This window comes from Paenibacillus sp. sgz302164 (assembly GCF_056120505.1).
Window position 1 is genome coordinate 173,613 of record NZ_JBVYOL010000014.1, and the last position, 57,671, is coordinate 231,283.

The window sequence follows — 57,671 nt, forward strand, 5'->3', positions numbered from 1 at the left end:
CTGAGGCGTTTTCGTTTCACGGGGAATTTGCACTGCGTGCCCGAGGGAACGCTGGTTTTTCCGGGCGAACCGCTGATCCGTGTGGAAGCGAGAGTGTTTGAAGCGCAGCTGATTGAGACGGCCGTGCTCAATTTCATGAACTATCAGACGCTCGTCGCAACGAAAGCGTCGCGGATCAAGCAAGTGGCTCCGCACGATGTGCTGCTGGAGTTCGGAACGAGGCGGGCGCAGGAGGCTGACGCCGCCGTATGGGGAGCGCGGGCCGCCTATGTGGCGGGCTTCCATGCGACAAGCAACCTGCGGGCGGGGATGCTGTTCGGCATTCCGACCAAAGGGACGCACGCTCATGCCTGGGTACAGGGTCACGACACGGAGGAAGAAGCTTTTCGCAAATATGCGGAAGTGCTGCCCGATCAGGTGACTTTGCTGGTGGACACTTACGATACTTTGAAAAGCGGAGTGCCCAATGCCATTACCATTGCCCGCTATTTGCAAAGCCAGGGGAAAAAAATGAACGGCATCCGCCTCGACAGCGGCGACTTGGCGTACTTGTCGCAGCAGGCGAGACAAATGCTGGACGATGCAGGGTTCCCCGATGTGCAAATCGTCGCATCCAACGACCTCGACGAGAATATTATTTTCAACCTGAAGGGCCAGGATGCGCGCATCGATGTGTGGGGAGTGGGCACGCAGCTGATTACCGCAGCCGACCAGCCCGCATTGGGCGGAGTCTACAAGCTGGTAGCCCGGGAGAAAAACGGCGCTTACGTGCCGGTCATCAAAATTTCCGGCAACCCGGAAAAAGTGTCGAATCCCGGTTTTAAAGACGTGTACCGGATCGTCAACCGGAAGACGGGGAAAGCGGAAGCCGACTATTTGGCTTTGCGCGACGAGGAAGATATCAGGCGCGGCGAACGGATCAAGCTGTTCGATCCCACCCACCCCTACATTCATAAATATATCGAAAATTATGACGCCGTGCCGCTGCTGGAGCCGATTTTTGCGGACGGCGAGCTGGTCTATGAGCTTCCTTCCCTGCAGCAAATCCGCGAATACCATGCCGAGCAGAAAAAACTGTTCTGGTCGCAATATTTGCGCAAGCTGAATCCGGAAGTGTACCGCGTCAATTTGAGCACGAAAGCATGGCAGCTGAAAATGGACCTGATTCATGCGCATCAGGAGTAATCGCCGGCGCGGATTTTGATTTACAATGTTTGGGTGGTATGATAGATGTGTTCGTACGAAATGAAGGAGGTATCATTCATGTCTTTGCAGGCAGGCCATGCTTTTACCGAAGGAGTTACGCTCAATAACGGTGTGAAAATGCCTTGGCTCGGACTTGGCGTCTGGAAATCCCAGGAAGGCGATGAAGTGATCAACGCTGTCAGAACGGCTTTAAACGTTGGATACCGGAGCATTGATACCGCAGCCGTATACGGCAACGAGCAAGGCGTCGGACAAGGAATTCGCGACAGCGGCGTACCGCGTGAACATATTTTCGTGACCACCAAAGTGTGGAATGCGGACCAGGGCTACGAGTCGACGCTGCAAGCGTTCGAAACGAGCCGCAAAAAACTCGGCCTTGATATGATTGATTTGTATCTCGTTCATTGGGCCGTTCCCGGCAAATACAGAGAAACCTGGAAAGCTCTTGTCCATCTCTACAATCAAGGGTATGTGCGGGCGATCGGCGTGAGCAATTTTCAGATTCACCATTTGAACGATATTATCGAAGATACGGGTGTCGTTCCGGCCGTCAATCAGGTGGAATTTCATCCGCACCTTTCGCAGAAAGAGCTGCTGCAGTTCTGTAAAGACAAAGGCGTACAGTTGGAAGCGTGGAGTCCGCTGATGCAGGGCCGCCTGGATCATCCGGCGCTCGCCGGGCTTGCCGCCAAGTACGGCAAAACGCCGGCGCAAATCATTCTCCGCTGGGACATCCAGAACGGCGTCGTGACGATTCCGAAGTCCGTTACGGAACAGCGTATCCGCGACAACGCGAACATTTTCGACTTCCAGCTCAGCGACGAAGATATGAACGCCATCGATGCACTGAACAAAAACGAGCGTCTCGGCCCGAATCCCGATAACGTGACGTTCTAATCCATACGAATCCGCCTCATTTCCTTATAGGAAACGGGGCGGATTTTTTGCTGCGATGCGGGCCCAAAACGTGCGAAAGCGAAAGTCAATCGCGCTCGAGCGAGCTGGCAGCAAAGCTGCTTGGCGATGCGCGGAAGCGAAAGTCAATCGCGCTCGAACGAGTCGTCAGCAAAGCTGCTTGGCGAAGCGCGCAGAAAGCCTGCAAAAGTGCAGGTTTTTGCTTCTCAAAGCGCTCGCCGCGCAACATTCCTGCAAAAGTGCAGGCTTTCCGGCATGTGAAGCCGCTGCACAGAGCCTACTGCGCTCCCAATTGAGGGCGCCCCCTCCCCCGCCGGCAGCCCTAACGGAAAATCCTGATTGTCACGGTCCATCTGACAATCGCAGATTTTCCCGGCACCGCGCGCTAAGAGCTGCACGCGGTGCGCAGCTTGCCAAGCCGCTGCACAGAGCCTGCTGCGCCTCTAATTGAGAGTGCCCCTCCCCCAACGGGCAGCCCCTCCAACCCCCGCCTTCAGTTCAACAGTGTGATCATCTGGAACACTTCCCGGTGGTCACCGGGGAGAGCGGCGTTGGCCAGCTTCAACTGGGAGGAGCCGTCTCCGTCGAGGAACAGTCCGTCTACCAAGCGGCCCTCTCCGACCTGCTCCCGCACGGCGCTGCGGAATTGCTCGCCGGTGCAGGGTGTCGGAGCGACGACGAGATAGACGTTATTGCTTTTGTCGTAAACGATGCCCGAGCGCATTCTTTTCTCGTCGATGACGGGCATTTCTTCCGAAACGGCCTGCGCGGCCCAGCCCTGCTCGTTTTGGAGCCCCATGCTTACCCCGCCCTGCGCCCAATACTTCGTCCGGTCGGTCATCTTCAACTCCTCCGCGCTTTCCACGACTTGTATCGAAAAAGCTTTCGCTTTTTCATCCCACACGAGCGTTCCCCGCTTGCGGTCGATATTATACCAGCCTGAACCGTAGTCCCCCTGCTTCCCTTTGACCGGCTGATCGTTGATCACCGCTATGCTGAGCAAGTAGCCCTGCCAGAAAAATCCCCCGTTGATCCCGTTGAACGACAGATCCGTCACATTGGAAGTTATCGCTTTTAATCCGATATTTTGCGGGCTTGTCCGAATGGTATGGAGCTGAACCTGGTTGGTGGCGGTGAAGGTTTTGTATTCGTATGGAGCCGGCGGCGGTTGTGCAGGGCGTAAGCGGGTCGCCAAAATGATTGTAAACATGAAGCTGACGAGCATGATCAAAAAATAGATGAAAATTTGCTGCGGCTGTATGCGAGCGGCCCGGAAATTCTGCATATTTCAGCTCCTGTTCTGGGAAGATAAGCTCCTTTTTCTATCAGTCTATGAAAGTTTGCACCGGAATATACCGGGATGACTAACAAACTTCTAAGGATAAACTAAAAGTTTCCAAACATTTATTCGATATACTCACCGTATAGAAGGATTAGGAGGTTGAGAGATATGGCACAGAAATTGCTCGATAAAGACGTTCAAGAGCTGGTGAATCATTTGCACGAAGATGACAGAGAAATTTTGAAAAAATTCAATTTCACACTGGATGGGGAACAGTTGACGGAATCGGCTTCTCTCCGGTTTATCCAATTCGTAAAGCAGGAGTTTTTTAAAAATCAGTGACCGTCCCCGCCGAGGGTACGCCATATACGAGCATGGCTGAAGGCGACCGTTTCCTTGCATGGAGGGAGGAGCGGGCGTCTTTTTTGCCGATTCCGGTTGCGAATCAGAAAATACAACAATTTTCGATAATTTATGCTATAATTTTGGTAAAATTTACTTATTCAATTATCGGATAAAGAGGGAATCCTGGATGCTTGATTTGCAGAATTTCGATCAGCTTGAAGTTTTTATTGTCATCGCAGTGCTAATCTCCTTATCGATGTATGTTTTTTTTGCCTATTATGAAATTCGGAAAAGCAGACAAGATGCGCAGACAAACTTTATAGATAACATCATTTCCTTCTCTTTGATATGGATTATCGAATGCATCGTGATGGTTCTTGGTCTTCTGTATGCGGATCATCAGAAACAGATCGCTCTTTTGCTCGATATTACGATTTTTGCGGGCGTTGTGGCATCGGGGGTTTTGTTCGGGGCGATCGATTTGTACCGCAAAGGAAAATTCCATTTGATTCCACTAGTGCCGGCGACTCTAGTTATTACGTTTTTGGTGCATATAGCTTTTTATATCGGGCTCTCGCTGCATCTCATTTTGAATTTGGCTCTGACTCTTTTTTTTGTAATGTCCGTTTTATTTGCCAGAGCGGCTCTAAAGCAAAACAAGCAAGTTACCCGAGTCGGCCTTTATTATTTAATAAGCGGGGCCATCGTCATTATTTTGATCAATAACCTGAAGTCGTGGGTAAGCTTCCACCTTACGTTAACCCTTGATCTTGCTTTTTCGCTGCTGCTGATCGTCGGTTTTTTTCTGTATTACTGCGAGATTTATTCCAAAAATATTTTGGACAACGTCCGGAAAATTCAAGCGAAAAACGAGCGGCTGCTGGCGGCGGAGAAGCGGATTGCGCAGCTGGCGTATTACGATCAAATTACGCAAATCAAAAACGTGCACCAGCTCCGGGAAGACCTGGCTTCGTTCCGGCAACAACGCAGCGAGCAGCCGGAAGAGGGGGCACAGTTCATTTTAATCAATTTGCACAGTTTTAAAAGCTTCAGCAATTTTGTAGGCTATGACAAAGGAAACGCGGTTTTGTGCGAAATTGCGCAAAAGCTCAAATTTTTGTGCGGCGGCAATGACGAAGTATACCGTTTTTATTCCGAGCGTTTTATTTTGGTGCATGCCGGTAATCGTCAAACAGGGAATCGGCTTATAGAGGCGATCCAGGACATGTTCAGCGTTACGCGCTTCTATGGCCGGCACTTTCGTCCTTACCTGGGGATTACGGAGCTGACGGATGCGGCCAAATCGCTCGACGTTCTGATCAAGGAAATGGAATTGGCGGCGCAGGAGGCGCACAGTCAAAACCAGTCGTTTGCTTATTACTACGATGATATGTATCAAGCTCTTGAGCAGCAGCTGGCTATGGAAAACGATCTGCGCAAAGCATCCGAAGAGAACGCCTGGGAGGTCGTCTACCAACCGAAGGTGTCTCTGAAGCATAACCGCGTTGTCGGCGCAGAAGCGCTCATCCGCTGGCAGCGGCACGGGGAACACGTGTCCCCGGAACTGTTTGTTCCGATGGCCGAGAGGCTAGGGCTGATTGGCGCGATCGGCATGCACGTTATGGAAACGGTATTTTCTTTTTTGCGCGAAATGGAAGCAGGTGGCGGCGCTTCCTTAAGCCTGGCCATCAATTTATCTCCCTATCAACTGATGGAGCCTGATTTCGCAGAGCACGTCAATCAAGCCGCCAGCCGTTACAACGTGAATCCGCAGCTCATCACTTTTGAAATTACCGAATCGGCTTTGATCAGCAATCTGGCCAAAGTGAACGAAACGATACAAACTTTGAAAAGCGCCGGCTTCTCTTTTGCGCTGGATGATTTTGGGGTCGGCTATTCATCGATTCATTATTTCTCCCAGTTGGACCTGGACGAAGTCAAGCTGGACAAAACGTTTACGAAAAGTCTGCTCCATGACAGGAAAAGTCAGATCATTTTGCGTTCCGTCATAGCGATGGCCAAACAGCTCGGTATTGAAATCGTCATTGAAGGCGTGGAATGCAAAGAACAGCTTGACATGATCCGCGAAATGAACTGCGACTACTACCAAGGCTACTATTTCAGCAAGCCTGTCGAGGCTGGAGAATTGGTCCGCCTGATCATGGCTGACGCGCCGCAAGTACGTTCCTGAGACCTGTTCGGCCCCGTATTCAACGGCTGTTCGGGTCCGGATTCCCCGATAAGTTTCCCCCTAGCCTTATTTGTGCTCGCCATACTTTCACCCTGTTCGATCCTTTCCAAATGAGCGATGATAGTACCTGTCAGTCAGAGATCAGGATTGACAAGATCGGGATTTATGCACGGGTGACTGTACCAAGGCGGGGATTTCCGACAATTCCGCAGTGCTCGCTCATCCTATGTGCTTGTATATTGTATAGATTCGGCCGGCATAGATCTAACAGGGGAGCAGAGCCCCAAGATATCGCCTTCCACGCGAAAAATCATTGAGAAAAAACCTTTTTGAAGAAATCCTCGGCGGGCATTCGTGTCCGCGCTGCGGCAAAGCTTTGCAATCGGCAGATACCGATAAGAGTAAATTGGTTTTTATTTGGCCGGCATGACGCGGAACTTTTTCGGGTTTGCAGTTCGGGCTCGAAATGTTTCGCCGTACGGTGCCGGACGATAGGACATATGAACTCTTTTCTCAAGCTTGATTCCGCCAATGCTTCAGGAGGATTTCTTACATAAGGTTCAAACAGCCGTAAATCGGTTCATGGGGGAATGAACATGTTGAAAACAATAAATATTCAGACGGACGAACGCGGTTTGTTGTTTAAAAAAGGAAATTACGTCCGGCATTTGCAGCCGGGAACGTATCGGTTCGGGCCATTTTCGGATACTGCGGTAGCGGTCCAAAATGTAACGAAACCTTTTGACGCTGCGGGCAAAGAGCTTGTGCTGTTTTTGCAGGATGAGCAGCTGCGGAAGGAACTGAGCACGATCGATGTCGCCGATCACGAATATGTGCTGCACTACGAAGACGGCAAATTTGCAGGTCTGCTTACGGCGGGAACTTATGCGTTCTGGAACGTGCTGAAGAAACATGATTACGTGCGCTTCGACATTCGCAAGCCGGAACTGCCGCCGGAAGTGGATCTGGCGATCCTGCCCAAGTTGACCGGGTATTTCCACACTGCGGAAGTCGGGAGCTATGAGTCCGGCATCCTATTTTACAACAATGTGATGCAAAGAGAGCTTCAACCGGGCAAATACTATTTCTGGAAAAGTCCTGTCGCCGCAGCTGTAAAAACGGTGGATTTGCGCCAGCAGCAGCTGGACATGACGGGGCAAGAGATCATGACCGAGGACAAGGTCGCTCTGCGCTTGAACTTTGTCTGCCAGTACAAAATCGTCAATCCCCTCAAAGCCTTGAGCATCAAGGGTTTCGAGGATCAAGTTTATATTGCGCTGCAGCTGATTTTGCGCGAGTATATCGGAACGTTGAAACTGGACGATCTGCTCCGAATGAAGCAGGAAATCGCCGGCTTCGTACTGTCGCGCCTGAACGAAAAGGAACAGGAATACGGCGTACAGTTTTTGTCGGCCGGCGTCAAGGATATCGTTCTGCCCGGGGACATCAAGGACATTCTCAACACGGTGCTGCTTGCGGAGAAAAAGGCTCAGGCCAACATCATCACCCGCCGCGAGGAAACGGCGTCTACCCGCAGCCTGTTGAACACAGCCAAGCTGATGGATGACAACCAAACGCTTTATCGTCTCAAGGAGCTTGAATTTCTGGAAAAAATATGCGAGAAAATCGGTACGATTTCACTGACCGGCGGCGGCAATTTGCTGGAACAGCTCAACTCGCTGCTAGGAGACAGAAATCATTATAATTAATATTTCCGCCCGGGCCGGATTGACAGGTTGCGGGGTGCGACTTTATGATGTTTGTAAATGAATGGAAAGGAGGCCGATGGATATGATCTCGAGATTAAATAACATCACAATTGCACAAACAACTCCAATTCATCGGTCTTGTCGGGACATGTGAGAGCTTGGCGGGTGTCAGCCTATGTAATACGGGCGCCTGCTTGCAAAATTTCTGCGCACAGCCATGGACGATGACGTCTGTGGCTGTTTTGTTTTGACCGGACCTAATGGATTAAGCTGAAAAAAGAAAGGATAACTGATAGATGGACGAAAATTACTATCGGCAGGTGCAGCTCCCTTCGGGTGTCGTGCACGTATACGCAGGTCCCGACCTGTATAAATCTTTGGATTACAAAATATTTGAAATGGCTAACAACAACTTGCAAATCCCGAATCAAGTGTATATGAGCTATACACCGGACGTTCACGTCGGCGTGGGTACGTGTATCGGCACGACGGCGGTGTGGAACGCGCACGACGGCTATGTGTCGCCTTCAATCGTGGGCAGCGATATAGGCTGCGGCATGAGAGTCCATTTAACGAATTTGCACAAGGAAGAACTGAAGGAAGTGAAATTGCGCCGCAAGCTCGTAAAAACGATCGAGAAATATTTGCCTGTAGAGGACCATGCGCGGGGGCATTTCTCAGATATTCGGCTCGAGCACGTCGTTGCCAAAGGGCTGCACGGCTTGCCGAAAAAATATATTCCGGACGGCTACACCCCGCGAAAAGCGACATCGCTCACGCATGTGGAACAAAGCAAGTTCGCTTTGGACGAAAATGCGCTGAACCGGTTCCCGGAGCGCATTTGGCATCGTTCGCACCGGCAGCTCGGCACGCTCGGGAACGGCAATCATTTTGCCGAAATCCAGTATGTGGAGATCGATGAGGAAAACCGGGCAACCGCCGAAGCCTGGGGGCTGTTTGACGGCCAGGTCATCGTGATGATCCATTCCGGATCACGCGCCTGGGGCGGTTCGGTGAGCCAGTACTGCGGGAGCGATATGGCGAAAGCGATGCGTTCCCTTGGGCTCGGGACGGCCGATCCGAAGCTGCTGTTCGCTCCGCTCGAGCATCCGCTGGCGCAGACTTATGTGAACCTTATGTACTCCGCATTGAATTATGCGGTTGTGAATCGGCATCTCATCGCTTACGCCGTCAGGGAGGCGTGCAAGGATGTGTTCGGCTCGAAATTTGAAATGACGACGCTGTACGATCTGATGCACAATTATGCGTGGGAGGAGCGGCACGAGGGCAGCGCTTATTTTGTCCACCGCAAAGGGGCTACAAGGGCGCTTCCCGCCAACCACCCGGATAATCCCGAACCGTATGTCAGCACCGGACATCCGGCCCTGATCCCCGGCTCCATGGGGACCGCTTCCTACATTATGGCAGGCGCTCCCGGGGGCCAAGCGAACTACTACTCGATCTGCCACGGAGCGGGCCGGATCCGTTCGCGCAGCGCGACAAAGCGTTTGATTACGCTAAACGAATTTTCGTCTTCCATGCGGGTCGGCACTGACGAGGAAATCGTCGTGAACCAGCGCTCTCTGGAGACGCTGCTGGACGAATCGCCCCAGGCTTATAAAGACGTGGATCAAATCATAGAAAGCGTCGTAAGCGCCGGGCTGGCTCAAGTTGTAGCCAAATGCAAGCCGATGGCGGCGATAAAAGGCGCTTAGGGTGAGCTCGCCGGCACCGGAGCAGGATCAATTAATGAAATCAGGAAGTGATTACATGTTAAACAAACAAGAAGAAACGAGCTTAAGCAAGCTCATGAGCAAAATATTGCGGCATGCGCCGGAACAATTCGGCATCAGGTTAGATGCCGAAGACGGATCTTGCGCGGTCGAGGATCTGCTGAGAGCGCTGCGCGCGAAAGCAAAATGGTCTGCTTTAACTTTGGCGGACATTGAGCAAGTCGTCGCCAACTCGGAAAAGCAGCGCTATGCGATAACGGATGGCCGAATTTGCGCCCGCTATGGGCACAGCCACACCAAAATCAGTTATCCTGCGGCTGTTCCGCCTGCTGTTTTGTACCACGGGACGAACAAACAGGCGGCGCCGATTATTTTAAAAGAGGGCATTGTTCCGATGCAGCGGCAGTATGTGCATTTGTCGGAAGGGCTGCATTTCGCGGCCCTCGCCGGGAGGCGGAGAGGGGAGCTTGTCATTTTGGCGGTCGATACGGCCAAAGCCGCAAGCTATGGCGCAGCCTTTTACTATGCGGGGAATGAAGTTTGGCTCGCCGATGAAATCCCGGCCGATTGCTGCGCTGTATATGAAACATCCGGAAAGGTTTGATCTATTATGCATACACAGATGATCGATATCGGAGTCAATTTGATGCATCGTTCTTATCAGCATGATCGCGACGCGGTTGTTGCACGGGCGGAAGCGGAGGGCGTGTCGCCGCTGATTTTGACAGGAACGCATTTGCGAAACAGCGAAGAGGCTGCGCGCTATGCTGGGCGATTTCCCGGGAAATTGTACGCTACGGCCGGCATTCACCCGCACGATGTCCGGAACTGCACGGCAAACACGATTGAGAAGCTTCGGGAACTTGCCGCACTCCCTCAGGTTGTTGCCATCGGGGAGTGCGGCCTGGATTACAATCGCGATTTTTCTCCGAGGGATATGCAGAAGCACTGGTTCGAGGAGCAAATCCGGCTGGCGTGCGAGCTGCGAATGCCGCTTTTTCTGCACGAACGGGAGGCGCATTACGATTTTACGCGCATTCTCAGGCCGTATTTGCCGCGTCTGAATAAGGCGGTCGTGCACTGTTTTACAGGCAGCTTGCAGGAACTGCACGTATATTTGAACATGGGCTTCCATATCGGAATTACAGGATGGATTTGCGATGAGCGCCGTGGCAAGCATTTGCGGGAATTGGTAACGAAGGTGCCGCTTGACCGGTTGATGGTGGAGACGGACGCCCCGTTCCTGACGCCGAGGGATTTGCCGGCGAAGCCTGCGGAGGGACGCAACGAGCCCATGTTTTTGCCGCATATTGTACGGACAGTAGCGGCATGTATCGGAAAGACGGCCGATGAGGTGGCGGAAGCTGCGACGAGGACGGCGAAAGCGTTTTTTGGGGTGGAGTGAGGCGAATGCCGCCGAAGGCCCCGCCCCGCCTCGCGCCTGGAGCGACGGAGAAGCGGCTTGCACGCCGGAGGCAGCGCAATCTACCGAGTGCGTGGAGAAAGCCTGCAAAAGTGCAGGTTTTTGCACGTCGATGAGCTGGCAGCGAAAAATTCCTGCAAAAATGCAGGTTTTTCAGCTCATACACGAGCTTAGCTCCGTTTTCATCGAAAATTCCTGCACAATCGCAGGCTTTTCGCCAAAACGAGCCACTTTTATGGAAAAAGCCTGCACATTTGCAGGCTTTGCGTCTTGCGTGGCGCCAGCTGCCTATCGCACGGGCTGCGCCGTGTCTTTGGCGGCAAACTGGAGCGACGGAAGCAGCTTGCACGCCGGAGGCAGCGCAATCTACCGAGTGCGTGGAGAAAGCCTGCAAAAGTGCAGGTTTTTGCACGTCGATGAGCTGGCAGCGAAAAATTCCTGCAAAAATGCAGGTTTTTCAGCTCATACACGAGCTTAGCTCCGTTTTCATCGAAAATTCCTGCACAATCGCAGGCTTTTCGCCAAAACGAGCCACTTTTATGGAAAAAGCCTGCACATTTGCAGGCTTTGCGTCTTGCGTGGCGCCAGCTGCCTATCGCACGGGCTGCGCCGTGTCTTTGGCGGCAAACTGGAGCGACGGAAGCAGCTTGCACGCCGGAGGCAGCGCAATCTACCGAGTGCGTGGAGAAAGCCTGCAAAAGTGCAGGTTTTTGCACGTCGATGAGCTGGCAGCGAAAAATTCCTGCAAAAATGCAGGTTTTTCAGCTCATACACGAGCTTAGCGCCGTTTTTATCGAAAATTCCTGCACAATCGCAGGCTTTTCGCCAAAACGAGCCACTTTTATGGAAAAAGCCTGCACTTTTGCAGGCTTTGCGTCTTGCGTGGCGCTAACTGCCTATCGCACGGGCCGCACCGCGTCTTTGGCGGCAAAGCTTTCGCAGGCTTTGCTTTGCGGCTTGCCAAGCCATGCGGTCGGCGGACCGCCGTCATGCAGCGCAGCACCGAGCGCTGGGAGCTGCGCGCTCAAGCCCCAGCGGCAGCCTTACCGCAGCGCTGCGCAATAAAAAGACGCCTCCATCCGCGGCTGGAAGCGTCTTTTTATTGGCTCGGGTCCCCCCTCCCCTTACAAAAACCTCCGATGATGCTTTTTCCCGTCGTAGGTAAACAACACGGGCTTATCTTCCACTAATGTGTGCAGATGGATTGGCTTACCCCAAAGCTTGTTGACGTAAGGCAGCGTCTTTTCGATATATTTCAAGTCAAGCTCTACACCCTCGAACGCATGGCTGAGGTACAGCTCGCCGTTTCGCTGGTAGTCGCCGTCCTCTACGACGATATAGGGGAAACCGCCGTTGACTCGGGAGTACACCAACTGGTCGCGGATGTTTTCCCACGATTTGTCGGTTATTTTCCACTCCGGGCCTTTTTTTTCGAACACGTACAGATCAAGCTCCTCCACAAGCTCTTTGTTCATATAGTTGCGGATGAAGGAGGTGTCGGATTCGTATTCGCGGACTTCGAACATTTTGCGCCGGCCTTCGCCCGGTTTGCGGCCATGCCTGCGGATTTCCTCCTCGGTCGGATTGTCCCAACGCTTCTCGATATCCTCGTAAATTTTCAGCCCGAGGTAATACGGATTGAGGCTGTGGCGGGACGGCACAACGACGGAGGAGTTCAGCTTGGAGTACTCGATCGTCTCCTCCTCCGTCAAATCCAGCTCGCGCAGAATGCGCTGGTGCCAGTACGAGGCCCAGCCCTCGTTCATGATTTTGGTTTCCAGCTGCGGCCAAAAATACAGCATTTCATCGCGCAGCATCGTCAGCACGTCCCGCTGCCAATCTTCCAAATAAGGAGCGTGCTCTTCGATGAAGAGCAGTAAATCTTTTTCCGGCTTCAGCGGGAACCGCTTTGCTTCTTCTTTCTCAGTCGCATCCGCCGTACCGCTGCGGTCCAGCTCCCACAAATCCTCGTAGCCGGATTTTCCTTCGGCCGGCGCTTCGGGAACAGCAGGTTTACGGGCTTCCTGCCGGGCCCGCGACTGCTTATAGGACAGCATCAAAACAGGATCGATGTGCTCCTGAATCGCCAGGACGGCGTCGATGAACTGTTCCACCTCTGATGCGCCGAACTCCAGTTCATATTGGCGAATCCGTTCCGCGGTTGCGGACATGCTCTCGACCATGTTGCGGTTCGTTTTGGAGAAACGGACGTTGTTCTTGAAAAAATCGCAATGAGCCAGCACGTGCGCGACGATCAGCTTGTTCTGGATCAGCGAATTTCCGTCAAGCAAAAAGGCGTAGCACGGATCGGAGTTGATGACCAGCTCGTAAATTTTGCTGAGACCGAAATCGTATTGCGTTTTCATGCGGTGAAAATTCTTCCCAAAGCTCCAGTGGCTGTATCGGGTCGGCATCCCGTATGCGCCGAACGTATAAATGATGTCTGCCGGGCAAATTTCGTACCGCATCGGGTAATAGTCGAGTCCGAAACCGCTGGCGATTTCCGTAATTTCCGCTATGGCATATTCAAGCTGTTCGATTTCTGATGGACTCATTTGGCAGTCTCTCCCTCTTGCTTCGAGAAGAAGGTTCGCAGCGCTTTATAAACTTCGCCTTTTTCCCGGATTACATAGTGAAGAAATTTCGGGTCCTGAATGTGGCGGAACGCCGACATGAGCGTACTGCTGCGGTTGTATTGATTCACTTCGCCGTAGCCGAACATATTCGCCCGTTCGATCAACTGGCCGATCAGCTTCACGCAGCGTTCATTGTCCGAAGTCAAATTATCTCCGTCCGAAAAGTGGAACGGATAAATGTTAAACTGCGAAGGCGGGTAGCGCTTGTCGATAATATCGATGGCCGCTTGGTAAGCCGAGGAGCAGATCGTTCCGCCGCTTTCGCCTTTGGTGAAAAATTCTTCCTCCGTCACGACCTTTGCTTCGGTGTGATGGGCGATAAATATAATTTCGACGTTCTCGTATTTCGTGCGCAAAAAGCGCGTCATCCAGAAAAAAAAGCTTCTTGCAATGTATTTTTCAAAGGAACCCATGGAACCGGACGTATCCATCATTGCAATAATCAAAGCATTGGAGTGCGGTTTTTCAACCTCATCCCACGTTTTGAAGCGCAAATCATCGGGCGAAATACTATGGATGCCGGGGCTGCCCGTTTGCGAATTGCGCCGTAAATTTTCCAGGATGGTGCGTTTTTTATCGATGTTGGACATAATCCCTTTTTTGCGAATATCGTTGAAGATGACCTCTTTGGTCGACAAATTGCGTTTTTCCTTCTGCTGCAAATTGGGCAGCTCCAGCTCGGAGAACAGCATCGTTTGCAGTTCTTCCATGGTCACTTCCGCTTCGTAATAATCATCCCCGGCTTGATCGCCGGCACCTTCGCCTTTGCCCGGACCTTGCGCGGGTGTCGGGTCGACACCGAGCACATCTCCGACCTGGGAATCTCCGTCCCCTTGCCCGACGTGCTTGCTCTTGTTGTAATTGTAGCGAAAACGGTATTCATCGAGGCTTTTAATAGGGACCTTGACGACTTGTTTCCCGCTGGACATCACGATGCTTTCGTCGGTAACGAGGTCCGGCAAATTTTGTTTGATCGCTTCGCGCACTTTCTCTTGGTGCCTGTTTTGATCTTGGTATCCTTTACGATGCAGCGACCAGTCTTCACGGGAGACGATAAATAAAGGCTCAGACATGCGGGACACCTCCTTAGAGCTTTCCCTCGGAAAAGCTTTCTTCGCAAGCACAGGCTGTGTGAAACCGATCTCTCTATGGAAAGCCGGCTTGCAAGCATATAAGCAAACAGCGATAAGCTTCAAAAAAAGAAGCTTATTACTAACTATATTCAAGCGCATGGCGGATATGTGACAATATCTTTCATGCCGTTATAAATATGTGTATTTCGCAGAATGACGCTTGCCGGGTGCGGGAATCTTTAGACGGCGAGTGGTTATGAGGCGGCTTGGTAGGTCAGGCCAGAGGGAAAACCTGCGAAAGTACAGGCTTTTGCTATGGAGATGGTCTGTTTTGGTAAAAAGCCTGCGATTGTGCAGGAATTTTCGCTGAAAATGAACCTTGGCCCTTATACTCGGCGAAAAGCCTGCACAATTGCAGGAATATTTCGCTGCCGGGCGTTTCAACGAGCAAAAAGCTGCACTATTGCAGGCTTTTTTCGGCGCATCTAGTCAGAGTGTAAAAGAAATTGGGTTAAGTACAGCAAAATATTGGTAGATGGTATGAAACAACTGTTATTATTCGGGTAATACTGATCTTAAATACAGGAGTAAAAATTCGCGACGCCCGGCTTGATCATATGTCGCCTGCCCTGACTTCCGTGCATCAATTTATTGTAGGAGAGCTTCATTTCGCGCTGCGGACATTTCTTCAGAATCGGAGCCGCCTGGTGTTCGTGGCTCCATTTGATGTTTTTTTTAGTGAAACCGAAGAGTATGAAACACCCGATCATGTTACGCAGCCGGATCTCTCGGTTGTTTGCTCGAAGGATCAAATAGCCAAGAATGGCTGTTATGGCGCCCCGGCTTTAATCGTTGAAGTGCTGTCGCCGTCCACCGCGTTGAAGGATTTTAATGAAAAATTCAACTTATATCAGAAGTACGGGGTGCAGGAATATTGGATTGTCGATCCCGGGAATCGAACGGCTCACGTATATTCACTGGAAGATAACGCTTATCAGGTACGGAATCTCTATACTGAGCAGGAAAAGATTCAATCTTTCGTTTTTAAAGACTTCCAAGTGCCCATGAGCAGGCTGTTTAGTCTGGGGTCATTTTAATGATGTCAAAGAAGAAGAAAAACAAAGAGTTTGAGCAGAATGAATATGAGCCGATTGAACAAGATGAACATTATTATTTTATTGCCGGATATACCGACGGTGGATTTGCCTATGGGATAACTTGGGAAGAACATGAAGCAGATCAAGAAGCAGATCAAGAACGGATTGCGAGGAATGATGCGCGTTTGGAGGAGTTAAAGAAGAAGACGGCAAATCTCAAACTAACTGAGGATCAATTGTCTGAGCTCGTTGGAACTTATGGTGCTTATGTAGAAGAAATCGAGTTTTTTCTAAATGTAGAGACCGGCGAAACTGTCACATTAAGATCTTTTGACATGGACGAGGAAGACGAGGAGCTGAGTGATCTCATTGAGGAAGGTTTTAACGAAATTTATTTTCGTGTACCCCATCTGGAATCCCATGAAGGCTTTAAAGATATAGTTGATTTTGCGGAAACGGTTTCGAACGAGAAGCTGAGAAGACGGCTTGAAGGGGTATTATCCGGCGGCCGTCGAATATTCCGCAGATTTAAAGACACACTATCAGAGTATAGCGGCGAGCTCGATAGGTATTATGCATTTACGGAAAGCCGCAATCGCGAGCGCGTTTTGGAATGGCTGCAAGAACTCGGGTTCCAGGTGGAGATAGTCAGCTCTCGATAACAAGCAGTACATAGATTTAAAAAAAGTCTGCCCCGCCTCCCGCGGCAACGCCTCGGGGACCGGGCAGGCTTTTTCGTTTGCTTTTCTGATATAATAGACACATCTTTGCAAACAGGAGCATATGTTCATGGAAGCCAAATCGCGAATACGGGGTTACCTGCAATCTTCAAAAAAACATACGGCTTTGCTTTCAGAGCTGGAGGCACTGTTTGTCGGGCAGTCTTGCACGTATGAGGAATTTTCCGGGGCTGTGCTGGAGCTTGAAGCCGATGGCGTGCTGCAGATGGTTCAAAGCAAGGGCAGAACAGGCAAACAACCGTCCCTTGCCTATCAATATAGAGTGCAGAAGAGCCGTCTGAAGGAAGATTTGCATAAGGAAATCCATCGGGCCAGACTTCTCGTACATTCTTTAATCGGGTTGGATGCCTATTATGCTTTGGATCCAAGCGATTGGCAGCAAGACTGGCCCTATATTGAACGCATAGATGGTTATTTGAAAAGGCACGCGCTGCCCCAGACTCCCGTACCGGCTCCGGAGCGAAGCTTTGAGCTTGTCGGCGATGAGAAGTGGATAACGGAGAAGCAGGGAAAAGAGCTGCTGATCCGAACGGGGCTATGGGATAAGCTTCATATTATTCCCGCCGCCGACCCGTTGATGATGGCGGTCAATCCGGGCTGCATAGCAAACGCTGTGCACAGGCACCTTATCGTCGAAAATAAAACGACCTACCTGGCATTGCTGCAAGCACTGCCGGATGTCCCGTTTACGACGCTGATTTTTGGCGGCGGCTACCGCATTGCCAAAAGCATCGAGCTGCTTTCTATGCAGCTGCCGCTTAGGGACGCCGCACATCAATTCTATTATTTTGGCGATATCGATAAAGAAGGGATGGCCATTTGGCATATGCTCAGCGGGCGCGTGCTTGAATGGTTCGGCTCACCGGCGAATCCGGCGCTGCCTTTTTACCGGGCGTGCCTTGCGAGGAGCTTCGCCTCCGGCAAAGAGAATCAACGGGATCATGAAGAGGCTGTTCAAGCGTTTATGTGCCACTTCTCCCCGGAGGAGCAGGTTTTGATAAGCGATTGTTTGGCCGCCGGAGGCTACTACCCGCAGGAAATATTACATACGCAAGAGCTTTGCGCAATATGGAGGAACACGCAATGGATTACGTAGAAATCGGGCAGATCGTTTCCGGGTTCAGGGAACGCATGACCAAGCTGGCGCTGTTTGACCCGCTCTACGAGCTGCAGCGGAAACGGCAGACGGATCGGCAAAACAAGCCGATTGATTTCATGGAGCTTGGGCTGCTGACGCTGCTTTATTTCTTCGAGCAGAAGCTGATGCGCAATAACAAGGCGGGCGTCAAAGACCTGGCTCAGTTTCTGTTGAAAACGACGGGAATTTTCATCGACTTGGACGATGACGGATTCGAGGATTTGGCAAGGCAGATCATTCAGATCTTTCGGCCTGCGACAGGGAAGAAACGGGATTTTTCTTTCATGAATTGGGAGACCGGGCGGCAGGATCATATTTACATTTCGATTTTGAAAGCGAATGCTTTCGATCTGAAAACGAATACCCAATATTATACACTCGACGACGACGGTTTGGAGCTTATTTTTGCGACCAAGGAATTTTACTCGGAGTTTCAGCTGTCGATTCATCAGTTGGTGCTGCGCAAACAATTGGAAAAAGGCGAGTTCGAAGGCGCTTTGCGGCAAATTAATGAAATGCGCATCGACGTAGAGGCTTTGCAGGAGCGGATGGTCAAGCTGGAGCATGAGTTGAAAAGAAACATTGTGTCGGAGGACACGTTCGGACGCTATAAAAGTCTGCTTGAAGATATTTATCTTCGGCTGCACATGGAGAACGACGAATTCGAGGAATTGCGCCAGTTTGTGAAAGAGACGAAGGACCGCGTCCAGGCGGAAACGGTCAGGCAGGCGGATCAGCGGCCTTATGAGTTAATTTTGCGCATATCCAACGAACTGGAGATGGTGCATGGCGAGCATTCGATCCTTTTCCAGCAGAGCATGGCGCTGAAATCGCATGCATTGGGCGCCGCACAGGAATCGCTCTATTACACGGGATTGGATTCCTTTAATTTTGACCAGGACATCGGTTCGTTGATTTTCAGTACGCCGTTGCCTTTGGAATCGATGAAGGGCGTGCTGGCCCCGTTCCTTCCCGTTCAGGAGACGAAGATGTGGTCGCTGCTGACCGTGTGGGCTGAGCAAAATGTTGTGGAAGACGGGAACGGGCAGGAGCGGGACGACAAGTTTCTGGAAATTGGCGGGGACAGCGATGAGCTGCGTTATCATGCGGTCCAGCAGAAGCTGTACAAGCTGCTCATGGAGCAGCTGCTGCAGCTGATGGAAGAAAGCGGCAGAGCCGAATTAAAGCAGTTCATCAGCGGCTTTGAAACGGGCGAGCATGCGCGGCTGCTTCACGAGCGTTCGTTTTATGATTTTTGGATCTACCTGCACCAAAGAAGTCCGCTTCGGGCGGGCGATAGCGAGGCGCAGCAGAGCGAAGCGCAAGGCGCGTGGCTGGATGACATGTACGCGCTTCTCGGAAATCGCTGTCTGATCGTGACCGAGCAGCAGGATGCGATTCATGTCAACGACAGGTTTACGATTCAGAATATGCAGATTGTATGGGGAGATACCGACAATGGAGCTTGATAACGGGACAATCATGAGAGCTTTTCGCATCTATACGCTGCTTGCCCGCGACAGCGCGGTGGGGAAGGAGTGGCTTCAGGAATACATGGCGGATGACGCGGTGCGCGGCTTGGTCGATCAATTCGCCCGCGAGGTCGACTGCGCGACGATTATTGCCGGAGAACAACTGCATATGATTCCGGAAACGCGGTTATCGCCTTTTCATATCAACAATGATACGCTCAAACGCACCTATCTGCGGGCTAACGCCGTCAATGCCGATCTGTATCTGATGTATGTGAGCATCATTGTGCTGATCGGCGCTTTCTACGACAGCTATCAAACGATGGAACCGACCCGAAGCTTTATCGGGCTGGATGAATGGACAGCGCTTGTGAATGAGCGCATCGAGCTGCTGAAGACGCATCCTGAGGCCGAGCTCAAAGAAATGGAGCGGGAATTTTCCTACAACTGGACGTCTTTGATTGAAAAATGGAGCGCTATGGACGATATTAAGGAAACGGCCTCCAGGCAAAGCGGCAATACGATCAGCCGGGTGAGCTTTATGGATACGGTGCGGAAATTTCTCGTCGCGCAGGAACTGGTATCCGATATCGGCAATCAGGAAGTCGCGTTGACGGAAAAGGCGAAAGTGATTGTGCAGCGATATTTCATGGAATTGGAGTATAATCGCGGCATTTTGGAGTTTCTATACCAATTCGATGCTGAAGATAAGGAGGGAAGCGGTCATGCCGGCCATATCTAAAATACGTTTCACCAATGTCGTCTATGAGGATGGCAATAAGCGGTACAACGACGAAATGTTTCATTTTGACGGACATAACGGAGCGATATTGCTGGAAAATGGCGGCGGCAAGACGGTTTTTATACAGACTGCGATGCAGGCTGTGCTCCCGCATGCGGATCTTGCCGGGCGGAAGATGAAGGATACGCTGAGTCTGGAAAATGGCCCCGCTCACATTGCGATTGAGTGGATTCTGAGCGAAAGGCCGCGCAGATACGTCGTTACTTGCGTCAGTTTGTTTCTCACGTCAACCGGTCTGGATTCGTACCGCTATTTGTACGATTATCCGGCGCTCGACCCTGATGCGATTGATCGGATTCCTTTTGTTAAAGAAAGCGCAGGCAAGCTTCGGGCGGCGGATAAAGGCGAGATTTATGACTACTATCAGAGCATGACGTCCAAACGGATGAACGCCAATCTGCCTGCCACGATCAAAGAGTACAAGCAATTATTGGAAAAAGATTACCATATTATTGCCTCGGAATGGGAACGCATCGCCAAGATCAACGGCTCGGAGGGCGGTGTGGAGAGCTTTTTTGACGAGTGCAAAACGACCAGCCAACTGTTTGACCGCCTGCTGATCCCGACGGTAGAAGATGCCATGGCGGGATACGAACAGGGCGAGTTTGCCGATGCCTTTGAATCCCACAGAGACAGCTTCAAAAAATATAAAGAACTCAAAGAAAAGATCGAAGAAAATAAAAAAATTCTTGCTGAATTGGACAGGTATGTGCACATTTTTGCCAAATCGGACGCCAAGCAGCAGGAGTACGCCGCCGCTCAAGCCGAGGCGAAAGCTTATTGGCTGTTAGCGGGCGAGCAGAAAGAGGAAGAATCCGCAAAGCTGATTCAACTGCGCAATCAAATGTCGGAGTGCGAGCGGCAGCAGCAGCTCTTGACCCAACGAAGAGAGTCGCTTCATATCGCGAAGCAGCAGCAAGAGCAGTCCGCTTTGGAAACGAAGCTGAACATGGCCGAAGATGAAGTGGAACGAATCGTGACGCAGGTTCGAGCCGCCAAGCAGCGCTACTATTCCCTGCGGCTGGCTGACTATAAGCAGCAATGGAAGCAGGCGGAGGAGCGCATGAGCTACTTGCAGCGCGAGCTGGAGCAGTTCGGGAGCACCAAAGAGGAAGGTGAGCTTCAAGCGGCATGGGAAACGAACAGCGGGCAGATTCGCGGCTTGATGATGAACATGGAGCGGGAGTGGCAGCTTGAAGAAGCGAAGCTTCAGCAGGATGCGGCCGCCCATGAGGAGCGAATGCGCCTGGAAGCAGCGCTTCTGGAAGAGCTGATCGGGCAATTGGAGGACTTGAATAACCGCATCATCGAACACAGGTCCATCGTGCAGGCGCGCGAGAAGGACAGAGACATGCTGCGCAAAAACGTACTGGCGAATCCCGCTGCCCAAAACATGGAAGGAAGCCTCAAGGAGTGGATTCAGCGTTATCAAAAATTGGATGACAGCAACGTCCTGCTCGTGCAGAAAAACAGGGAATTGGCCTCAGGCAAGGAGGTGAGCGGCAGGGAGCTTGAGCAAATCGGCCTGAGCTTCAAGCAAGCCTACGGGGAACGCGCCGGCTTTGAGCGGAATCTGGAGGCTTTCAAGAACGAGCATCAAGTTTTGCTGGCGAAGCTTGCCATGTACAGGCCGTCATGGGGAAGACTCGCGTCGGTTTACGATAAGCAGAGCTCCATTGAAGAACAACTGAACGACGATATCGAGAAGCTGCGCTTGGAAAAGGAAGCCTACCTGCTCAAAGAGCGCCTCGCTTTTCGCTATATCGATGACTACAGCAGCCAGCATACTTTTTTCGCGGACGTCTACGTGGCGGGATTGCTGGATAAATGGAGAAATCAGTTCTCTCTGCTGGAGACAGGCATTCAGTACTTGCAAGGCATAGGCTTGGCACAGCAGGCGTCGCTTCATCCTCTCTGGTCCGTGACCTTGATCACGACTGAAGGGGAAGTCGCCCAATTGACGAACAAATTGCTTCACCATGCGGAGGATATGCAGTTTCCGATCCAGATCATCTCTTCGCAGGAGGCCTCACGCCTTGCCAATTTGGAAAAGCCGGTCGCCGCGGCAGAGCAAGCCTGGATTGAACCGCAGCATTGGCGTGAGAACGCGGATGCCGCGGCATTCGCGAGCTGGAAGCAAGCCGTTTCCCACAAAGGCGAAGAGGTGCTGACAGCAAGACAGGCCAAGGAACAGGAATTGCAGCGCGTTTCGGAGCTGCAGACGGCGTTCAGCCGCTTCATTGCCGCATACCCGCTTGAAGCCGTACAAGAGATGGAAAAGCAGGTTGGACTGGGGCGCGAACAGGTTCGCGAGCTGGAGAGCCGGGAGGATGCGCTCAAGCAATCGGTTCGGCTGGCTGAGCATACGATGGATCAGCACAGTAAAATGATAGACGAACAGAAGGATGAGATGGTTCAGCTCCAGCAATGGATTGAGAAAGGGCAAAAATATCTCGATCTGGGCAAAGAAATCGGTACGTACAGTCTGGCTATCGATGAGCTGACCGAGCAAGCCGGCGGGCTGCAAAGCAAAGTGAGCAGCAGCCGGCGCTCTATGGACCATGTCAAGCAGATGCTCGAATCCGCCAAAGAGCGAATGACCTATTTGAAAATGGAAAAGGCGAGTCTTCAAGGCCAGGAGCTGTATAGTGAGGTTCTTGATGTGCAGCCGATTCCGGCGGATCATAGTCTGGATTGGTTAAAAAATGAAAGGAAAGACCTGCACCTTAAGCTGCATCGCATTTCTCAGGGACGACAGCGGCTTGAAGCGGATTGGAACCATGCCAGAACCAGCAGCGTCTCTCTGGAAAAGGAAATGAACAAGCTCCGCCTGGAGCAGGCCGACCTGGAGCTGGACGAGGAGCTCTCGTTCTCTGCGACAGGCGAAGAGCAGATGTCGGCGCTGCTCGGCGAGCTTAGAGATCAGGAAGCCCGCCTTGTGCGGGAAAAGCGAGATTTCGGCCGTATCGAAAAGGAGCGCAATGAGCAGGCGGCAAGGGTTGAGCTGTTGATCGAGCAGTATGCCGAAGCCCATTCCGGGCAGCAGCCGATAGTCTTTCATGAAGCGCTGCATGCGGTGGAGGAGCAGGTTCAAATCGAGGACCGGCGCTTAAAGGAGCAGCAGCAGGGCTTGCAGCAGCTTTATGCCCGGGTTCAAGCACAATTGAGCGAGATCGAAGAGGTCATTCAATACTTCAATCAGTACAAAGTCATGCACGGATTTGAAAATCCGCTCATTCAGGCGGCGCTAATGACGCAGGAGGCGAAAGCGGAATTCCCTTATGGCAGGATGGCCATTGCCCGCAAATCATTGACCAAGCTGACCACCGCTATGGACGGACTGGAAATAGAACAAGCATCTGTCAAAAAGGCGAGAACCCATTTCGTTGACTTTTGCCGGAAGCACGTCAAAGATGTGAAGCTGAGAGAAATGGCCGAGCAGGGTGTTGAGCAAAAAGACAGCTACCAGGAGGCGACGCTGTTTCAGCAAAAAATGCACAGCAGAATCGAACGCGTCAACCATGTCGCGGAAGAGACGATGCGCACCCATAATCAACAACTGGAGCAGTACATTATCCATGTGCACAGCCACCTCAAGCTGATCGCTTCGGAGCTTAGAGATATCCCGAACAAAACGAAAGTGAAAGTCGAGGATCACTGGAAGCTGGTCTACTCGTTTCATATACCGGAATGGGATGAACTTGAGGCTAAAGACCATCTGCGCAAACATCTGGAATGGATTCTGGCCGAGTTGGAAAAAGCCCATTACCGGGACGATATCGGGCAGGAGGTAAAGCCTGCGGTTCGCAAAGAAATTGAAAAGTGGCTGGATTCCAAGCAGCTTTTGCAAATCGTTTTGCAGGAAAGGCCGATGAAAGTATCGTGCCGGAAAGTGACGAACGAGAATAACGTGACGAAGGCATCTTTCTCGTGGGAGCAGTCGAACAATTGGTCGGGCGGTGAAAAATGGAGCAAGAACATGACGCTGTTCCTGGGGCTGCTCAATTATGTCGCGGAGAAGCGCCAGCATATCCAGGCGAATATGAAAAGGCACCGTACCGTCATTCTGGACAATCCTTTCGGCAAGGCTTCCAGCGATCACGTGCTGAGTCCCGTATTTTTTATCGCCGAGCAGCTCGGCTTCCAGATCATTGCCCTTACGGCCCATGCCGAAGGCAAGTTTCTTAAAGACTACTTCCCGGTCGTCTTTAGCTGCAGACTCAGGCAGGTTGCCGGCGGAAGCAAGCTGGTCATGACCAAAGAAAAAGAAATTAACCATGCTTATTTCCGCGATCATGCGCCAATTTCCCTGGAAAGACTGGGGGACGTCAAGCAGATGGAGCTGTTCGTGTAGCAATGTCCGGGTGAATAGTAAATAAAAAGTCTGCCAAACCTCCCACGGCTGCGTGGAGATCGGGCGGACTTTTTGTTGTGCGCTTTGCAGCATTGCGACCGGCGCCAAAGCTCAAGTGCGGGTGCGGAAAAGCGCAGGCGTGTAATAGAAAAACTCTATTCGACGAGTGGCAGCCTTAGGTGTTAAAATATTTGGAAAGAAAATCATACTTTATCAATATGAATTATATGATTTAAATGAATTGCGGTTGAAAAGTTGAATATGGATCAAGTGCTGCCATTTTGGAGGAGGAATACGAAAGATGAAATTCGCACTGTTCAGTCTGATGATGAATATTCGGAACGCTGTGACCGGGGAAACTTTGACGACGCAGCAAAAATTTCAAAATGTGCTGAAGCAGGCGGTCCTTGCCGAGGAGCTCGGCTTTGAAGCTTACGGCGTCGGCGAACGGCACGGCGCGCCGTTCCTGTCCTCCGCTCCGCCGGTCGTCCTGACGGCCGTCGCAGCCAAAACTTCCCGGATCCGTTTGCTGACTACGGTGACGGTTCTGAGTGTGCTCGACCCGGTTCGGGTGGCCGAGGATTACGCGACGCTCGATCACCTCTCGGGAGGGCGGCTGGAGTTGATCATTGGCAAAGGCAACGATCCGCGCCATTATCCGCTTTTTGGCATTGCCGAGGAGGAGCAATGGGAATCTCTGGCCGAACGCTATGCGCTGCTCAAGCGGCTGTGGAATGAGGAAAACGTCAGCTGGCAGGGACGCTACCGGGCGCCGCTCGATAACGTGACCACGCAGCCGCGTCCGTTTCAGCAGCAGATCCCGGTGTGGCACGGAAGCGCGTCCAGCACGCTTTCCACCGAACTTGCCGCTAAATACGGCGAGCCGATTTTCTCATCCAACAGCTTTCATCCTCAAAGCAAGTATAAGGCCCTGATCGATCATTACCGGGAACGCTTGGCTTACTACGGGCACGATCCCCGGAATGCGATCGTCGGCGCGGGCTGCGGCAGCTTGTACCTGGCGAATACCGACGAGGAGGCGATCCGCCGATTTCGCCCCTATTACGACGCTTTTCATTCGACGGCATCCGCGCAGCATAATCAATCGCCGTTCACCGACCTCGAGGACAACATCAAAAACGGCCCGTCGTTGGTCGGCAGCGCGGAAAGCGTAATCGAGAAAATACTGAATTACCATGATGCGTACGGGCATCAAGTGCTCAGCATCAGCGTGGACGGGTTGAGCGAAGCGGAGCAGCGCGAGCAAGTCGAGCGATTTGCGGCCGACGTCATGCCGGTGCTAAGGCGCGAGATTCCGAGCACAGTGTGGAACGATCCGCCGGCGCTGCGGCGGGAGGCGGTTGCGGCGCCGGCAGGCGGGGCGGGGTAGGAGAACCCCGGGTTTAGCGGCGAAACCGAGTGATGCGAGGCAATTTAACAATTTGCCCGCTAGAGGCGCTCATCCACTTGGCAGCGAGGGGAAAACCTGCAAAAGTACATCCTTTTGCCCGTTGGAAACGCTGGCAGCGAACAATTCCTGCAAAAGTGCAGTTTTTTCATCGAATACCCGGGTCGAGACTCATTTTCATCGATAATTCCTGCACAATCGCAGGCTTTTCTGCTAAACGAATCGTTTTCAACGGAAAAGCCTGCACTTTCGCAGGCTTTTTCGTTTGCCATGCCGCTTAATGAACAGCTGCGCCATCTTTGACGGCAAAATGTGGTCGACCGACCGCCGTCATGCAGCGCAGCACCGCGCGCTGGGAGCTGCATGCAGTGCCCTTCTTTTAGCTAATCTGGCAGAGTGGAACGCTGAATGCTATTTTCGGCGAGTACTCATTCACTTCTTTGTAAAAAATTATAAAATAAGTAAAACCCTTTAGTAGAAAGGGATTTGAGCGCCTAGTAATCTAGCAACCGGAAAAAATGTTAAAATTCTCACAGAATTACTCTATGAAATAAGATAATATAGGTCATTGGGACATGTGACAGTTCAACTCAGGATCTGTCCTACACTTGGTGTATGATTTATTTTACAAAAATATTTTTGCTGCACTAAGGCCCTGGTTGGAATTTTTAAACTACATACTTTGGAGGCAACAACATGAAGAAACGATTGGCTGGTTTGGTTTTGGCATTTTGTATGGTTTTGACAGGCGGTGGCGGTGCTTCTGCAGAGACGACCTACAACTGGATTGAAGGCGGCAAAAAAGTTGATTTGAAGAGCATGGCGGAGGTCGATCTTAGCAAAGATTTTGTATTTCTGAATGCGGCGGACACCATCAAAATGAAAAAAGAAAATCACGAAACGCCGACGGGCAATGAGCTTGGCAGCATTTTTCCTGTGGACGAAAAGCAATCGTGGGCCGTGATTTTCCGATATGAAGAAACCGGCCACATCAAGGATGCCGAAAAGGAGAAGATCGACGCCAAGGCGATTTTGAAGAGCTATAAAGAAGGGACCGAGGAAGCGAACAAGGAGAGGCAGGCGGGCGAGCGCATTTATGTGAAAGGTTGGGATATTGAGCCGTTTTACGATGCCAAGACGCACAATTTGACCTGGTCCTTGCTGGCTGAGGATGACAACAAAGAAGAGCTGCTTAATTACAACGTCCGCCTGCTGACGCGAAAAGGCACGATCTCGGCCGTCCTCGTCTCCGACCCGCAGCACCGTGAAGAGGATAAAAAAATATTGAACGAGCAAATTTTGCCGAAGCTGGCGATCAAAACGGGGCAGAGGTACGAGGATTTCGATGCAACGAAAGATAAGGTGGCGGAGTACGGCCTGACCGGTCTCATTTTGGGCGGCGCCGGGCTTGCGGTAGCGAAAAAGGTGGGGCTGATCGGTGTACTCCTCGTTTTGGTCAAAAAGTTCTGGTTCGTCGCCCTGATCGCTATCGGAGCCATAGGTTCTTTGGTGAAAAGGCTGTTCCGCAGGAAGCCCGCAGAGCCCGTTCAGAACAGCACCGAACAGCAAGGGGAATCGTCTTCGCAGTAAGACGGTCCCTTTATTGCAATCAGTAGGAGACGCTAAAAAAAGAAGTCGGTCTTTCGCGGTGAGATTACATCATCTAATTTGATCGAGCTCAAAGATGTTTTGTAGCTTTGTTTAAAATTACGGGTGATTATGTCTCTGACGAAGAAATTATCGGAGTTTTTTTCCCAACCGGCAATGGCGCGATATATAGCGCGAGCCTTAGAGCCGTAAGACTTAGGGGCAATTCAGCTGTAAATTTCTCTAATACTATCTCCGGTTGGGAAAAAATTGATAAATCCTTATGGCTGTAGTAGAATTTGGATGTGGATGATTTAAGAAAGCTTGATTTTATTAGCATTTAACCGTAACACTACGTGTATTGAAACAATTGCTGACGAGTTTTTCAATGTTCATATTTTCCTCATTTAACCGTAACACTACGTGTATTGAAACAGCCTGGGGACCGGATCGTCATGGATAGCAAGAACCATTTAACCGTAACACTACGTGTATTGAAACATCGGCACGCCAAACATTTGAGAAGCCGAAGATTCGATTTAACCGTAACACTACGTGTATTGAAACTATGCATTCGGCGCATGGAGCGAGCTTTTCAGAATATATTTAACCGTAACACTACGTGTATTGAAACTATGCATTCGGCGCATGGAGCGAGCTTTTCAGAATATATTTAACCGTAACACTACGTGTATTGAAACTTTGCTTTTCGACGATTGAAAGGAAATCGGGTTGACCATTTAACCGTAACACTACGTGTTTTGTAGTCATGTGTTCAATTTAACCGTAATACTAAGCTCATTGAAACAGCGTTCTTGTAAAAAGTTATCGTTGCCTTTTTTCGGTTTAGCCAAGCCGTTTCATGAACGGCTCATGTGTCGATTACACAGGTATTGCGACTCATAGGGGGGAATTCCTGTAAATTTGCAGCAATATTGCGAAGCAAGAGCATCAAGGAGCTGAAAGACGCATCTTGACAGGTTTTCTGCGCGCTGTTGCCGGCTGTGACTTACCGAGCAAGCTTTACCGAAAGGCCAGTTATCTCTCTGACCCAATTAACAAAAACAAATTTAGAAGGCAGCCGCGAGGCTGCTTTTTCATTTTCTGAGAATATTTTACGTTTTAATTTAATTTGATATTTACATATCTTACCATTGTATGATATTGTAATTTTATGCCATAAAAAGGAACTGATCAAAGGGGGGCAATACGCATAAGCGTTACGGTTGAATATAGCGTGGTACGCGTTAATGTAATTATTTCAATACACTAACGTAGCGTGTGTTAAGGTTATTACCAGAAGTATACAGTATTTTACAGTAAATCTCAACAGGTAATTATAGAAACAGAGGTGAAGCAAGATGTATGAAGAGCTTAGAATCACGCTTCTTTTAAAACAATCCTCACATCACCTGGACATACAGGAGCACATCGGACATTGGCTTCATCAGGCGCAGTTGTCGGATGACGGCTTCAAGCAAACCCATTATGACAGGGATTACAAACATCTCGCATTCAGCAGCTTGTATCCTATTGAGAAAGATGGGGTTTACCGGCAGGGCCGGGTTTATATTCTGACGGTACGCAGCCCTCTGCGGGATACGATCAACCGTATGAGAAACTGTTTGCAGCAATGCCGTGAGAACGCCTACTTTCAGTTGATCAGCAGCGAGCAGCGCTCGAAGCGTTTGGCGCACATTACGGAAATGATCAGCATCACCCCCGTTATCGTGACCATCGCGCATAAACCTTGGCTGCAGGAGAATAGCATCGAGCTTTTGATGCAGCAGCTCCATGCGAACGCCGAGAAGAAGTTGAGAAGCCTTGACCCTCACGCGGAGGGGCAGGCTGTTCAATCATTTATTCAAGGCATACTAAAAGAGAACCGTAAGCCCATCGCATTGCGTTACAAAGACCGCAAGCTGCTTGGCAATAAGTTGCGGTTGTTCGTACATGACGATCCATTCTCGCAGAAATTGGCGCAGATTGTATTGGGCAGCGGAGTTGGAGAAAAATCAAGCTCCGTAGGAGCCGGATTTTGCCTGGCTAAATAATCGTTCCAGCGCAAAGGAGGTGAATGGCATGATCAAAGATTTGGCAGCGTCTTTTGCTATGGCGAAACGCGAATTCCCTGATATTATCCAGAACAATTATAAGCTGAAGGAAGGGCTTTATGTTCGGTTGAACCCGGAACAGAGCTGGGCGGAGCAATCCGCGTTGTTCGAGCACAATCATCTGATCATTCGCGCCAAAGAGGAAGAACCGTCCAAAGCGGATTTGCTGAACTGGTTCAAGCAAAGGGATTACTTGAGTTCTCTGGTCGATATGAATAAAGCTGTCGACGGCAAAAAGCAGGTGCACAGCAATAATCCGTTCGCTCTTTTCGTCAAGCGGGATGTGTTTCTGGGAGAGAAGAAGGATGCCAAATTCAGCATGTCGGAAAATATTGAAAGATATTTGAATGCCGTGAGCGCAGAGCCTATTCGGCAAAAGTGGAACGAACTGTTTCCGGGCAAAGACAACGATAAAGACCCTATAAGCTTTTTTCAGGATACCGTTTACGCCGGGGCGCTGAACTATTTGGAAAGTCCTGTCCGCAGCCGATGGCTGGAACAAGTAACGCAATGGTACGAGCACAATGCCGAGCCGCTAGCGGATTTTATCCGGACACTAACATTCAAAAATTACGTTAAGCTATTTTTCACCCTCGATGATCCTCTCAACTCAGAATCCCCTTCCTGCGAGCAAGTCTATGCTTACGAATTCGACCTGTATCTCATTCCCAAAGTATATAACAGCAATGATTACAACCAAATTGTAGCCGGCGAGCTTGTGGGGCTTCCGGGCTATGATATGACGATGAATAGCAAGAAGCCTTTTTTGGAGCATAAAACGATGCGTGTAGAAGCACCCGACCGCGTTCCGCTGGGGCAAGCTTTGCTGGCGAAGGAAGCCACCGAGTGGCTGGCTTTGGCTTATCGCAAGTACAGAGTGAACAAACTTGGCTATGAATCCGGTTTTATGCAGGGCAATCGAACGCGGCTTGAAGGTACGTTTCATGTGTACATGGATGGCGGCTACAACGAACTGTACAGCTTCGAAAATGTTCCTTTTCCGGCCGGGGTCGATGTGGAGGTAGAATGGCTGAATGTTCTTGAACTGCGGGTGAAGGACAAGGAGCAGAGCGAGGAACAAGCATGGTTTCCGAAATATTATGAGCCGATTCAAAATGCCGAGCTTTTGCAGCAAACGATCAGCAGCTATTTTTTCCGCGGACGGATGAACGGACAGTTCTTATTTAACGAGCCCGATGTAAAAACGAAAGAATTTACCAGCGTGATGGCCGCTCTGTTCCTGCAAAGCCGGCAAGCTTTTCACGATTGGTTTGCAAAAGGCACGACGTTGACGCTGCGCGGAATGTTTGCCAAAGTAACGCTGCGCTTGCTGGAAGAACAGCTGCTTTATGTGGAATCGGTGCGTTGGACAAATCTGGCTGATGCTATGAATTTGCGATTATCCATTGATAAAATATTGAGAAATGAAGGAGGCGGAAGCATGGCGGATCGTATCCCGCATATCCTAGCTTCCCTGCGTGCGAAATTGACCGCAGACGAACCGGTGGCAAGCTGTGCAAATGACGGGGAATTTTACTTTTTGGCGGGGCAGCTGGCCCGGTATTTAATAAGTCAATCCGAGGCGAAGGAAAAGAAAGGAAATATGTATGAGCCGTTCTTGCGGGCTAGAACCAGCAGGCAGCTGAAAAACAGGCTGAAAGAAGCTTACATGCTGTATAAGCATAAAATTTTGCTGGATTATCGGAAGTTTAATGCGGCTTTTGCGATGATCATAGGCTATGAAACGGAGCAGGACAGTGAAGAAGATGCGCGCGAGCTGCTGTTGGCGGGGCTTTTTGCGGTTAATTTGATGTACGAGAAAAAGGAAGAGGAGTGAAATTTCGATGGCAAAACGGTCAAAACGGGTAATCGGATTGGTAGGCATAGTGAGCAGGATGGCGAATTGGAATGCGGATTTTACAGGGCTTCCCAAGACTACGAGCGATGGAATTATTTTTGGCAGCGATAAGGCTTTGAAGTACAGTATCAAACGGCTGTGGCAGGAGCAGGGGGAGCAGGTGCTGTATATTCGTTCGTACAAACTGGGCAAGGGTAAAGAGGGCGAGAAAATGCAGCCCCGCGATTTAAAAGAGCGCTACCAGCATTTGTTCAATGAAGAGGTGTCCAAGGATTCGACGACTGTGTTGAAGCGTTTGTTCTCTTGCATCGATGTGATGAATTTCGGAGCGACGTTTGCGATTGAAGGGCAAAATCTGGGCTTGACCGGAGCCGTGCAGATCGGGCAGGGCTTTAATAAATATGCGTATTCGAACGTCGAGGTGCAGGATATTCTCTCGCCTTTCCGCAATTCCAACGAGAAGAGTGAAGACAAAGACGCCACAACGATCGGGAAAAAAACAACCGTGAACGAGGCGCACTACATTTATCCGCTCACGGTCAATCCGACCCACTATGACGGATATATCGGACTTCCGGGGATGGACGGTTTTGAAGGTTATACGGAGGAAGCGTACGAAGCTTTTAAAGAAGGCGCCCTAACCGGGGCAACGGCGCTGAACACGAATAGTAAGGCCGGATGTGAGAATGCGTTTGGTTTGTTTATTGTGTTTAAAGAGAATGCCCGGACGTATTTACCGAGCCTGGATTCTTATGTTCGCGTCTATAAAGAAGACGGCCATGCGGGAGAGCTGCCCGGAACCGTATACGATTTGAGCGCTATTTCCCCGCTGCTTGCTGCGATTCAGGAGCAGATAGAATGTGTCGAGCTTTATGTGAATCCTTATGCTGCAGAGGTTCGACTGAATGCGGAGGGGCTGCGGCGTTACAACCTGTTCAGCAGGACTGAGCTGTAGGGCAGCGTGCTGCGGTATGTGAAATTAAACGTTAAGGGGGATGCCATGCGTGCGCTCCGATTTGAGTTGAGAGGCGAGACGGCATTTTTTAAAAAGCCGGACGTCAATGTATATGCTTATTTTACTTACAGCCATATTCATAAAGTCGCTTTGTTTGGCCTGTTAGGCGCAGTGCTTGGGCTTGGCGGGTACATGGAGCAGTACGACGAGAATTATACGTTGTCTGCGAACAGAAAGAAAGGGGAGCTTTTGAGGGTGTTTCCGGAGTTTTACGAGGTATTTCGGCGTGCCCGAATCGGTATTGTCCCGCATGGGGATCGCGGTTATTTTGCCAAGAAGATTCAAATATTCAACAATACCGTCGGCTATGCCAGCCAGGAAGAAGGCAGCGTACTGAACGTCCGGGAGCAATGGCTGGAAAAGCCGCATTGGACCATCTATGTGGGTGACGACGAGGGATTGCCTTCCGGCATCTTCGATAGGCTGGCCGATAGCTTCCTGCGATTGCAAAGCGTGTATATGCCGTATCTTGGCAAGAACGATCATCCGGCATCGATCGGGGAGCCGGCGATTGTCGAGATGATTGGGGCGACCCGGCCCCGGTTCATAGATTCGCTCCATCGCGCCGAGCATATCCGCTATGATGCGGAAGGAGAGTCTAAGCCGGGGCAGCGGCTCAGCTTCTTCAAAGAATTTATGCCCGTCGGTTTGAATGAGGCGAATAACGGATACGTTTATGAAGCACTTGTGCTGACGAATCAGGAAGTGGATGCGGATGATTTGTGCGAAAGCGATCTGATGAACCTATTTTGCGATGGGGATCGCATCATTTATTTTATATAGGCGACGAGCGGGACAGGGGGACAAACGATGGGACTGCGCGCATATTTGGCAGAGGGGGCGGAGACGCTGCTGCTGGCGCATACGGCCAGGGAGGGAACGGGGGCGCTTCCGGAAACGCTTCTTGACCATTCCAATCGGGTGCTGGCTTTTATGGAGAAGCTAAATGTAGTGAATGGCTTGGCGACTTCCGTGGAACGCGCAATCGACCGGTTGGGGATCGATGGTTTGCCGCTTGAACCTGCTGCTCAGGAAATGATCAAAACATGGTTCACTCAGGCGATCTATTTGCACGATCTCGGCAAGCTCAATCCGATGTTCCAAATGAAGCGGATGCGTAATCCGGGGATCGGGAAGCTGCGCATGCTGTCCGGCGATTCGAAGCATGCGCTGCTCTCGGCCCTGTTGTACCTGCATATTCATCTTCCTGACATTGAGCAAATCGAGCTTGCCGGCGACTACAAGCGAACCCGGTCGGTTCGTAAGCTTCTAAGGCATGTGCTGTATGTATTTGCTTATATCATTTCCCGGCATCATACCTATTTGGTCAGCAATGAAGAACTGAATGGCGACGGTTTGTCACGTTTTGAAGAAGAACTCGAAACGCTGCACAAGCAGCTTGTCCGCAATCCCGACCATTTGTATTATTACAGGTACAAAGAGCAGCTTTTGAACCCGTCGGGCGACACGGCGAACGGGCCAATTTATGATCAGATCAGCGAACGAAGGGGGCAGCGCTTAATGGATAAGCATGCGCCCTTTCCTTTCTATGTGATTACCAAATTACTGTACTCGACGATGGTGGCGTGCGACTTCTATGCCACCCATGCTTATGACAGCGGGGTTGAACTGCCGTTTCGCTATTTCGGACAAAACTACCCGCTTGGACCCGTGCTGGAGCAGTATCGGCAGACGGCTAATTATCATACTGTCCAGACATACCGCAGCGATCCCGGGTCGGCAGATATCGCGCCAATCAATAGGCTGCGCGCATCCTTGTTCCTGGAGACCGAGCGTCAGCTCAAGATGTACAGGAATGAATATATCTACAGTCTGGAGGCTCCTACAGGCTCGGGGAAAACGTTCATGTCGCTCAATCTGGCGCTGCAATTGCTGGATAGCGATCTTGGACTCAACAAGCTGGTGTACGTGTTTCCTTTTAATACGCTGATCGAGCAGATAAAGCAAACGCTGGATCAGATTTTTCCCGCAGATTTGCAGGAGCGCTATCGCATGGCTGTCGTGAATTCGGTAACTCCGATTGTGACCGAGCGTGAACTGAACGCCGACAAGGCCCGGACGAATGAGCATGGGGAGCAGGAGCCGGATATTCCGCTCGATTACAGGGTTGAACTCATGCAGCGGCAAATGCTGCAATATCCGCTTACCTTAACCTCGCATGTGAACTTTTTCAATTACTTGTTCGGGATAGGGCGAGAGTCGAATCTTGCTTTTACACATCTGTGCAACAGCGTTATCGTGCTCGATGAAATCCAAAGCTACCGCAACCAAATCTGGAAGGAAATCATCTATTTCCTGCACGCTTTTGCCGAACTGATGAATATTCGGATCATTATTATGTCTGCGACGCTGCCTCAGCTGGATCTATTGATGGAAGACGGAGCTGCGAAGACCTGCCCTCTGGTGCCGGAGCGTGAGCTTTATTTTCATCATCCGCTGTTTCGCGAGCGGGTGCAGCTGCATTTTGAGCTGCTGCAGCATAAAGAGATGGACGAGGATACGCTGCTTGAAGAAGTGATGGCTGTGCTGGATGAGCGGAAGTCCCGTGGGAAGCCGACGCGCTTGCTGATCGAATTCATTACCAAGAAAACGGCGCGGAGTTTCTATAATAGGCTGAGTGAATGGGGGCGGGACACGCCTGTTTTCGAACTGACGGGAGACGACAGCAACCTGCTGCGGAAGCAGGTTCTGAGTAAATTGGGCAAGGATGCGGCCGGGGAATTTATTTTGCCCGATGTGGTCGTGGTCGCCACACAAGTCATCGAAGCGGGTGTCGATATCGATATGGATGTCGGGTTCAAAGATATTTCGATACTCGACAGCGAGGAACAATTTCTCGGACGGATTAATCGATCTTGCTTGCGGACGGATTGCCATGCTTACTTTTTCAATATGTTTGAGGCTGGACAAGTGTACCGTGACGATTGGCGCACGGAGCTGGACCTGCGTTCGAGTGATTACCAACAGATGCTGCTCAATAAGGATTTTAGCGGCTTTTACCGCCTGTGCATGAACAGGTTGAACGAACAGCGTGCCCAAGGCAACTTGAAGCATTGGTCGAATCTCCTCGCCTCTGTACAAAAGCTGGATTATCCGGATATTGAACAGCGTATGAAACTTATTACCGATAAAACCTATACGCTTTTCATTGACCATGAAATCGTTTATACGAATGAATCGGGCCAGCTTGTGACGCTGAACGGCGAGCAGGTCTGGGAAAAGTTCAAGCATCTCATGGCTGACAAGGAATTGGACTATGCCGAACGTGTAGTCAGGCTCTCGCAAACGCGGGAGAAAATGGCTTATTTTATCTACAGCTACGGACCGGAGCGCAAGGGTAGGCAAGGGGAACCTGGGGTGTACAGCGAGCGAATTGGAAGCCTGTATTATGTGCCTTACGGTGAACGGTTTATGATCGAAGATAAGATGACAGGGGCTAAAAAGTTCGACCACAGCGCTTATGCGGCTGAGGAGGGGTCTTTATGAAACATTTGCTTCGATTTTACCGAAGATTTTGTAATGAACCGCAGAGTGAAGCGCCCGCCGGACAATCCATTGAACGCGCTTATCAGTTTTGGCAATATGATCTTGTATACAAAAACCGTTTCGCAAATCTATCATACCCATTTAGATCAATCGATCAGCTTCCTGCACGAGCCGAGTGACCGCAGGTTTTCATTGAGTCTCGATCTGGCCGAGCCGTTCAAGCCACTGATCGTATTCCGCACCATTTTTGAAGTCGTCAATAACCGTAAAATTCAAATCAGCAAGCATTTTGACAAGAAATATAATTATTGTCTGCTAAATGAAGCAGGCCGCGATGTGTTTATAACGGCGCTGGAGGAACGCCTTTCTGGAAAAAGAGCGGAAGTGAGTTGGTCATTGTGCCAAAAGGGAAAAATTACAACTACGTGATTTTGGTGTATGATATCGGGGAAAAACGTGTAGGAAAAGTGTACAAAATATGCAAGCAATATCTGGTCCCGTTTCAAAAGTCGGTCTTTCGCGGTGAGATCACACCATCTAATTTGATCAAGCTCAAGGATGATCTGAAAAAGGTAATCGATAAGAGCGTTGATTTTGTAGCTTTGTTTAAAATGACGGGTGATTATGTCTTCGACGAAGAAGTTATCGGAGTCCGTCTTCATAATCAGGAATCCATGCTACTGTAGCTTTTTTCCCCCGGCAATGGAGCGATTTATGGCGCGAACCTTAGAGCCGTAAGGCTTAGGGGGCGATTCAGCTGTAAACTTCTCCAACCCTATCTCCGGTTGGGAAAAAATTGATAAATCCTTATGGCTGTAGTAGAATTCGGCTATGGATGATTTGAAAAAGCTTGGTTTTATTAGCATTTAACCGTAACACTAGGTGTATTGAAACTTCAAAACGTCCAGAAGATCGCCGTTCTTGTTTGCGCATTTAACCGTAACACTAGGTGTATTGAAACTCCCTACAGAAGTCCAGTTGAGCGTGATCGTACTAGATTTAACCGTAACACTAGGTGTATTGAAACTGACCATAACGATAGATAATATTTCCCTCTGGATCAATTTAACCGTAACACTAGGTGTATTGAAACATCGAAAAGTTGACCGGGGTCGTTGTCGTCGTGTTATTTAACCGTAACACTATGTGTATTGAAACCCTAATAGCCTTGCTCAAATAGTCTGAAATTTGTGAAAATTTTAAATGGAACTCTTTTTTGGGATTGCCTTCAGCAGATTGAACTATCGTTTCTCAATTGTGGCACTGTTCTCCCCAACCATAAATATCACATCTATGCTAAAATTCAATCTGATATCTTTCATCGAGAGGGTGTTGTTATTTTGATTAGAAAAGCGTTTCTGAGTGATTCCCAAGAGATCGCTAGACTTTCAAGCCAATTGGGCTATCCAGTGGATGTCTCCCAACTTAATGAGAGACTCCAATATATCTCTAACCACAACGATCATATTGTTTATGTGATGGAATCAAACCACGTTTTGTTCGGATGGATTCATGCTAATGTACGTTTCTTAATCGAATCGTCACCATTTGTTGAGATAGTTGGACTTGTAGTCGACAGTATCTATCGAGGAAATGGGATTGGCAAACAATTAGTACAAGCATGTGAGCAATGGGCAGTAGAATCCGGATTCACAAAAATTAGAGTGCGTACCAATCAGACTAGATCAGATGCCGTCCAATTCTATAATCGAATTGGTTTTACAATTAAAAAATCGCAGCATGTGCTTGATAAAGAAATTTAGCGATCGACACCATTCGTTGCTTTTTGGGGGGGAATTTAACCCGAAACTCTTGAAAATTTAGTGTTAATATTCTCAGTCTTTTACCTTTATCCTGCCAGTTAGTTTAGCGGCCGGGGTCGAGCTGCGCATATGATCTCATGAATCCCGTCTTTTATCTAGGTGTGCGGGATTTGACGCTTACAAAAAGAGCGGAAGTGAGTTGGTCATTGCGCCAAAAGGGAAAAATTACAACTACGTGATTTTGGTGTATAATATCGGGGAAAAACGTGTAGGAAAAGTATATAAAATATGCAAACAATACCTGGTCCCGTTTCAGAAGTCGGTCTTTCGCGGCGAGATCACGCCATCTAATTTGATCAAGCTCAAAGACGATCTGAAAAAGGTAATCGATAAGAGCGTTGATTTCGTAGCTTTGTTTAAAATGACGAGTGATTATGTCTTCGATTAATCAGGAATCCATGCTGCTGTAGCTTTTTTCCCAACGGCAATAGCGCGATATATGGCGCGAGCCTTAGAGCCGTAAGGCTTAGGGGGCGATTCAGCTGTAAAATTCTCCAACCCTATCTCCGGTTGGGAAAAAATTGATAAATCCTTATGGCTGTAGTAGAATTTTGCTATGGATGATTTGAAAAAGCTTGATTTTATTAGCATTTAACCGTAACACTAGGTGTATTGAAACGATACATGCCCCCCATCATCCAGGTTTCCGCTTCAATTTAACCGTAACACTAGGTGTATTGAAACTACTTGAGCTTGTTTTTCGTGTGCTTCGCCAGCAGCATTTAACCGTAACACTACGTGTATTGAAACTCGACGGCGCGTTCTTGAGCGTGAGCATTCGGTATTATTTAACCGTAACACTACGTATTTTGAAACTCCTGTCTGATTCCAAAACCGTTTTTCTAGCCTAGATTCGAATTTTTTGTAATTATGTTAAAGTTAGGGGAATATCGGTAAGATAGCGAGATATTCTTCGTGAAACGGCGCAAAGGTTCACCCGTGCTGGCGTCAGACTATATAAGCAACAAAGGAGATACAACACAATGAACAAAGCGGCAAAAGACGCCTTATGGGCGGATGCGAAGAAACGGTGCGGATTAAGCAGTATAGAAATTCAGATGGCCAAGGAACTGGGCCTGAACCCCAAAAGCTTGATAAAAAACATACCGTCCAAGACACAGATGTGGAAAGCGCCCGTACGCGAATGGGTGAGAGAGCTTTATGAGAAAAAATTTGGCAGAAAGACGCCGATGGTCGCGTCTGCAGTAAACGCTGCAGCAAAACCGAAGCCTCAGCGAAAGGCCGAACCCGGGCAGCCGCTCGTCGCGGATGCGGAGTTGCCGTTCTAGGACTCTTCCGTCGGAGCTATTTTTCTATTGCATTCGTCGAAATCGGAAACGGAGGAGCAAGCTTGATGCAGCCAGTGACCGAATCGGCCGACGGCCAGTGCCTTCGGCCGGATACTCTTTTAAACAATACTTACAAAATCGGCAGCCTCATAGCTTCCAGCGAGCTGACGATTGTTTATTTGGCTCATCATGCCGCAAGCGGGCAGGAGCTTGCGATCAAAGAGTTTTTTCCGAAGCCGCTGGCACTGCGGGATATCGACGGCAAAACAGCCGTATGCCGAAAGCCGTCGCTGCGGGCGAAATGGAGCGCGCTGCTGGAAGCTTTTCAAAGAGAGGGGCGCATTCTGCGGCAGCTGCGCCATCCGAACATTGTCGGTTTTGCCGACATGTTCGAAGAGAACGGAACGATGTATCTAGTGACGGAATACAGCCGGGGGCAAACGCTCGATCACAGCTTGCGAGGCGGCGAGTTGTTGTATGCAGCCGACGCCATATACAAAACGCTGCTGCCGCTGGCCGCTGTCGTCGAAGCCGTTCATGCGGCCGGCGTCATTCACCGGGATCTCAAGCCGGGCAATATTATCATGACTGACGACGGCAGGCCGCTGCTGCTGGATTTCGGTTCAGCCGTGTACGGCGATCGGCGTTCCGGTCATCCGATTGTGACCTCATCCGGTTTTTCCGCTCTTGAGCTGTATTCGGAGAAAGCCAGGCAGGGCAAATACTCGGATACGTTCAGTTTTGCGTCGCTTCTCTACTATGTAATGACTGGAAATGTCCCCCAGGACGTGCCCCGCCGATTAGTGGAAGACCGGATCGAGCCGGTCAGACGGGTGAACCGGGAAGTGAACCCGTTGTCTTCGGCGATTGTGATGTGGGGGATGGCCGTACATGCCCGCAAAAGATGCCCTTCCATCAAGCTGCTCAAGGCAGCGCTGTATATCGAATATTTTCGCTTGAAACGAAAAGAACGCCAAAAAACCAACCCCCGTTTATGACAGGGCGTTGGTTTTTATTTCTTTGTAGCGCAGCTCGATTTCCGTGAGCCTGTCCTCGAAGGTGATGTAGACTTTGTCGTTGTAACGGATCGTTTCTTTTTTATTTTTGGCGATCGGCGTCCTGCCTTTTTCCACTGTGCAGCGGGTGTTGTGCTTGAACAGGAGAGTGCCGTTCTTGCCGGGTTCGATGAAGATGCGCTCCGATTCCGGCAGCGGTTCGTTCATATCGAGGCTGCTGAACAGCTCGCTGAGCCTTATCGCCCGCTGCTTTTCGAATGAGGACAAGGGCCAGTATTTGACGGGAATATCGTTGCCGCTCGCCGTATGGAGGAAATAGCCCTCAATTCGCCCGGCGAATTTGGGCTTCGGCCGAAGCAGCAGATAGACCAGCAGGCCGGCCAGAAGGGCCGCAAGCGCGATTCCACCGGCGATGTAATAGCGGGTCCACACGGAGTGAACAGTGATGCTCAAGACGGAAGTGACGGCGCCTCCCTCCGGATCTTTGGCGGTAATCGTTACCGTGGATGTCCCGGTTTGCAAAGGAGTGACGGCCAAGGTGCCGTTGTTTTCCAAAGCGAAGGCGGCCGATTTGCCGGTGCTTCCCGAATCGATGATATAGGTCAACTCATCCATATTGGCATCTTTGAAATAGTTCGAAAGATTCAATTTTGCAGCGCCATTTTCCTTGGTTAACGTAACCGTTCCGTCTCCTGTTGCCACCGGAGGCGTATTGGTTAATTCCAGCTCGCTGACCCCGGTTTCCCGGTAAAAGTCCTGTCCGCTGAGCAGAACGCGGGTCTGATATTTCCCGGAGTGGCGGAACGTCGCATCGGCGGCGAAACCGTTGCCCTGCAGATTCATCGGGATTTTTTCTTCCTGCCCGGTGCTCAAATCTTTGACGATCAGCTCGGATTTGACAGCTTGATAGACATCGGCATCCGCCAGCTTCGAACCGTCGCCGGCCGTTCGCTTCAGAAAAGACGAGAAGGCGGCCGGAATGCCTTTGACGGCTTGCGGAACGTCCACCCCGGCTTGCAGGCTGTAATTATTCAGCAGGCTGATTTTCACAAGATCGCCGGGACTGCCCTTGAACTTCAACAGATAGCTGCCTTTTTGCGGCTGGGGCATTTTCATCAGCGAATATTTGGCGGATTTGTAAAAACGAATGCGGTTCGCGTTGGCGTACAGCTGCGTTTCCGCAATCGGATGCTCGGAAAGCAAGATGATGTTCGCCTCGTTAACGCTTGAGTTCGGGATGCTGACGCTCACTTCCTGCAGCTCCCCGGTTGCCGTCACGGCAGCGACGGGGACAAGCACGGAACGGATCTGTTTGGCAAAAATTTTGTTGAAAATTTCTGGCAGATCAGCGGCGCTTTCCGTGATGTACGAGGCCCCGCCGGTCTTGGCGGCAATCGTCTCAAGCTGGGGCGCATTGACCGAGCCGTCGCGGTTCAAGCCGATCGTATAGATGGGGAAGCCTGCGGACTGGGCCTTTTCGATGACCCGTTCCACATCCCTATTGGAATCTTCCACGCTTCTTCCTGTGGATATAGGACCAAAGTCCGTGCCTCCGTCGGACAGCAAAATCATAAACGGCTGGGCGGAGCCATTTTTGCCGCTTGTCAAAAGCTCCTCCCCCCTGCTGAGCCCCAAGCCGAGATCGGTGTAACCGGAAAATTTCAGCGCCTCGATTTTTTTCTTCAGCTGTGTCTTTTGCTCCTCGGTCGAAAGCAAAGTCAGCGCCTGCTCGGCGACAACCTTATGATTGTAAGCCAGAAACCCGATGCGGGTGCGTTCGGTTTCGCTCATATCCATAAACATTTTAATGACTTCGGCGGCGATGCGGTCAGAATCGGTAGCGTTCATCGAATAGCTGGTATCCATGACGAACATCGCCGCCAAATCCGCATCGGGATCGCTTTGGGCGAGGGCGGTCCCGGCTGGCGGGCAGACGGACAGAGCCGAGAAGACGGCGATGGATACAAAGAAGCACGCCTTCCGGCATATCTTGATGATTTTGTTTGCAGCGAGCATTCGTTCACCTCTTTGTAACAAAAAATTTAAAATGAGTAAACCCTTTCCACGCAAGGGTTTTGGGCATTTTGCCAACAAGTGCCGTCAAAAATGTTAAATTATACACAGAATTACTTAGCATGTTAAGGTAATATATGGAACACTAGGGACATATTATTACAGAATATAGCATATGGGTAATAAATAATAATGGGGAAAAAGTCCTGGATTCGACAAATTATACATTAATTTTTCCAATGTTGACAAATTAAAACAACATCGCCTATGATGAATCCAAGACTAGGACTTATTCCCACAACGATTTGGAAAGGAGTAGGCTGTAAGATTCGCAGGCCACTGCTGCCGGGAGAATGGTTATAGCTGACACATCAGAATGGACATTATTAATCAGACCAATCGAACTATGTTGTTTGAGGAAATGAATCCGGAAAAGCTGGATCTCATGACCATAGTCGGGGACGTTCGGGGCATCGACAGCCTGAGCGACGACAAGATCAAGGAGATCAACCAGCATCTGCTTGTCAAAAGCTTTGACGAGTTTTTGGACAAATTTTCACCCAGCGTGTATTCGTTTTTTAATGCGGCCAATCAGAAGGTCATGTATACGCTGAAAAAGCCGGAAGGCATTTCCGATGACAGTGTCTCTGAAATCAAGATCGACCAAACGAACGATTTTCTGAAAATGCTGTTCACCTTGATCGACACGAAAAGAAGTCAGGGAATTACCAATGTGGACTTCAAATTTGAAAACTTGCTTGATATGATTTCGCCGAAGAAAGTGATGGACGATATCCGTCAGGTGCGCAAAGAAATACATTACATGTATGATTTGTACGACAAATTGGATGACGGCGATCCGAAAAAGCTCGATTTCGGCGACAAGCTGAACATCATGTTCGAAGATGCGAGCAAAAATTACAACAACGTGATGGCGATGCTTCCGCTTGCGATCGAGGACATCAAGACAAGGCTGCTCCTTGGAAGCGCGCAGGAGGAGAATCAGTCCGAAGTCATTCAAATCGGCCAGCTGACGATCGGGGAAACCGGGGAGCTGAAAATTATCGAAGCGCCCAAAAGCGACAGCATGCAGCTGATGGTTATGGACGAAAACAGCGGGAACGGGCTGATCGGCGTGTTTGAGGACGATTACGATTCGGTGTCCGATACCCCTTCTTCTTACGTGAAGGATCTTGTGGTCCGGACTTTCTGTCCGCTCCCTGCGGTGCAAAGCCAGATCGATATCGAGACGGAAGTTCAGAACTACAACACCTATCTTGAGTTTTACAAAAACGCCAAAGACGAATTTGTCAAAACGGTCAAGCCGCTGGTGGAAAAAATATTGGGCGTGAAAATGTTCTTCGACCAGTATTCGACCAAAAACAAAGGCATGCAGCCGTCGCTGCTCATTACCAACACGAAGCTGGACATGATCGTAAAAAGCAGCAACATTCCAAGGCTGGAAACGTACCTGAACACGGTCAACTCGAAAAACGATTTCTCCGATACGATCTGGTTCGGCATCGTTCCTTCCGTACAGCTGGAGTCCTCCGGGGCGTCGAAGGTCAGCAGAGAGCGCTTCAAGGGCAACGAGAAGGTGGTCAAGCAGGACGGCAACACGATGGAATCCTTGTCCATGCTGCTGCAGGTCATCAAAGATTATAAAGTGCAGGTTTTCTTCAGCTTCGAAACCGGCGAGGAAACGACGTTCAACAGCATGGCTACTTCCGGCATCGATAAATATATCGACAAATGCGGCGTGCTGGTCAGAAAAGACTACAGCGAGTTTGCCGTCCCGTGCGTGCCTAACTTCACGATTATACCGAAGGATAAGTCCGGCGTAATCATAGACAGCAAAATGCTGCAAACCGAAGAGGGCGTCAAGCTGTCGAAGGAGAAGGAAGATGTCCTCAAGCTGTGGATCGAAGGAGTCTATGTCGGTGCGGCTTATGTAGGCGCCGGCATTGTGGCGGCCTATCAGTGCCCTGAATACTTGCGCGAAGCGTTCAAGAACGTAAGCAAGGAATTCCCGGGCGTCCGCTTCGATATCGAAGCCGGAGAGAACAGTCTCAGAGCGATAACGACGATGGCGAAGGAAATTTCCGGTTTTACGAACAACATCAAGGATTCGATCAACAGGAAAAACTTCGGCTTCGTATTTTCCTCCGAGAACGCGCAGCTGCAGGGCAAAGACATCAAGCGGATTACCGTCTACAAGGCGAGAAGCCTCGCTTCGGCGGAAGACGGCTTCGACTCCCTGTACAAGACGCTGGTCAGCACCTACATTGAGCGCATTTTGCGGTTCCAGACCGGGGACTTCAAGCATGACAACATCGTCAAGTTTTTCAGCAACAATCCGAACAGCCAGAAGAGCAGGTGGCTGGGCACACGCGGCTTCGTGAATTCGATTATCCATGACGGGGACGACATGAGCTACATCATCGACGACAAGAGCAACTTGTGTCACATCGATCTCGTGTATAACGGCAACGTGAAAAACCTGGAGGTCATGATTACCAAAGGGACGACCCCCGTTAAAGCCTAATGAGCCGGATAGCCGCATTCATACAGGTGTTAAGGGGAAGTTTTCACAAACTGAACCTTCAGCATATATTCCGCAAGCGGACCCCGCTTTCGGAGCACACATTTATTATTAAGGAGGATTTTTCAATGGGATTCAAACTTAAAGTGGAAGGCGCAGAAACAATCGAGCTGGGATTGGACAATATCCAAACCGTCAAGTATGAAACGGATACACCGGACGATTCCAACGCAAGATCGACGGATGTAGGAGCTTTTCTGAAAATTTCGGGCAAAATCATTACGGCAACGGACGGCGACAGCGCTGACGACACGATGAAGCTGGCTCTGTGGTCGCTCGTACCGGCGGAAAAAGCCGATTGCTACAGAAAAGTGACCCTCGAAGTGATTGCAGCCGATCAGGTAATCCGCAAAATTTATTTCCCTAACGCCTTCGTTGTGGATTACAGCGAGCGTTTCGGAGATACCGAAGGCGTCGGCGAATTCACCATTTTCATCAAGCAGAAGAAAGATAAAACGGAATTCACGACGGTTGAAGGCGGGTATGCCGTTTAAGCGGCATAAGCCATATGCGAAAGAAAAGTAGGTTAAGGGGCAGCAGCCCCTTACCTATTTTTTGCAATTATTCTGGTTGCAAGGATGAATAAGATGAGCGATTATTACGAGCTGCTGGGTGTTTCGCGTCAAGCTTCAGCGGACGAAATCAAGAAGGCGTACAAGCGTCTGGCGAAGAAGCACCATCCCGACGCCAATGCCGGCAGCAAGGAATCGGAGAAGCTGTTCAAGCAGGTGAATGAAGCGTACAACACGCTGTCCGACGCTTCGGCGAGAGCGGCGTACGACGCCCGATTGAACGCGAGGAAGGAAGCGCCAGCAGGCGGAAACGCCGCTTCCGGGGAGCGCGCGCAGAGCGGCCGGCAGCAGTTCGACATGAGCGGGCTGGACAAGCAGTTCTCGCGATTTTTCGGCTTTCATCCGAAAGAAGGGGAAGCCGGCCTGAAGCCGAAAGGCGGGAAAAATCCCGTCGATACGAGCGCCATGTTCGATGCCTATTTTGGCATCAAGAAAAAATAATACCGGAGGAAGACGCAACGGGGGTAATGAAAATGAAGGATGCAACCGGGACCCCGCAGCCGGGCGCAGGTAAATCCGGCTGGGTCGCCGCAATCGATTGGATGATCGCCCTGACCGCGATTGCGGCTTTGATGTATACATACATATGGAATCCGCTCCTTGCTTTGAAATACGTCGTCGGAGGCGTAGCTGTCGTCTGCGCCATCCTGTACGGGATCAAGGCTTACAGGAAGCCGCCAATGCCGGGCGCGTACCGCAAAGAATCGGCGGGAACCGGCATTGCCAAGCTGACATTGCTGGGCGACGACGGCGAAAAAATCAAGGAATGGTTCATCCAGGGGGAAACGTCCTTGTTGATCGGCAAAAGCTCGGGCCAGCAGGAGGTTGAAATCGATTTGGCCGATGCGGAATACGCAGCTTTGATCAGCAAGCAGCACGCTGTGCTCAATTACGCCTCCGGGTCCTGGTATTTGGAAGATCTGGATTCGCGCAACGGGGTCGGGATCAAAAAGAAAGGATCGGCCGGCAAACAGGCGCTGACGGACGAGCAGCCGTATAAAGTGGAGTCGGGAGACACGATTTACATCGCCAATACGAGGCTGCTGGTGAAGTAAGCCGGGCTTTTTTGAAGAAGACGAATACGGGGGAATGGATACAATGAGTTTGACAAGGTGCGCCAACGGGCACATGTTCAGTACGAGAAAACACGGCAGCGTATGCCCCTATTGCAGCCTGGCGGTGGAACCTGCCCCGAGGGCGGACGGCGCGAGATCGGCGAGAGCGCAGGAAGACGATAAAACGATGCCGTATTTGGGCGAAACGGGCGGTGTGGAGCCCGTCACCGGCTGGCTGGTATGCATCGAAGGGCCGCAGCTCGGCCAGGATTACCGGATTATGGCGGAGAAAAATTTTATCGGGCGCTCGGAAGACATGCATATCCGCATTATCGGAGACAACACGATTTCCCGCCGGAACCATGCGGTAATCGTCTACGATCCGAAGAAAAGAAATTTCTATCTGCTGCCCGGCGACGCCTCGGGATTGGCTTATCATAACAACGAAGCGGTATATTCGCCCGTGGAAATGACGGCGTACGATGTCGTTCAGCTTGGGAAAAGCAAGTTTTTGTTCATCCCGTTATGCGGCGTTCATTTCGAATGGGATAGCGATGCGGGGAGGGAAGGATGAGCGTGCTGGTGCGAACCGATTTGCTGCCTTACCGAATTGTGCTCGCTTTCGCGTTCGTTTTGTTCGTCCTGCTGGTCATCAGGGAATGTCTCACGCGTGCGAAGCAAACACCGTTTATGTCCATCGGCAATGCGCAGACGATCGGCCGGCGTGCTGAGCAGGACGACTATTTTGCGACGATTTCCAATACCCACGGAACTATCGCCGTGCTTGCCGACGGGATCAGCGGGTTGTCCGGGGGCAGGGCGGCCAGTACCAAGGCGGTGACGAACTTCGTCAAGGAGTTTTTGAAGCTGGAGAGTCTGGAGGATGTTCCCGGCTATTTTACAAGAGCGGCCCGGATCAGCAATACGGAAATTATGCACAGCTTCAAAGGCGCGCAGGGCGGGACGACGCTGGCGGCGGTCCTTATAGCCGACGGCTTGCTGTATTGGGGAGCGGTAGGAGACAGCCTGATCAAAATTTATCGCAACGGCGAATTCATCGATGTCAACCATAAGCATATTTTGGAAACGGTGCTGGAGGAACGATACGTATCCGGCGAAATTACGAAGGAAGAAGCGTTGAACAGTCCGGTCAAGCATCAGCTGGTCAATTATTTGGGCTATGAAGGTTTCAAAAATATAGAGATCGGCGCAGAGCCCATCCGGCTGCACAAGAAAGACCGCGTGCTGCTGTGCAGCGACGGCGTGACGAATACGCTCACGGAAGTCGAGCTGGAGTATATTTTGTCTGAGCCGCTGACCGCTTATGACGCTGCCGAGGTCATTATTGAAGCCATTGAACGCAAAGAGCTTAAGCATCAAGACAATGCGACGGTAGTGCTCCTGGAAAAGGGTTGGTCATAGCGGGGGGAGGCAGCGATGAGAAAGGATAACAGCAATTTTAAGACGAGCTTTTTGTCAGAATCGGGAACATTTGTTCGCAATAAGGGATATTTTGCTTTTACGGAGTATGACGAACTGGCTTGTTGGGTCATCGCCCAAGGGCTGGATAAGGATACAGAGGCGGAAAGCGCCGAAATGGCCGTGAAATGCGTGCTCGGCAATTTCATGCAGAGGCCCAGACTCTCCCGGAGAGCGGTACGCGGCTATTTGCGCGAAGCGCACCTGCTGCTGCAAACGGAAAGCCACAGAGTCCGGCGCAAGGCGAGCCTGACCGTAGTCGTCGCGAATTACACGAAGATGATCTGGGCGACCGCCGGAAATACGCGGATCTATCATTTTCGCAATGGAAGATTGCTGGAAAGAAGCAAGGATCAGAGCTTGACGCAAACGATGGCGAATGCGGAGCAAATTTCGCAGGACGTCATGGAACGGCATGAGGAAAGGCACAATTTGCTGTGGTATTTGGGCAAGCGCGGAGAATTCCGGCCGGCCGTATCCCGCAAGTCCGCGCTGTCCGACGGGGATGTGCTGCTGCTGTGCACCTCGGGGGTATGGGAAGGCGTGAACGGAGCGGAGATGCTCGATGCCGTAGAAGAGGCTAAAGAACCGCAGGATTTGGTCGATACGCTGGAGGATGTTCTGCTGAGCAGGCAGTCCGGAGTCGTTCCGAACTATACCGCAGCCGCCGTGTATGCGGACAAGGTGTACCAGGAGCCGCCCAAAAACAGATGGAAACTCGTAAAAACGATTGCAATGGTGCTGATTCCCCTCATTTTGCTGGGGGGAGGGGCCCTTTATTATAAAGCGCGCGCCGTAAAAGCGAAAGCGGAGGCGGCGGCCGCTATTTTCGAGCATGAGAAGAACGGCGACACCGCCGTGCAGGACGGCAATTACCCGAATGCGGTCAAGGAATACAGCGAGGGGCGGAACGCGGCCATCAAGGTGGAGGACACCTTGCATAAGCAGCTGCTGACCCGGAAGCAGAGAACGGCGCAGCTGGTCGTCGACGGGGACGCCTCTTTCAAGGACGGCGACTACGCCAAGGCGCTGGCCAGTTACGAGAAGGCGCTGAAGGATGCGCGCTCGCAGGAAGATTACGACATCAAGGATCTGGAGGCCAAAATAAGCAGGAATCGTTCGTACCTGCAAGTCGCCGACCTGATGAAGCAGGGGGACGAGAAGTTCCAGGCGCAGGACTATGAAGGCGCCAAGGAGCTGTACGCCAAGGCGAAGAAAGAAGCGGGAGCGGTTTCGTTCGCCGGCGGCGAAAAGGAGCTGGCCGGCAAAATCGAAGCCTCGGACGCCAAAATGGCGGGGATTCAGAAAGAGAAGCGGCAATTGGACGCCGACAAGCTGGAAAAGAAGGGCGACCAAAGCTATGCGGCCCAGGATTTCGAGCAGTCCTTGTCTTCTTACGCCATGGCGCAGGAAATTTACCAGGAGATCGGCATGCTGGAAAAGGTGCTGGGCGTCGAACGGAAAATGACGAAAGCCCAGGAAAAGCTGAACCCGCCGCCTTCCGCCGCACCTTCCACGGCACCTTCCGCTGCGCCGCCCGCTCAGGCAGCGGCGCCGGAGGGAGCTTCCGAAGGCGCCAAAGCGCAGGCTGCGCCCGCAGCTCAAGCCGGCTTGGCCGGAAGCGGGGGCAAAAACGAGGGAGGAGGCAAGTGACCCATGATGAAGGACATCGTTCTGGACAGGCTGAACAGGATCGAGGATCTCGAACAGCGCAAGCTTTTGAAGAGCGTCATGACGGGCATCTTTCTCAACCTGGTGGAGTATCAGGAGGAATGGAACCGCAAGCTGGAGGAGCGGGTATTCAAGGAGGTAGAGGAGCGCGAGGAAAGCTATGACGTCTACGTGACCTTGATGCCGAGGGAGGAAATGGACCCGATCCACGAATTTTTATATCCGATGATTGCGGAGGATGCGGAGAAGAAAGTCAGCGATATTCGGAAGCTGCTGGCCGAAAAGCGTGAGCATGGGGAAGCGGTGCTCATGAAGGTGTTTCTCCAGTGCGAGTATACGGCGCTCAAAGGGCTGCTGAACGGGCGCAGCACGTTCCGGGGCGAGCTGGTCACTTCGCGCGGCAGCCATCCCATCGAAGCGCACCTCAGGCAAAACCTTGCCTATATCGGCGAGCTGGAAAAGCTGTACAGCGTTTTTCAGAAAAATAACGTTCCCTGGAAAACGGTGAACCACCCGTACGCGCACAAGTTTTTCGATGTGTGGTGGACAGGCGGCGGGGAGGGGATCGGCGAGGACGAGGACATTGTCGAAATCCGGGTTCATTTGGAGGAGTACGAGGCTTGCAAAAAGCTGGATATGGTTCCGATGTGGAACATAGAGCGGCTCTCGCTCAAAAATGTCGGATTCCCGATTCCGGCGGTGGACCGGGTGAACTTCGAGCATGTGCTGTCTCTTCGCAAAACGGGAGCGGAGCACGGTTATTTGGTCGACGGCGACGAGGAGCTAATCCGCTATATCAAGCGCATGCCGGAGGAGCTGACCGTCGTCTCGCCGCAGGAGAAATCGGGCATCTGGAACGTGTTCAAAATTACGCAGCCCGTTCCGTCCCGAATCGGCAGACTTCCTTATGGGCTTGTCTCCAATAAGCGAAAAGACAGCTTTACAGGCGGATTCGCCCGCAAACAGGCGCAGACCGTCCGGGCCAAAGGCGAGATTATCCGCATCGTCCATTCCTTCGAAGCTTGCGAATCGCTGGAACTGGAGCAGGTGGAGATCGTGGACAAGGCGGACGGCAAGGAAGCGACTTACGGCATGAACCCGTTCATCAGCGATCAAGTCAGGACGGAGAACGACAAGAAAGCGATGCGGCTCCGTTTTCGCAGGCGCGGCGAGGAAAGCTTTATCCTGCAGGATTTGATGAGTTTCCTGGTATCGGAAGTACAGATGTATTTTCCCGAATACAAATGCGAAGGGGAATGGGTTTGAACTACGTTTGGGATTTGGTCATCAAGGCGGAAAAATCGGGGATCGCGAAGCGGGAGCTTTATTTTGCCCCGGCCCGCACTTACTCCCCTTACATGGAGCTTAGTCCTGAAGCGCTGAATGCCGGGGTTGTCGACAGACAGGTTGAATTGAACCCGTATTACCGCTTTTTTGAAATATTCAAGGATTTGTTCGACATCAACAATCAGGAGGATCCGGAGCTGCGGCATGCGCTGTTCGATATCCTGATGCATTTTTTGACGGATATGGATTTGCGGCAGGGAATGAACAAGCGCGAGTTCTATATCCGTTTTGTGCGGCGGGATCTGGAGGCAGGCATATTCGGGCAGGATGTGCGGGACAAGATGAAGCTGCTGAGCCTGGAGGAGCAGGAGGTTGTAGCAAGCAATATTCTCAGCCTGTACGAGACGGGCGAGGCCGTGTATCTGCTGAAAGACACGATGCGCAAGCTGTTCAGCCGTTCCACCATTTACGCCAATTGCGAGGACAAGGATGAGCTGCTGTTTTATGTCGGCCAGGCGGAAAGCGATCGGGCACGCGCCAAGCTGGAGCTGATCAAGACGATATTTCTCCCCGTTCGCTTTCATACGCAAACGTACTGGGAAGATCATTTCGGCATCGTCGATGTCGAGGAAACGATGCGGATCGACCGCATCGCGATTTATTGACGGGAGGATGGGGGCTGCATGAAGGCCTATACCTACAAGTTGAATTCGCCCAAGGGCATGGGCGGCGAACAGGCGGAACGCCATAAGGCCACCTACACCAGGAGCGAACTGTCGGATATGACGACGCTGCAATTAAGAAACATTTGCCATAAGGAAAAGCTGGTCGAAGGACTCACCGGATCCTTGGACAGGGAAGTGTTGGTCCGCACGATTTTGAAATACAGAAATGCGGAAGCCAGCCTGCTGATCCGCAGCTTCAGGAAGGGCGGGCACGAGCGCGTGGAAGCAGCGCTGGGGCGCTATCTGAACACGCCGCTGCGGGACGCCGGCAGCATGAAAGTGCCCGCCCGGCTGACGCTGTATGCGGGGCAGAAGGCAGACCGGCGCGACAAGTACCGGATCGAAGCGCCGGGCGCGATCGGCGAGTCCAACGTGCTGATCGTGAACGAGCGGCAGGAGCTGTGCGGCCTGCTCCATCTGGTCAAAGACGCTGCGGAGCCGGGCGTCTATTACCTGTCGGCGTCGCCGGACATTCCGTTTCGCAAAAAGCCGAACAAAAATTACAGCTTCCTGTTTTTTCGCAAGCAGGATTCGGAATATATCTACAAGATCTATGATCAGGAGAAGCCGCTTCCTCCGGTCAATCTGCATTATTACCGGGTTCCGATCGCCGATCTGGAAATCAGGGAGCTGGAGGAGACCGACGCTGTGCTGGCCATCGATTTCGGAACCTCCAACACGACGGCTGGCGCTTATTTGGACAGCGGGTATGTCTCCTCCCCTTCCTCGCACAATCAGCTTAACGGCGCAATCCGGCTGGATGCGATCAATTACGTGTCTTTTCCCGATACGACCCGCAAGGAAGAAGAGTGGATCGATCTGCTGCCGACGATCGTCAGTGCGGCGGATTGCTCCGATCCGGCGAATGTCAAGTACCATTTTGGCTACGATGCGCTGAAATCGCTGAAAAAGAGCGGGTATACGAGCCAGGCGACGGTCTTTCACGGAATTAAACGTTGGGTGAACAGCTACGGGCAGAGCGAAGAAATCGTCGACGGGCACGGCAATGCCGCATTGGTTTCCCGAAGCGATATTTTGCGGGCGTATCTTCTGCATGTAGTGGGGACAGCGGAGCACCAGTTCAAGTGCCGCTTCAAGCATTTGCACATATCGAGCCCGGTTAAGCTGCGAACGCAGTATAACGACATGTTTGCCGAGCTGCTGCCGGAATACGCGATCGAAACCGAGCATGGGCTGGATGAAGGCATGGCGGTGCTTTACAACACGATTGCCGATCAGCTGGAGAAGCGCAGCTTTATGGACGGTGAGGAATACAAGGCGCTGGTGATCGATTGCGGCGGCGGAACGACAGATCTTTCCTCCTGCCGGTTTCGCATTGAGGACGGCAATCTTTCCTACAAAATCGATATCCAGACCGCTTACGAAAACGGCGATACCAATTTTGGCGGCAACAATATTACGTACCGGATTATGCAATTTATGAAAATCGTATTTGCCGATTACTACGGCAACCGCAAGCGCGTGACGGATATCGACGGCCTGATTCATATTCCGGGGACGGATCTGTACAGGCACGTGGACGAATTCGGCGTCGGGTCTGTGTACGAAGCGTTCGAAGCGGGCTACCGGGAGGCGGAGAAGCTGATTCCCACCCGGTTCAAGGAATATGAAAACCGCACGAGGGACGAGTACCTTCGGGTGAAAAGCAATTTTTACTTTCTCTGGGAAATGGCCGACCGGATGAAAAAAGAATTTTTTCGCAAAACCGGCATCGTCCGCAACCGGTTTGACGCCGACGGCGGAACGAGGCAGGAAAGCGACCTGAAAATTACGGCCGTGGACCGGTGGTGCCTGTCGCTCAGCGAGAACGGCGCGATGAAGGATGTGTACGATTTTCCGAACGTCGTGTTCAACATCAAGGAAATCAATCAGCTGATCAAGGCGGATATTTACGAAATCGTCCGCAAGTTTCTGGAAACCTATTACCAGGAGGGTCAGCTTCAGGACTATTCGATCATCAAGCTGACCGGACAATCGTGCACCATCGATGTGTTTCGGGAAGCTTTGAAGGAGTTTGTGCCGGGCCGCAGCATTGAATTCCGCCGGAAGACGGAGCATCCGGGGCAGGTGCCGGACTTGAAGCTGGCCTGCTTGCGGGGCGCTATCCGGTATTTGAACGCCCGCAGGGCCGGGACGATTGAGGCGAACATGACGAATCGCGCGCCTGTCGTCCCCTTCTCGGTCAGCGCCTTCACCCACAGCCGTGAGGAAAAGCTGCTGATCGGCGCCCAGGAGAGGCTTAGCCGCGTTCAAGGTTCGGTATCCCGGCCGTCCAGCGCGGCTGAGGTTGAATTGTACTTAAAGGGAAGCGACGGCCATGTGCGGCACAAGTACGTGTATGCCAGCGATTCGGGCAGCTTCACGCCTTCGCGGTACGAGGACATTTTTGCCGCATACGGAGCGAAGATTCCGCAGGACGATACCGACTCGATCGTCAATGGGGAAGTGAAGTTTTTCGTGTTCTCGGAGGAGAATGTCTGGGGCTTTCACGTGCTGCCGGTTGCGAGACGGGACGAGCAGCTTTATCTGGGCACCAAGAAATTTTTTCCGTTTGAGAACGATTTGTCGGAGCTGGACTTTTTTGACGGATGGAAGTAATAAACGCCGGGGGAGAGAGGGGGAATGGCATTGTTTGCGAACGTCCAACCGAATTTTCATAAAGGCCGGATATTGAAACGGGAAATGCTCGAAAGCCTGCGGGATTTTCCGAGGCGCTTTGCGGACCTGTCCTTCCGGGCATACTCGGACGGTATTATTGCGGGAGCGGACGTGACGGTAGAGGCGGAGACTCTCACGGTATCCGCCGGCATCGTCAAGCACGGCGGCCGGTTGTACATGCTGGAAGAGGATTTCCAGCTTCCATACCGCGCGACGGGCAGGGAGACCGTGCTGAAAATCCGCTTCGCGGCAGGCGAGGAGCAGCCGGATTTCAGCGTGTACGGCGCGGAAATCGTGCTGGAAGACGAGCCTGCGGCGAGTGGCAGCGAGCTGGAACTGGGTCGCTTCAAGTTAAAGGAAGGGGCGAGGCTGCGCTCGGAATATCAAAGCTTCGCCGACTTCGCCACGGAGTACAACACGTGGAACATCATTCACGCCGCTTACGCGGGAATTGGCGAGCGCAGCATAAGCCCGGCGCTGATGCGGTATTTTGCCGCCGAGCTGCTGGAGCGGGGCAGCTCTCACATGTACGACATCGCGTTTGCGATGCAGTGCATGAACCGGGAGCCCCTGGAGCGGGAGCTGATTTTGCGCTATTTTGCCGCCAGGCTGGGAACGGGCTACAAGCCCTGCGACAACGGACAAATTCATAAGCATCTGACGCGCATATTGAGCGAGGCCCACGGCGACAGCCGGGCCAAAGCGGATTTCCGGCACAGCGGCCCGCGGCGGATGATTGTAGATTAATGTATAGGCAGGTGGAAGCAATGATAATTTGGAAAGGCGCCGGAATACTGGTAATCCCTATCGTCGTTGTGGTTGTCGCGCTTTTTACGATAACAGCAAAGGGGTTTGCGGATAATTCTACGGCTTCAACATTAACCGACATTTTTTTGGGTATAGGTCTCATTTTGTCAGCGCCTCCCATATGGTATGCAGGAAAATATTTTAACCGGTATCGGGATCATGTCTATCTGGATAGTCGAACCGGAAGACAGGTACGGTTAGGCGTGCAGCATAGCTTGTTCTTTATACCGATGGAATATTGGTCCGTTGCTGCGATTTTGTTGGGTATAAGTGAGTTTTTTGTAGATAAATAAGAACAACTTGTCAGGTATCCGTTATTTGACAGGTGCTCGACCGACGTTTTTGGGTGCAGATGAAAGGAGTGACTGGATGACCAGACAAGAAGCGTTGCAGCATTTTTATGACACTTACGTCCAACCCGCTTACGAGGAGCAGTTGGATGAACTTGAACGCTATTTTAACACCTGCAAGGATGATTTGGCTGAACCGTTCATTCAGTCTTTTCGCGGGATCTGCATCCTCATACATAAGAAACAAGCTGCTGGAGAAAAGGGCAAAATCGGGTACATCACGTACTCCATGCGCCGCACTTATATATTGGAAAAAAAATACGAGCATCCCATTCATGCCTATGACCGGGATTGGTTTTTTGATACCCGGCCTTGCCGGGCAGTCTACGATTCCAGTTGGATTTTCGGACGGTTGGAACAAATGGAATCCGAGTGGAAGACGAAAAGTCGTCTTTATATGAACAAAATTTGGGAGACTGACATCGAGCGAATCAAGTTTCAAAAAGCGGCCGAAATGACGCGTTATATCACTCGTTTGGCGCAATATGCGCTGCCGCTTGCCGTACAATTGCCGGAATTTCTAAATATTGCGTGCGAAGACGATCTGGAAGTGTACACAGGCGAACATAAAGGAAGGATGGACTTGATTTACAGCAAGTCCGGCGGTGAAGAGAGCGCCAAGATTTTGCGCTACTGCGAGATTTTGTAATGTACCTCACGGGGGTTGACATATGGACTATTATCTTTTGTCCCAGGATAAGCGAATAGGGGACTATGCGGGGCCGATCGGTTTGTCCTCCATTTTTACCCGGAAAAGAATGACCTATTGTGAGCACCTCCTCGCCTTGGAGGAGGATGTTCTGCAATTTGATATACGCGGTGCGGATGAATACCCCGATTATATAGAATGCCCCGTCCCGCTGGTGTCGGATCGCCTCCAAGCAGTGCTGGCCTGTTGCGAAAAACGGATTGTATATAAATTGGTCATTTTAACTGACCCGAAGCGATCCAAACAAACGAAATACTGGTTTGCGGCGCCTGAAGCGATCCCTTGCCTTGCGCAGGAGACGCAGTGGCATCATAACGGCACTGTCAAAAAGCTGATTCTGGACCCGTCCCTGATCGTGCGTTATAAAGCGTTTCAAATTGCCGGTGTGATGGAACCTTATTTTGTCATTGATGAAGATATCGCCGAGTATGTCTTGAGGTTGGAGCCGCTTGGTGTGCATTTGATACGAATAGAGTTGAACGGTTGAGCCAAGCATCGGAAGGGAGGCGTTCAGGTGCAGCAGTTGGAACAAGCTGTGACTTACGGCAATTTGAAAATCATAGGTCCTTACCAAATAACAAAATGGTCGGATTTGCAAATAACGAAAACTATCAACACACACGGAAGCATCCGTTTGACGGCTCAAATTTCGGAAGAGCAGCAGAAGAACTATGCGCATATCGCACAAGCCGGAACGGAACTGGCCGTGTACGAAATGAACGGGGACCAGGAGGTGGTGCGTTGTCTTTTCAAAGGCCTAGCGACACACATTACGGTTACATGTGAGAGCGATAGTTACTTGATGCAAGTTGAAGGTTTATCGTATACGTATTTGCTGGATAAAACCCCTCAAAGCCGTTCTTTTCAAAACAGCCAAATGACATATGCCGATGTGGCGAGGAAAGTGATTGTGAGGTACAACGGCTCTCATTGTAGCGATCGGACGAACGGGGAAAAGTTGGGGAGATTGCTGCTGCAGTACGAGGAAACCGACTGGGAGTTTCTGAAAAGGGCGGCTTCCCGCCTGCAAACGGGTTTGGTAGCGGACACGACTGCTGACAAGCCCCGATTTAGTTTTGGCATTACTCGGGGGGGGGGGAGGGCCGGCGAGCTGGAAGGTATTAATTTTACGGCAAGCCAGCATCCTGCGTGGCGAGGTTTGACGATCTACGAAGTGGAGGAAACCCGGTATCTGGATATTGGCGATGAGGTCAAGTTCCTGAATCTGCCGCTCATAGTGACGCGATCAATCGCAACCATGAAGAAAGGCTTCCTGAAATATGACTATATCCTCATGCCCGAAGCGGGATTAACCTGTAAAATCATGGATAATTGTCGGCTGATTGGCGGCTCTATCGAAGGCAGAGTCATTGATGTAAGGGGAGAGCATGTCAGACTTTACTTGAGTGTGGACAAAGTCGAGCAGCCGAGGGAGGAAGCCGTATGGTTCCCGTATTCGACGTATTATACGGGAGGCGGAACCATAGGCTGGCACTGCATGCCCGAGCTGGGCGATGCCGTGAACTTGTATTTTCCCGGTTCGAAGGAGGAAGAGGCGGTCGTTAAGCATTCTATCCGGCAGCGGCCGCGGAAAGGCAGCGGCGACAGGATCAGCGATCCGGATACGAAGTACTTCAGCACCCGGACGAAGAAGGAGATGCGTTTCGGCAACGAGGCCATGGCCCTATCAACGAACAACGATGCAATGCTTGTCCGATTGGATCAAGCAACAGGGGTAGAGATCACTAGTCAGGGAAATATCACCTTCAACGCGGACGTGGACTTGGTCATGCATGGAGGCAACGTTCGCATATCGGCGGCGAACGAAATCAACGGGAACAGCAGGGCCAGCTACCTGCGCTTGGACGGAGGGCGGGGAGAAAGCCATTACAAAGCGTCGACCGTTCGATTGCTGCCGTTATCCCAAGCGGAATATCAAGCCTATTTGTCGCTGGAAGATGAGATGAATAAAGGAGAGATCTATCCTCC

The 57,671-nt window shown here is 51.1% G+C and carries 47 protein-coding genes and 1 CRISPR repeat array (2 of these 48 cut by a window edge); of the genes, 43 read left to right on the forward strand and 4 right to left on the reverse strand.

The window, feature by feature from the left end:
- Nucleotides 1-1,185, forward strand: the 3' portion of a protein-coding gene (locus AC0LWT_RS22935) for a nicotinate phosphoribosyltransferase (protein WP_474683602.1). It extends 258 nt beyond the left edge of the window; the window shows 1,185 of its 1,443 coding nt (coding positions 259-1,443); its start codon lies off the left edge, out of view; its stop codon occupies nt 1,183-1,185.
- A 78-nt stretch (nt 1,186-1,263) separates the two neighbouring features.
- Entirely contained in the window at nt 1,264-2,103 is an 840-nt protein-coding gene (locus AC0LWT_RS22940) for an aldo/keto reductase (protein ID WP_474683603.1), read from the forward strand.
- Between the two features lie 511 nt (nt 2,104-2,614).
- Here the strand turns inward: AC0LWT_RS22940 and AC0LWT_RS22945 are convergent.
- Nucleotides 2,615-3,406: a hypothetical protein gene (locus tag AC0LWT_RS22945; RefSeq protein WP_474683604.1), complete on the reverse strand. Its 792-nt coding sequence runs from the start codon at nt 3,404-3,406 to the stop codon at nt 2,615-2,617.
- Between the two features lie 165 nt (nt 3,407-3,571).
- Here AC0LWT_RS22945 and AC0LWT_RS22950 point away from each other — a divergent pair, with 165 nt between their 5' ends.
- The 7 genes from AC0LWT_RS22950 to AC0LWT_RS22980 all read left to right on the forward strand — a co-directional run bounded on the left by AC0LWT_RS22950 (nt 3,572) and on the right by AC0LWT_RS22980 (nt 11,586).
- Nucleotides 3,572-3,745, forward strand: a complete 174-nt coding sequence (locus tag AC0LWT_RS22950; protein ID WP_474683605.1) for a hypothetical protein — start codon at nt 3,572-3,574, stop codon at nt 3,743-3,745.
- A gap of 190 nt (nt 3,746-3,935) precedes the next feature.
- On the forward strand, nt 3,936-5,939 hold the full coding sequence (locus AC0LWT_RS22955; protein WP_474683606.1) for a putative bifunctional diguanylate cyclase/phosphodiesterase: 2,004 nt from the start codon (nt 3,936-3,938) through the stop codon (nt 5,937-5,939).
- 596 nt (nt 5,940-6,535) lie between these two features.
- Nucleotides 6,536-7,648 (forward strand): slipin family protein, encoded by a 1,113-nt coding sequence (locus AC0LWT_RS22960; RefSeq protein ID WP_474683607.1) that lies wholly within the window; start codon nt 6,536-6,538, stop codon nt 7,646-7,648.
- A gap of 296 nt (nt 7,649-7,944) precedes the next feature.
- Nucleotides 7,945-9,363, forward strand: coding sequence for an RtcB family protein (locus AC0LWT_RS22965; protein WP_474683608.1), 1,419 nt, complete (start codon nt 7,945-7,947; stop codon nt 9,361-9,363).
- A 55-nt stretch (nt 9,364-9,418) separates the two neighbouring features.
- Nucleotides 9,419-9,985 (forward strand): RNA 2'-phosphotransferase, encoded by a 567-nt coding sequence (locus tag AC0LWT_RS22970; protein ID WP_474683609.1) that lies wholly within the window; start codon nt 9,419-9,421, stop codon nt 9,983-9,985.
- A 6-nt stretch (nt 9,986-9,991) separates the two neighbouring features.
- Nucleotides 9,992-10,786: a TatD family hydrolase gene (locus AC0LWT_RS22975; protein ID WP_474683610.1), complete on the forward strand. Its 795-nt coding sequence runs from the start codon at nt 9,992-9,994 to the stop codon at nt 10,784-10,786.
- 434 nt (nt 10,787-11,220) lie between these two features.
- Nucleotides 11,221-11,586: a hypothetical protein gene (locus tag AC0LWT_RS22980; protein ID WP_474683611.1), complete on the forward strand. Its 366-nt coding sequence runs from the start codon at nt 11,221-11,223 to the stop codon at nt 11,584-11,586.
- 342 nt (nt 11,587-11,928) lie between these two features.
- On the opposite strand, the gene AC0LWT_RS22985 is transcribed toward AC0LWT_RS22980, so the two are convergent.
- Nucleotides 11,929-13,359 (reverse strand): SpoVR family protein, encoded by a 1,431-nt coding sequence (locus AC0LWT_RS22985; protein ID WP_474683612.1) that lies wholly within the window; start codon nt 13,357-13,359, stop codon nt 11,929-11,931.
- Nucleotides 13,356-14,513, reverse strand: a complete 1,158-nt coding sequence (gene yhbH, locus AC0LWT_RS22990; protein ID WP_474683613.1) for a sporulation protein YhbH — start codon at nt 14,511-14,513, stop codon at nt 13,356-13,358. The genes AC0LWT_RS22985 and yhbH overlap by 4 nt, the downstream gene beginning before the upstream one ends.
- A 617-nt stretch (nt 14,514-15,130) precedes the next feature.
- Between yhbH and AC0LWT_RS22995 the strand changes: the two genes are divergently transcribed.
- From AC0LWT_RS22995 to AC0LWT_RS23085, 19 genes are all read left to right on the forward strand, one after another.
- A complete protein-coding gene (locus AC0LWT_RS22995; protein WP_474683614.1) occupies nt 15,131-15,610 on the forward strand; it encodes a Uma2 family endonuclease in 480 nt (159 codons plus the stop codon).
- Nucleotides 15,610-16,272 (forward strand): UPF0158 family protein, encoded by a 663-nt coding sequence (locus AC0LWT_RS23000; protein ID WP_474683615.1) that lies wholly within the window; start codon nt 15,610-15,612, stop codon nt 16,270-16,272. The genes AC0LWT_RS22995 and AC0LWT_RS23000 overlap by 1 nt, the downstream gene beginning before the upstream one ends.
- Before the next feature lie 127 nt (nt 16,273-16,399).
- Nucleotides 16,400-17,446, forward strand: coding sequence for a Wadjet anti-phage system protein JetD domain-containing protein (locus AC0LWT_RS23005; RefSeq protein WP_474683616.1), 1,047 nt, complete (start codon nt 16,400-16,402; stop codon nt 17,444-17,446).
- Nucleotides 17,434-18,957, forward strand: coding sequence for a replicative DNA helicase (locus AC0LWT_RS23010; RefSeq protein WP_474683617.1), 1,524 nt, complete (start codon nt 17,434-17,436; stop codon nt 18,955-18,957). Before AC0LWT_RS23005 ends, AC0LWT_RS23010 begins: the two co-directional genes overlap by 13 nt.
- Nucleotides 18,947-19,702, forward strand: a complete 756-nt coding sequence (locus AC0LWT_RS23015; protein ID WP_474683618.1) for a DUF6063 family protein — start codon at nt 18,947-18,949, stop codon at nt 19,700-19,702. Before AC0LWT_RS23010 ends, AC0LWT_RS23015 begins: the two co-directional genes overlap by 11 nt.
- Nucleotides 19,686-24,116 (forward strand): coiled-coil domain-containing protein, encoded by a 4,431-nt coding sequence (locus tag AC0LWT_RS23020; RefSeq protein WP_474683619.1) that lies wholly within the window; start codon nt 19,686-19,688, stop codon nt 24,114-24,116. The genes AC0LWT_RS23015 and AC0LWT_RS23020 overlap by 17 nt, the downstream gene beginning before the upstream one ends.
- 301 nt (nt 24,117-24,417) lie before the next feature.
- The gene (locus AC0LWT_RS23025) at nt 24,418-25,506 is read left to right on the forward strand and encodes an LLM class flavin-dependent oxidoreductase (protein ID WP_474683620.1); all 1,089 of its coding nucleotides are present in this window, start codon (nt 24,418-24,420) and stop codon (nt 25,504-25,506) included.
- 714 nt (nt 25,507-26,220) lie between these two features.
- Nucleotides 26,221-27,114 (forward strand): DUF2167 domain-containing protein, encoded by an 894-nt coding sequence (locus AC0LWT_RS23030; RefSeq protein WP_474683621.1) that lies wholly within the window; start codon nt 26,221-26,223, stop codon nt 27,112-27,114.
- A 1,358-nt stretch (nt 27,115-28,472) separates the two neighbouring features.
- Nucleotides 28,473-29,165 carry a CRISPR-associated protein Cas6 gene (locus tag AC0LWT_RS23035; protein ID WP_474683622.1) on the forward strand — a complete coding sequence of 231 codons (693 nt, stop codon included), beginning with the start codon at nt 28,473-28,475 and terminating at the stop codon, nt 29,163-29,165.
- A gap of 28 nt (nt 29,166-29,193) precedes the next feature.
- Nucleotides 29,194-31,062 (forward strand): hypothetical protein, encoded by a 1,869-nt coding sequence (locus tag AC0LWT_RS23040; RefSeq protein WP_474683623.1) that lies wholly within the window; start codon nt 29,194-29,196, stop codon nt 31,060-31,062.
- A gap of 7 nt (nt 31,063-31,069) precedes the next feature.
- Nucleotides 31,070-32,038 carry a type I CRISPR-associated protein Cas7 gene (locus tag AC0LWT_RS23045; RefSeq protein ID WP_474683624.1) on the forward strand — a complete coding sequence of 323 codons (969 nt, stop codon included), beginning with the start codon at nt 31,070-31,072 and terminating at the stop codon, nt 32,036-32,038.
- 45 nt (nt 32,039-32,083) lie between these two features.
- Nucleotides 32,084-32,881 (forward strand): type I-B CRISPR-associated protein Cas5b, encoded by a 798-nt coding sequence (gene cas5b, locus AC0LWT_RS23050; protein WP_474683625.1) that lies wholly within the window; start codon nt 32,084-32,086, stop codon nt 32,879-32,881.
- A gap of 27 nt (nt 32,882-32,908) precedes the next feature.
- A complete protein-coding gene (gene cas3 / locus AC0LWT_RS23055; RefSeq protein WP_474683626.1) occupies nt 32,909-35,605 on the forward strand; it encodes a CRISPR-associated helicase Cas3' in 2,697 nt (898 codons plus the stop codon).
- A gap of 33 nt (nt 35,606-35,638) precedes the next feature.
- Nucleotides 35,639-36,034 (forward strand): CRISPR-associated endonuclease Cas1, encoded by a 396-nt coding sequence (cas1, locus tag AC0LWT_RS23060; protein ID WP_474683627.1) that lies wholly within the window; start codon nt 35,639-35,641, stop codon nt 36,032-36,034.
- Nucleotides 36,031-36,291 carry a CRISPR-associated endonuclease Cas2 gene (gene cas2 / locus AC0LWT_RS23065; RefSeq protein ID WP_474683628.1) on the forward strand — a complete coding sequence of 87 codons (261 nt, stop codon included), beginning with the start codon at nt 36,031-36,033 and terminating at the stop codon, nt 36,289-36,291. The genes cas1 and cas2 (AC0LWT_RS23065) overlap by 4 nt, the downstream gene beginning before the upstream one ends.
- A 178-nt stretch (nt 36,292-36,469) precedes the next feature.
- Nucleotides 36,470-36,764: a CRISPR direct-repeat array (repeat unit 30 nt; unit sequence ATTTAACCGTAACACTAGGTGTATTGAAAC).
- A gap of 181 nt (nt 36,765-36,945) precedes the next feature.
- A complete protein-coding gene (locus AC0LWT_RS23070) occupies nt 36,946-37,368 on the forward strand; it encodes a GNAT family N-acetyltransferase (protein WP_474683629.1) in 423 nt (140 codons plus the stop codon).
- A 199-nt stretch (nt 37,369-37,567) separates the two neighbouring features.
- Nucleotides 37,568-37,816 carry a CRISPR-associated endonuclease Cas2 gene (cas2, locus tag AC0LWT_RS23075; protein WP_474683630.1) on the forward strand — a complete coding sequence of 83 codons (249 nt, stop codon included), beginning with the start codon at nt 37,568-37,570 and terminating at the stop codon, nt 37,814-37,816.
- Between the two features lie 595 nt (nt 37,817-38,411).
- The gene (locus AC0LWT_RS23080) at nt 38,412-38,717 is read left to right on the forward strand and encodes a hypothetical protein (RefSeq protein WP_474683631.1); all 306 of its coding nucleotides are present in this window, start codon (nt 38,412-38,414) and stop codon (nt 38,715-38,717) included.
- 65 nt (nt 38,718-38,782) lie between these two features.
- Entirely contained in the window at nt 38,783-39,715 is a 933-nt protein-coding gene (locus AC0LWT_RS23085) for a serine/threonine-protein kinase (protein ID WP_474683632.1), read from the forward strand.
- On the opposite strand, the gene AC0LWT_RS23090 is transcribed toward AC0LWT_RS23085, so the two are convergent.
- On the reverse strand, nt 39,710-41,749 hold the full coding sequence (locus AC0LWT_RS23090; RefSeq protein WP_474683633.1) for a VWA domain-containing protein: 2,040 nt from the start codon (nt 41,747-41,749) through the stop codon (nt 39,710-39,712). The two genes, AC0LWT_RS23085 and AC0LWT_RS23090, sit on opposite strands and share 6 nt — an antisense overlap.
- 373 nt (nt 41,750-42,122) lie before the next feature.
- Between AC0LWT_RS23090 and AC0LWT_RS23095 the strand changes: the two genes are divergently transcribed.
- The 15 genes from AC0LWT_RS23095 to AC0LWT_RS23165 form a co-directional block, all read left to right on the forward strand.
- Nucleotides 42,123-44,291, forward strand: a complete 2,169-nt coding sequence (locus tag AC0LWT_RS23095; RefSeq protein WP_474683634.1) for a transcriptional regulator — start codon at nt 42,123-42,125, stop codon at nt 44,289-44,291.
- A gap of 125 nt (nt 44,292-44,416) precedes the next feature.
- The gene (locus AC0LWT_RS23100) at nt 44,417-44,842 is read left to right on the forward strand and encodes a membrane-associated protease 1 (RefSeq protein ID WP_474683635.1); all 426 of its coding nucleotides are present in this window, start codon (nt 44,417-44,419) and stop codon (nt 44,840-44,842) included.
- A 93-nt stretch (nt 44,843-44,935) separates the two neighbouring features.
- Complete coding sequence (locus AC0LWT_RS23105) at nt 44,936-45,361, forward strand: DnaJ domain-containing protein (protein WP_474683636.1); 426 nt, start codon at nt 44,936-44,938, stop codon at nt 45,359-45,361.
- A 32-nt stretch (nt 45,362-45,393) separates the two neighbouring features.
- The gene (locus AC0LWT_RS23110; RefSeq protein ID WP_474683637.1) at nt 45,394-45,975 is read left to right on the forward strand and encodes an FHA domain-containing protein; all 582 of its coding nucleotides are present in this window, start codon (nt 45,394-45,396) and stop codon (nt 45,973-45,975) included.
- A gap of 43 nt (nt 45,976-46,018) precedes the next feature.
- Nucleotides 46,019-46,549 carry an FHA domain-containing protein gene (locus AC0LWT_RS23115; protein ID WP_474683638.1) on the forward strand — a complete coding sequence of 177 codons (531 nt, stop codon included), beginning with the start codon at nt 46,019-46,021 and terminating at the stop codon, nt 46,547-46,549.
- The gene (locus AC0LWT_RS23120; RefSeq protein WP_474683639.1) at nt 46,546-47,397 is read left to right on the forward strand and encodes a PP2C family protein-serine/threonine phosphatase; all 852 of its coding nucleotides are present in this window, start codon (nt 46,546-46,548) and stop codon (nt 47,395-47,397) included. The genes AC0LWT_RS23115 and AC0LWT_RS23120 overlap by 4 nt, the downstream gene beginning before the upstream one ends.
- Nucleotides 47,398-47,412: 15 nt before the next feature.
- Entirely contained in the window at nt 47,413-49,107 is a 1,695-nt protein-coding gene (locus AC0LWT_RS23125; protein ID WP_474683640.1) for a PP2C family protein-serine/threonine phosphatase, read from the forward strand.
- Between the two features lie 6 nt (nt 49,108-49,113).
- Nucleotides 49,114-50,391 carry a normocyte-binding protein gene (locus AC0LWT_RS23130; RefSeq protein WP_474683669.1) on the forward strand — a complete coding sequence of 426 codons (1,278 nt, stop codon included), beginning with the start codon at nt 49,114-49,116 and terminating at the stop codon, nt 50,389-50,391.
- Entirely contained in the window at nt 50,382-51,077 is a 696-nt protein-coding gene (locus AC0LWT_RS23135) for an iron-dependent peroxidase (RefSeq protein WP_474683641.1), read from the forward strand. The genes AC0LWT_RS23130 and AC0LWT_RS23135 overlap by 10 nt, the downstream gene beginning before the upstream one ends.
- Nucleotides 51,078-51,095: 18 nt before the next feature.
- On the forward strand, nt 51,096-53,756 hold the full coding sequence (locus AC0LWT_RS23140) for a molecular chaperone (protein ID WP_474683642.1): 2,661 nt from the start codon (nt 51,096-51,098) through the stop codon (nt 53,754-53,756).
- A gap of 30 nt (nt 53,757-53,786) precedes the next feature.
- Nucleotides 53,787-54,563: a DNA and RNA helicase gene (locus AC0LWT_RS23145; RefSeq protein WP_474683670.1), complete on the forward strand. Its 777-nt coding sequence runs from the start codon at nt 53,787-53,789 to the stop codon at nt 54,561-54,563.
- 20 nt (nt 54,564-54,583) lie between these two features.
- Nucleotides 54,584-54,916, forward strand: coding sequence for a hypothetical protein (locus AC0LWT_RS23150; protein WP_474683643.1), 333 nt, complete (start codon nt 54,584-54,586; stop codon nt 54,914-54,916).
- A gap of 76 nt (nt 54,917-54,992) precedes the next feature.
- On the forward strand, nt 54,993-55,622 hold the full coding sequence (locus AC0LWT_RS23155) for a hypothetical protein (protein WP_474683644.1): 630 nt from the start codon (nt 54,993-54,995) through the stop codon (nt 55,620-55,622).
- Between the two features lie 22 nt (nt 55,623-55,644).
- Nucleotides 55,645-56,169, forward strand: coding sequence for a hypothetical protein (locus tag AC0LWT_RS23160; RefSeq protein ID WP_474683645.1), 525 nt, complete (start codon nt 55,645-55,647; stop codon nt 56,167-56,169).
- Between the two features lie 27 nt (nt 56,170-56,196).
- On the forward strand, nt 56,197-57,671 hold the 5' portion of the coding sequence (locus AC0LWT_RS23165; protein WP_474683646.1) for a C40 family peptidase. 1,300 nt of this gene lie beyond the right edge of the window; 1,475 of the gene's 2,775 nt are visible here — the first part of the coding sequence; it begins with the start codon at nt 56,197-56,199; its stop codon lies beyond the right edge, outside the window.

Coding starts and splice junctions, on each gene's coding strand:
- AC0LWT_RS22940 (WP_474683603.1), top strand. CDS start 1,264: ATGTCTTTGCAGGCAGGCCATGCTTTTACCGAAGGAGTTACGCTCAAT.
- AC0LWT_RS22945 (WP_474683604.1), bottom strand. CDS start 3,406: ATGCAGAATTTCCGGGCCGCTCGCATACAGCCGCAGCAAATTTTCATC.
- AC0LWT_RS22950 (WP_474683605.1), top strand. CDS start 3,572: ATGGCACAGAAATTGCTCGATAAAGACGTTCAAGAGCTGGTGAATCAT.
- AC0LWT_RS22955 (WP_474683606.1), top strand. CDS start 3,936: ATGCTTGATTTGCAGAATTTCGATCAGCTTGAAGTTTTTATTGTCATC.
- AC0LWT_RS22960 (WP_474683607.1), top strand. CDS start 6,536: ATGTTGAAAACAATAAATATTCAGACGGACGAACGCGGTTTGTTGTTT.
- AC0LWT_RS22965 (WP_474683608.1), top strand. CDS start 7,945: ATGGACGAAAATTACTATCGGCAGGTGCAGCTCCCTTCGGGTGTCGTG.
- AC0LWT_RS22970 (WP_474683609.1), top strand. CDS start 9,419: ATGTTAAACAAACAAGAAGAAACGAGCTTAAGCAAGCTCATGAGCAAA.
- AC0LWT_RS22975 (WP_474683610.1), top strand. CDS start 9,992: ATGCATACACAGATGATCGATATCGGAGTCAATTTGATGCATCGTTCT.
- AC0LWT_RS22980 (WP_474683611.1), top strand. CDS start 11,221: ATGAGCTGGCAGCGAAAAATTCCTGCAAAAATGCAGGTTTTTCAGCTC.
- AC0LWT_RS22985 (WP_474683612.1), bottom strand. CDS start 13,359: ATGAGTCCATCAGAAATCGAACAGCTTGAATATGCCATAGCGGAAATT.
- yhbH (WP_474683613.1), bottom strand. CDS start 14,513: ATGTCTGAGCCTTTATTTATCGTCTCCCGTGAAGACTGGTCGCTGCAT.
- AC0LWT_RS22995 (WP_474683614.1), top strand. CDS start 15,131: ATGTCGCCTGCCCTGACTTCCGTGCATCAATTTATTGTAGGAGAGCTT.
- AC0LWT_RS23000 (WP_474683615.1), top strand. CDS start 15,610: ATGATGTCAAAGAAGAAGAAAAACAAAGAGTTTGAGCAGAATGAATAT.
- AC0LWT_RS23005 (WP_474683616.1), top strand. CDS start 16,400: ATGGAAGCCAAATCGCGAATACGGGGTTACCTGCAATCTTCAAAAAAA.
- AC0LWT_RS23010 (WP_474683617.1), top strand. CDS start 17,434: ATGGATTACGTAGAAATCGGGCAGATCGTTTCCGGGTTCAGGGAACGC.
- AC0LWT_RS23015 (WP_474683618.1), top strand. CDS start 18,947: ATGGAGCTTGATAACGGGACAATCATGAGAGCTTTTCGCATCTATACG.
- AC0LWT_RS23020 (WP_474683619.1), top strand. CDS start 19,686: ATGCCGGCCATATCTAAAATACGTTTCACCAATGTCGTCTATGAGGAT.
- AC0LWT_RS23025 (WP_474683620.1), top strand. CDS start 24,418: ATGAAATTCGCACTGTTCAGTCTGATGATGAATATTCGGAACGCTGTG.
- AC0LWT_RS23030 (WP_474683621.1), top strand. CDS start 26,221: ATGAAGAAACGATTGGCTGGTTTGGTTTTGGCATTTTGTATGGTTTTG.
- AC0LWT_RS23035 (WP_474683622.1), top strand. CDS start 28,473: ATGTATGAAGAGCTTAGAATCACGCTTCTTTTAAAACAATCCTCACAT.
- AC0LWT_RS23040 (WP_474683623.1), top strand. CDS start 29,194: ATGATCAAAGATTTGGCAGCGTCTTTTGCTATGGCGAAACGCGAATTC.
- AC0LWT_RS23045 (WP_474683624.1), top strand. CDS start 31,070: ATGGCAAAACGGTCAAAACGGGTAATCGGATTGGTAGGCATAGTGAGC.
- cas5b (WP_474683625.1), top strand. CDS start 32,084: ATGCGTGCGCTCCGATTTGAGTTGAGAGGCGAGACGGCATTTTTTAAA.
- cas3 (WP_474683626.1), top strand. CDS start 32,909: ATGGGACTGCGCGCATATTTGGCAGAGGGGGCGGAGACGCTGCTGCTG.
- cas1 (WP_474683627.1), top strand. CDS start 35,639: ATGAACCGCAGAGTGAAGCGCCCGCCGGACAATCCATTGAACGCGCTT.
- AC0LWT_RS23080 (WP_474683631.1), top strand. CDS start 38,412: ATGAACAAAGCGGCAAAAGACGCCTTATGGGCGGATGCGAAGAAACGG.
- AC0LWT_RS23085 (WP_474683632.1), top strand. CDS start 38,783: ATGCAGCCAGTGACCGAATCGGCCGACGGCCAGTGCCTTCGGCCGGAT.
- AC0LWT_RS23090 (WP_474683633.1), bottom strand. CDS start 41,749: ATGCTCGCTGCAAACAAAATCATCAAGATATGCCGGAAGGCGTGCTTC.
- AC0LWT_RS23095 (WP_474683634.1), top strand. CDS start 42,123: ATGGACATTATTAATCAGACCAATCGAACTATGTTGTTTGAGGAAATG.
- AC0LWT_RS23100 (WP_474683635.1), top strand. CDS start 44,417: ATGGGATTCAAACTTAAAGTGGAAGGCGCAGAAACAATCGAGCTGGGA.
- AC0LWT_RS23105 (WP_474683636.1), top strand. CDS start 44,936: ATGAGCGATTATTACGAGCTGCTGGGTGTTTCGCGTCAAGCTTCAGCG.
- AC0LWT_RS23110 (WP_474683637.1), top strand. CDS start 45,394: ATGAAGGATGCAACCGGGACCCCGCAGCCGGGCGCAGGTAAATCCGGC.
- AC0LWT_RS23115 (WP_474683638.1), top strand. CDS start 46,019: ATGAGTTTGACAAGGTGCGCCAACGGGCACATGTTCAGTACGAGAAAA.
- AC0LWT_RS23120 (WP_474683639.1), top strand. CDS start 46,546: ATGAGCGTGCTGGTGCGAACCGATTTGCTGCCTTACCGAATTGTGCTC.
- AC0LWT_RS23125 (WP_474683640.1), top strand. CDS start 47,413: ATGAGAAAGGATAACAGCAATTTTAAGACGAGCTTTTTGTCAGAATCG.
- AC0LWT_RS23130 (WP_474683669.1), top strand. CDS start 49,114: ATGAAGGACATCGTTCTGGACAGGCTGAACAGGATCGAGGATCTCGAA.
- AC0LWT_RS23135 (WP_474683641.1), top strand. CDS start 50,382: ATGGGTTTGAACTACGTTTGGGATTTGGTCATCAAGGCGGAAAAATCG.
- AC0LWT_RS23140 (WP_474683642.1), top strand. CDS start 51,096: ATGAAGGCCTATACCTACAAGTTGAATTCGCCCAAGGGCATGGGCGGC.
- AC0LWT_RS23150 (WP_474683643.1), top strand. CDS start 54,584: ATGATAATTTGGAAAGGCGCCGGAATACTGGTAATCCCTATCGTCGTT.
- AC0LWT_RS23155 (WP_474683644.1), top strand. CDS start 54,993: ATGACCAGACAAGAAGCGTTGCAGCATTTTTATGACACTTACGTCCAA.
- AC0LWT_RS23160 (WP_474683645.1), top strand. CDS start 55,645: ATGGACTATTATCTTTTGTCCCAGGATAAGCGAATAGGGGACTATGCG.